The organism is uncultured Clostridium sp. (assembly GCF_947039605.1).
Lineage (GTDB): Bacteria > Bacillota > Clostridia > Clostridiales > Clostridiaceae > Sarcina.
This window is the reverse complement of sequence record NZ_CAMQZG010000019.1, coordinates 1-57671: the sequence shown is the minus strand read 5'-3', so window position 1 is coordinate 57671 and position 57671 is coordinate 1. Positions and strand designations below refer to the sequence as shown.

Sequence of the window (57671 nt, the reverse complement as noted above, 5' to 3'; positions counted from 1 at the left end):
TTTTGAATATCTTATAGATGATTTTATAGATAATACATTAGGGATTGTAGATAAAACATTACAGTCAGTAAGTATTAGCAATAATGATATTGATAAAGTTATATTAGTAGGAGGATCTACTAGAATGCCTCTTATAAGAAAAAAAGTAAATGAAAAGTTTAGTGGGAAGGTTTTAAATGGAGTTAACCCTGATGAATTAGTGGCAAAAGGGGCGATACTCAGTACACTAAATGATAATAAAGATGAATTGAGTAGCATAAGTGAGATTATCAATAATGATATAGGGGTAGAAATACTTAATGGACAATTTGATAAGATAGTAGCTAAGGGAACAACACTTCCAGTAAGAATAAAAAAATCATATAAAACTGTTGAAGATAATCAGGAGATAGCAGAAATTAAAATATATGAGGGACAAGAATCTGATATTAAGGCAAATAAGTTTATTTCATCTTTTGATATTGATAATATACCAAAGGATAATAAAGGGATTCAACATATAGATTTAATATTTACTTGTAATTTAGATGGGGTGTTACTTGCAGAGTCTAAAATAATAAGTAATCTTAAGGAAGTAAAAAGAAATATATCTTTAAAAGGGTTAGAAGATAAAGACATAGAGCTCTTTAAAAATAAGATAAGTAAAATAAATGTTTTTAATGGTATTAATGGGGATGAGTATACAAAAGAAGAATTGGAGGAAGAACGTAAAAAAGCTAGAATAATAGAAGAAAAAAGAGTAGAGGCGCAAAGAAAAGAAGCGGAAAGGATAAAGGCTGAACAGTTAGCGGCAGTAGAGAGAGAACAGGAAAGGGTTAGATTAGAACAAGAGCAAAGATTAAAAGAAAATGCAGAAAGAGAAAGGATTGAAAAGGGAAGGCTTGAAGAGGAAAGAAGAACCATCTTAGCAAAAGAACAGGAAGAGAAAAAAATTAAAGGCCCAACTTTAAAATTAAATATTTCAAACAATTCTGGAAATCAAGTGAAAAATATTGTTGATAAAAGTACTGAAAAAAATAATATTGAATCTGCAGGTTCACCACAAACTAATATGCAAGTACAAAGTATAGCATCAGTAGCAGAAGTAGTGGATGCAAGTGAGCTTATAGAAGAGTATGATCCATCAAGAGATGGTGAGATATATAATGATATAGCAACCCTTATGGAGTATTATAAGAGAGTTTCTCCAGATCTTGATAATGAGACTAAAGAAAAAGCACAGGAACTTGTTGGTGATTTAGTTGGATTAGTTAAAAAAGATAAGTTTAGGGAAGCTAGAACAAAAGAAAATGAAATAATTCAATTAATATATATAGGGTAGTATTTTTAATGAAATTTTACTTGAAATAGAAAATTATTGAAATTGTCTTATTAAAATTAGATATATACTAGGCGTACTGATATTAGTATGCCTTTTGTTATTTAAAAACTCTTAATTAATAATGTATGGATACATTTGATAAGTAGAATACTTAGTAGTAGTATTAATTTATTGCTCTTTAGGAGGGTTAAAGATGAATTATGAAAATAAAAGAAGTGTGAATAGTGATGGCGTAAGAGGATTAATAATTACTGCTCTTATGATAGCCTTAATATTTATAGGTGGTAATTTGATAAAAATACCTACACAACATGGAATGATACAATTTGGAGATTGTATGGTATTTGTAGCGGCTACTGTGCTAGATAGAAAGAAAGCATTTATAGCAGGAGCTATAGGGATGTCACTTGTTGATATATCAGCAGGTTATCTTATATGGGTTCCATTTACATTTATAATAAAAGGTCTAATGGCATATGTTGCAAGTATATTAGCTAGTAAAGCTAAAAGCAAGATTTCTTATATAAGCGCATTTATAGCTGGTGGAATTGTTGATTTAGTTGGATACTTTATAGCGAATGCACTAATGGGTGGTGTAATACTTAAGGTAGTAAGTGGATTTAAAGCAAGTATAATATATGCAGCATTGCATTTTGGTGGAGATTTAATTCCAATAATTGTAGCTGTAGTAATTGGAGTTCCCCTAGCTATGGTTGTGAAAAAAATAATTAAGTAATATGATTTTAAAATGTTAATTTGTAGAAACCTTTTATTGATATAATAAAATGTAATATATATCAAATAGGAGGATGTAATGAAAAATAGCAATAATAAACCTATTAGCGTTAAGCTTCCTTTTAAAAAAAGACCAATAAAAGGAAGCTTATTTTACTTAATAGCTATAATATTACTTGCATTAATAGTTGGATTTGGATTTTATAAATATTTATATAGTTCTTATATAGCATTTTTAGCTATTCCAGTAATAATATTAGCAGGTATTTTTATTAATTTAAGAGGAATAATAAATATATTAGATTTTATTTTGAATCAATATATCGTAACAATAGCAGTATGTACTAATGTTAATTATAAGTATGATGAGAAGAAAAATATTAATGAAAAATATTCAGAAATTGAATTTAAAGATTATAAAAATAATGAAATATTTAAGTATAGGTTCCGCTATAAGGCGAATTTTAATAAAGGTACAGTCTATAAAATAACAAGAGGACGACTATCTAATACATATGTATCAGTTTTAAGGTAAAAAAAGGAATAATATTATAAGATTTAATAATAAACTACTCATTTTACAATAAATTATAAATTTTATTTGAAATAAGGTTTTAATTATTCCAATATTCACTTATAATTGTTATGTTAGTAAAAAATAAATCTATATTTTAGCACTTAGATAATTTAAAGAAAAGAGGTATAAGTATGGCTAATATAAGAGTATTTAATAAAAAAGTTTCATTTGAAGGTTTACACTTAGTTGGTGTAATAGAAAGATATTTAGAAACTGAGAATATAGCAATAGAGTTATATGATGAGTATGGTGAGTTCTATAAATTAGTAACACTTGACTCAAAGTCAAAACTTCCAAAAACTAATAATGCAATAATCAATGATAAAAAAGATTGTGCAGGAATATTAGATGCATTAAAAGGCATAGATATGGTTAAAGTAGTTGGAAAGACAGATGTTAATTTAAGAATGTATGACTTAGTGTTAGTTAACACTAGAGCTTTTAAAGAAATAGATGAAGATTTATTCTTAGAGTTTGCTAAAAGTACATCAGGAGATTTTAGCCAATTCTTAGCTAAAATGGAAGAAGAAGAAGAAGAAGAAGAAGAAGAAGAAGAAGAAGAAGAAGAAGTTGTTGTAGAAGAAACAGAAACAACTACAGAAGAAGTAATAGCTGAATAGTTTATTGCAAAAAAACACCTTAGTTTTAAGTTAAGACTAAGGTGTTTTTTATTATGTTCAATTAATTATTAATTTATAATGTAGCAAAAGTTAGAACTCTCTGATTAATATAAGCGCCAATTAGGGCAAAGATTATAAAAAGTGCAATTACTATAAATTTAAGTAATTTATGTTGGTTATCAATTGATTTATATAAACCTTCAACTATTGCAGACATAAGTATAAGTGGAAGTAATGCCGCATTTTTTAAGATTGAATAAATAAATGGGCTAAATAGATTAAAAGAAGCTATAGCACTTACTAAAACGCTTATTGAGAAAAATATTATGCCAAGACATATCATTGCAGTAATATTTTTTTTGTATATAATAGTTTTCATGAAATGAATCACTCCTTATTTTTTTTCTAAACATGAATTAGTATATCAAAGAAAGGTGTCGAAAAAATTTCAAAAATATTTGAATTATAAATAAAAATGAAGTATAAATAAAACGTAAGATTAATTTTGTGAAAGATAGTTTAGGAGATAGATATGCCAAGATTTAAAAAAATTTATATAGAAACAACAAATATATGTAACCTAAGTTGCAATTTTTGTCCAAAGACAAAAAGGAAACTTGAAAATATGACACTTGAAAATTTTAAAATAATTTTAGATAAAGTAAGACCATTTACAGATTATATATATCTGCATTTAATGGGAGAGCCACTTTTAAATAAGCACCTTGGTGAATTTTTAGAAGCAGCAAAGACTAGAGGGTTCAAGATAAATATAACTACAAATGGAACATTACTTAAGACAAATGGTAAAGCTATAATAGAGAGTAATGCCGTAAGACAAATAAATATATCACTTCATAGCTTTGAGGCAAATAAAGAGGTTGATTTTTATAAATACATAAATGAAATAACTGATTTTGTTAATGAAGCTAATGAAAGAACAGATACTATATGTGCATTAAGATTGTGGAATATGGATTCAGAGTATGAAGCAGAAAATAAACTTAATGATGAGATTATGGGGATTTTAGAAAAAAATTTAAATATAGATTTTTCTTTAGAAGAACATTTTAAGCTTAAGCCTAATGCAAAAGTACGAGATAGAGTTTACATAATGACTGCGGAGAAGTTTAAGTGGCCTGTTATGGGAGGACTTCCTGCATCAGAGAGAAGTTTCTGTTATGGACTTCGTACTCAACTTGGAATTTTAGTTGATGGGACAGTAGTACCATGTTGTATTGATAGTGATGGAAATATTCCTCTTGGAAATATATTTGAAGAGGATTTAGAAACAATTATTACAACAGATAGAGCAAAAGCTATTTATGAGGGATTCTCATGTGGAAAAGCAGTAGAAGACCTATGTAAGAAGTGTGGCTTTACAGACAGAACTAAATAATAAAGAAGGCAATATTACAAGGTGAGTAATATTGCCTTTTTGTTAAAATTTTAAAAACAGTTTTAATTAAATTTAATTTTTTTTGACTATGAGATGATATAATAAAGTATAGACAGAAATGATTGGAGGCGCTTTTTATGGGTAGATTAGGAAAAGGTATTAGAATATCATCAGATTTATTAGGAAAAGTTACAGAAGTAGGAGCTAGAGGAGCTGGAAAAGTAGTTTCATCAGTTGCTAAAAAAAGAGGAAATGAAGAGTTTGCAAATAAAGCAAAGTATATAAGTGAAAAAATTGCTGGAAGTGCAGAAAAGTATAGTGATAAAATAGGCGATAAGCTTGGTGATTTAGCTCAAGTTGCTTTAGATAAAGGTTTAGATAAAGCTGGGGATTTAAAAGAAGTTGTAAAAGATAAGGCAACTTCTTTAAAAGATAAAGCGAATGAGAAAAAAGATGGCAAAAAGAAAGGCGATCATTTTATAACAGTTGATAGTTACAAAATAGATTGAAATAATGAGAGTCAAAGGGAACTATATTACTAGAAAACAATACTTTGAAAATATTAGAAAAAATGTAGCATAAAGAGAAACTTAATATTATTAAGAGTGGAGGCAGGACTGGCCCTGTGATTCCTAGCAGCCTACATATAATGTGTGTGGTGTTAATTCCTGCAAAGAATTTAATTAGAATAGAAAATATAGAAGATTTATTAAATGATTTGAAAAATATATTGGAGGATTAAAATATGGAAATAGGAAGTAAATTTGTAGATGGTGAAAATCTAATAGATAAAAAAACAGGTGCAGTTAATGTGCCAATTTATCAAAGTTCAACTTTTCATCAGTTTGATATAAATAATTTTGGTGAATATGATTATTCAAGATCGGGAAATCCAACAAGAGATGGTGTGGAGTCAGTTTTAGCTAGAATTGAAAGTGGAAAATATGGATATGCTTTTTCATCAGGGATGGCAGCTATATGCTCAGTGCTTAGTATTTTTGAAAGTGGGGACCATATAGTTGTTGCAGCAGATGTTTATGGTGGGACATATAGAGCTGTTACAGAATTCTTTTCAAGATACAATATAGAATTTACTTTTGTAGATACATCAGATATACAAGCTATCAGAAGTGCTGTAAAAGAGAATACAAAGGCGTTATACCTTGAAACACCATCAAATCCATTATTAAAAGTGACTGATTTGAATGCTTGTGTAGAAATTGCAAAGGATAAAAATATTATAACTATTGTAGATAATACATTTATGTCACCATATCTTCAAAGACCATTAGAACTTGGGATTGATATAGTTGTACATAGTGCAACTAAGTTCTTAGGAGGTCATAGTGACATTATAGCCGGAGTTGCAGTTACAAATGATATAGATATTGCAAAAAGAATAAAAGTTGTTCAAAATTCATTTGGAGCGATTCTTGGACCACAAGATTGTTTTTTACTACTTCGAGGCATTAAAACATTAAAAGTTAGAATGGAAGAATCACAAAAAAATGCTATAAAACTTGCAAGTTGGCTTAGTGATAATGAATATGTAGAAAAAGTTTATTATCCAGGTCTTGAAGAGAGTGATGGGTATAAAATAAATAGAAAACAAGCAGATGGACCAGGGGCAGTTTTATCATTTGAATTTAAAACCTTAGAAAAAACAGAAGAGTTTTTAAATAATGTTAAAGGTGTAGTTGTAGCAGTAAGTCTTGGTGGAGTAGAAACTATAGTATCGTATCCTGCTAGGATGAGCCATGCAGCTATCCCAAAAGAAGAAAGAGAAAAGCTTGGTATAAAGGATACTCTTGTTAGAGTGTCACTTGGGCTTGAAGATATTGAGGATTTGATTAATAACTTCAATAAAGCTATTAATAATTAATTAGCCTTTTTAAAATTTAGTATATATTTACGAGATAGTAGAGAAATCTACTATCTTTTTTTATAGATTTTAAAATTAAGTAACTCATTTTACATAACATTAATAAGATAGAGTATATATTGAAAAAAAGTAGGTGATAATTTGTTAGAATATATTTTAGCTAAAATCATAAGTGATGAACACTTAAAACAGGCAGAATTTATAGTTGTTACAAAAGATTCAAGAAGAATTATTGGGAAAATAGTATCTGTATCAAATGGATTTTTGATTATAGAAGCAAATTTTAGTGGGCATGAAATCAATGAGTTTGTAATAATTGATAAAATAAGTGCAATAGAATTAGTTAGGAAATTTAGTGGAGAGGAATATGAACTCATAAATAAAAGAATAGAAAAGTATCTTGAAGAGTTTGAAGCATTTAATCAGGGGTCAAATAGTGTTGCAAGTTTAATCGAATGTATAGGTAGCACAGAAAAAGATTGTATATTTAGTAAGTATTTTTTAGATGGAAATCATAATGCTGACATAAAAGTTGAAGAGTACAAACTTATAGTAAATGAAGTGAGCATATTTAGTTTGTTTTTAGATGAAAGTTTTAATATGTTGCTTTTAAATAATGAAGCGGTAAATGCTATAGCAATTCCAGAAGTGTGTTTAAAAGAAGAAAGTAATAAGTTTGGAGATTTTAGATATATAAAATTTTGAAATTAAATAATAATTAAAAGGATAAGAAGTTTGTATTTCTTATTCTTTAATTATTTCGGAGCTAGTATAGTTGTTATCTAATATTAATTAAAGAATAAGATTGAACTACCTTAGGCATAAAGCCATAAGGATTTTTTTGGATAAATATAAAATTAATGTTAAATATATGAAATTAAATTGACTTTAAATTATATTATTATGAAAATTATAGTTATTATAGTTATTAAATGCTACCTTTATTTAAATACATAATTTTCCAAAGTAGATAAGGGAGAGAGTGATGAATAGAGAAAAAGTAGGAAGACTATTTTGCTATTTGACCAGTAAGTTATTTTTATTTTTTATATATACAATATTATTTATTTTTTATATAGGAGTAACTGTTTTTTTGAATTTTAAAGTTATAAATATTTTGACAACTATTATAATTGGAATTTTATCAGTTTTAACTATTAGGGAGTGCATAAAAGGTATAAAAACTTTAAAAAATAAAAAACGTCCTAAAATTTATTTTTTTAGTTTAAATTTTTTTAGCTTACTTATATTTTTATGTATACCTATTGCTATAAGTGATATATATATGGCGCAAAATAAAGATTTAAAGCTTTTTGAAGTTATACTTAATGAGGAAAGTCTGGAACTTTTAGAAGGACTTGATAGTTATGAATATCAAGATGTAAGTCTTTATCATGATAACTTAGATAGTAATACATTAAAAGGTATAGAAAAATGTATAGATGCTGCAATGCAGAGAATTCCTGATATATATACTAATATAGAACACACAAACCTTACATTTATTCTACATTCAGATTCAGCTGAGTTTGAGACTATAAATTCTGGTGGGGATATTCAAGGCTTTTTTAATTTTATTGATAAGACTTTAAATATGCCATTCTTGAAAGATTCTGTAATAGACGAAGAATTTGAAAATATATTTAAACATGAATATAATCATTTTCTAATTGATAAGATTAGAATGGAAAATGATATAGATGAAAATACAATTCCACTTTGGTTTGAAGAAGGTGTTTCAGAGTTTTATGCATATGGAAATGAATTTGAAAAATTTTTAGATTATGCGTATGAAGAAGAATTTTTAAATATAGCATTTACTTTTGTAGAATATGAAAAGCTTAAAACATCTAAGAATTGGAAGGCAAGGAGTGATAGAGGATATTACCCATATACTCAAAGTTACTATGCTATTTGTAAGCTTGTTAAAAAAAATGGTGCTAAAGCAATTGAAAATATTATAATAAATTCTGCTAAGTTGGGATTTGAGAAATCATTTAAACAAGAAACTAAAATATCACTCAAAGAATTTCTAGATGAATGTAAGAGTAAATTTATAGAAGAATTTGATGTTAAAGTAGAAAATATTATGAATTAAGAGATTAATATAAAAAGCAGGTTCGTTAATTCGAACCTGCTTTTTGTATTAATTTTTATTGGAATTTACCATTGACCAGGATAAGCAACTACATAAATAGTTATATTTCTTCTTCCCCAGTTTGTACACTCTTGTGCAGAGTTAAGGTATAAATCAATTATATTTCCTTTGATAGCACCACCAGTATCAGATGCAATTGCATAACCATATCCTGGAATGAATACTTTTGAACCAAGAGGTATAACTCTTGGGTCAACAGCAATTGTACTAATTCCACTCGGATTTCTTACCGGTTTTAAGCCCATTGCTGTAATTGTTCCACCTGAATAAGCTGTAGCTTCAACATGTAAAACTTGTTTATAGTTTTCAGTTGGACTACCACTACCACCAGCAGAGCCTGTATTAGAATTATCGCTAGGCTTAGTTGGTACAGGTTTAGTTGGCGTAGGTTTAGCAGGCGTAGTAGTTGGTGGTTTTGGCTTATTAGCTTCTGCCTGTTCTTGTTCTTGTTCTTGTTCTTGTTCTTGTTCTTGTTTTTTTTGTTCTGCTAATTGTTGCAGTTTTTCTTCTTCTTGTTTTTGCTTTATAGAATTTATAGATCCGTTAGCAGTTGCTATAGCTTCTTGTGCTTTGTTTTGAACAGTAGCAATACTTAATTGAGGTAAAATACCTTGTAAACTTACTTTAGCATTTTCAAGATCAGCTAAAGTTGAGCTTGATGAATTAATTATGTTAACTGAATAAGCGATTAATTCAGTTTCATTTGCCTCAATAGTTGATAAGACTTCTGTTTTTTGTGCATTTAATTGAGCTATAGATGTTTCTTGCTCTTTTTTCTTCTGATTTAGGTCAGTTATATTTTTTTTTGTAGATTCTTGTAACTCTGTAAGTGAAGTCTCTTTTTGATTAAGAGAGGCTATATCACTATCAAGAGCCTTTTTACTATCAAGTAATGAGCTAATCATATTATCATCTAAAGAAATGATTCGACTAAAAGCATTTAATCTTGATAAAAAATCTCCAAAATTATCTGATGAAAGTAAAAAAGCTAGTGGATTAAAGTTAAGTTGACTTTTGTACATAGCACTAAGTCTTACACCTAGAACCTCTTGCTTTTTATTGATTTCTTTTTGAACTGTACTAATTTTCCCTTTAGTAGCATCAATTTGAGTTATCGTGTCTTTCATTTTAATATCATTATCACTAGTCACTTTATTTAAATTTGCAATTTGAGCATTCAAATCAGAAACCTTAGAATTAAGACTTATAATTTGGGTGCTTAACTCTTTATATTTCGCCTTATTCTCAGAAACCTGATTTGTAGGTGAGGCAGAAGCTTGTACACTTACAGCACCAACTAACATAGCAGCAAGAGATAAAGAGAGAATTTTATGTTTCATAGAAAATATACTCCTTTCATTTTTGAATTTATATGGCTAATTTTCATGTGAATCTCCTCGTTGTTTGTCCATTATAACATGATAAATGCACAAATGTATAGTGAGTGAGATTTTTGCATCTAAATGAATACAAAAAAGTTACAGAGAGGAAACGTGTAAAGTTCGTGCTTAGAAGTGATTAATGATGTAAAAATAAGGGATAAAATATAAAGCTAGGGAGAAAAAGACGTAAATTTATAAGAAAAACAGAAAAAACATATGCTTTATAATATAAAAAAAAAGTTTTTATATTTTTATAAAAAAAGAGATTTGATTGAAAATGCAAGAAAAATCCCATGAAAAGTACATGGGATTTTAGAAAAAATAGATTTGAATTATTCAGTTACTTCATCTATAACTTTTTTTGCTTTTTTTTGTTTTGGTTTTTTTATATTTTTATTTTTAGCCATTAAATTACTCCCTTCCCTTCTCTTTTATTAGATTAGTATTATGATTAGCAAAAAAGAGACTTTGAATACTAGGAAGTTAAAGGAGAATGATATTAAAAGTAATATATTTTGTAAAAATGTCCCAAAATATAGAAAAAACTCCTAAAATGGTGTAAAATGTAGTTAAAGATTGTAATATGTAATATAAGAGGTGAAAAGAGTGATGAAGATTATAATTGTGACATTATTTTTTATTATTTTTTATCTTTGTATAAAGAATAGAAAGATAAAACAAAGTAATAAAAATTTTAATTATATAATAAATTCAATGGATGAACTTTTATGTTTTAAAGATGAAAATCATAAAATAGTAAATGCAAATGATTCATTTTTAAGTATTTTTGGGATTAGCCATAAATATCTAGGATTAACAGATGATGAAATTATAAAAATTAAACCTGATAGAGAAGATGAGTTAAATAGATGTAAAGCTGGTGATGAATTAGTTAAAAAAAATGGTAAGTCACTTAGATTAGAAGAAAAATTTTTAATTGATATAGATGTATACCAAACTTTTGATGTAGTAAAAACTCCGATATATGATAAAAATAATAAATATATAGGTTTAGTTATTGTTGGTAATGATATAACGGATAGGCAAAATGCAGCAAAGTTTAAGCAGATGGCAGAAGAAAGAGCTAAAATGCTTGTAGAACTTAGACATTATGATGAAGTAAGGACAGATTTTTTTGCAAACTTATCTCATGAATTTAGAACACCGTTAAATTTGATACTTTCTTCATTAAAGATGAAGGAGGTATATGGAAAAGAAACGACTAAATATAGTATAGATAAGCAGATTGAATATACAAAGATTATAAAACAAAATACATTTAGAATAACAAGGTTAATAAATAATATAATTGATACTACTAAATTTAAAGCAGGGCATTTAGAATGTCATTTAGAAAATTACAATATTGTAGAAAGTATAGAGAGTATTGTTATGTCATCCATACCTATGGTAAAAGGAAATGGACTAGAACTTATATTTGATACTAATGTGGAAGAATGCATAATAGCGTTTGATTTAGAAAAGATGGAAAGGATTATACTGAATTTACTTTCAAATTCTATTAAATTTACAGAAAAAGGTGGTAAAATATTTGTAAATTTAATAGAAACGGAAAATTGCTTACATATATATATAGAAGACAATGGGATTGGAATTCCATATGAAAAACAGAAGTATATATTTGAAAGGTTTTTTCAAGTAAATAAAAGTATAGTTAGAGATAGAGAAGGTAGTGGTATAGGGCTTAATTTAGTAAGAGCATTCGTTAAAGTTCATAATGGAGAAATTGGAATAATAAATGATGGAGAAAAAGGAACGAAAATTAAGATTTCTATTCCTAAATTTATTATAAAGGAAAGTAATATAGTTAAAAATATTAAAAAAAATTCAAATGTTGAGATTATAAATGTGGAATTTTCAGATATTTATAATATAAATTGTTAATTTAAAATTAAATGAGAAAAGTTCTTAGTAAAAACTTAATTGTTATAAATCTTGCAGATTTATTTTTAGAAAGTGTTATAATTAAGTTAAGCTAGGAGGAATTTTATGATCGACATTGAAAAAACAAAAAAGAATATTAATAATATGTTTGTTCATAGAAGCAAAAAACATAAGCATAAAACAGATGAATTAATAGAAGAGATATTATTAGAATCCTTAAAGAGAGCAGAAACACATGATGTTATATTATATCAAGCATATCATATAGCAATTACTGATAATAATGATTTTTTAAGGAATTCAAAATTTGATGAGAATATAAATTGGTATATAGATTTAGTTGAGTTTCATGATGATGTAAGTAAGAGTATAAAAAGAATAAGACCATCTTATTCTAAAATGCCAGATAGAAGTTTAATTTCAACGGCTTACTTATTTGCAGATCACTTTTATAATTATGAAACGGGTGCTAATTATTTAGGACATAAAATTTTCACAGCTATGTGGAGATTTAAGAAGAATGCAAAAAAGGCTCTTAAATATAAAAGAAAAGGCAAACGAAAAAAAGCTATGGAATCATTGCTTTATGCATGTCATTTTTTAGCGGATATGAACCAGCCACATCATGTTGGCAATCAAATTGATAAAAGAGGGAAATTAGTACACTTCTTAAATAAAAGGCTTCACATGAATGGAATAAAAGACGGAGTGTTTTCTAATCATAGTGAATATGAAGGCTTAGTAAAAAGATGGATTAAAAATAGGGATAGAATAAAATTATTTTTAGGCGAAGATTCTAAGGAAGAATTTTTATTAGATTCACTTTTATCAAGTAAAGTTGTATATGATTATCTAATTGATAGTGATATGGATAAATTACAAGAAAAGTCCGATAAAGAAAAAACAAGTTATCTTTATAACAAAAACAGGAAATTACCACTGAGTGATTATTGTGAGTATATTGGAAAAGAAAGTGCAAAATATGCAGTTCAATATGTTGATGATTGTAATAAACATGCTAGTAAAGAACAAGTTTTAGCAACTGTTAGAGCTTTAAATATGACAGAGGTTCAAGTAGCAAGGTTTTTATATTATTTTTGTAATTTAGATTAATGTTAACTTATATTTAAAAGAAATATTGATAAAGATTAGCTATAATTAGTAATTATAGCTAATTTTTTTTGAGGAGATTTTTATTATGAATTTATATGTATCAGATTTAGATGGGACATTACTTAATAGTAGTAGAGAAATTACAGAGTATTCAAAAAATACGATAAATAAATTAATTAAGGATAAGGGGATGGATTTTACAATTGCGACAGCAAGAACTCCGGGAACTGTAGTAGAGATATTAGAAGGGCTAAATATAGACAAGCCGATAGCATTAATGAATGGAGTTTTTTTATATGATTTAAATAAGAAAGAATATTTAAAGGTGAGAGAAATTGAGAAGGGGATAGTGAGAAAAATACTTAACATTTTAGAGTCTTTTGGTAAGGAACCATTTTTATACGGGATAAAGGATAATCATTTATATGTATATCATAAAGAACTTATAATTGATTTAGATAAAATTTATTTTGATGAAAGAAAGTGTAGTAAGTATAAAACTTTTGAGGTTATTTCAAATTATCATAATGCAATTGAAGAAATACAAGTTGTAAATTTTATGATTTTAGATAAAAAGGAAGTTATTGAACTTATATTTAAAGAGATAGTAAAAATAGAAGGCATAAACGCAGGGTGTTATAAAGATGTTTATGATGAAAATTGCTATTTTATAGAAATTCATAGTGGTGAGGCATCTAAAAAGAAAGCAATAGAAGATCTAAAAGAACTTTACGCGCCAAGTAAAGTAATCTGTTTTGGTGATAATATGAATGATTTACCTATGTTTGAAGTTGCTGATGAAAAATATGCAATGGAAAATGCTGTTGAGGGGTTAAAGGTGTTTGCAACAAATATAATTGAATCTAATGATGATAATGGTGTTGCAAAGTATTTAGAGGCTAGGTTTAAATAAATAGCATTAATATTAGGCTAAAATAAAGAAAAAATGTAAAATTATGAATGCTTAAGAAAAATATAATAATTAAAGAGTATAATTAAAGTATATATATTAGTTAGGGGTATTTTAATGAAAGCAATAAAAAATATAATAATAACAATAATAACTTTAACAATTTTAGTTGGTTTAACAGGTGCTGGGATTATATTTTTAAAGGGGCATGAAGAGTATAAGGATGCTACAACTCGTATAAATCTTGAAAATATAGTTAATAAGGTACAAAGCAATAAAGGATATACAGAACTTAAAGATGTATCAGAAGATTTTTTAATTGCGATAGTAGCAATAGAAGATAGACGATTCTTTGAGCATAAAGGTATTGATGTAATATCATTAGGTAGAGCTTTAGTGAATAATATGAAGGCAGGAGAGATTATAGAGGGTGGAAGTACTATAACACAACAACTTGCAAAAAACTTGTATTTTAGCTCAGATCAAGAGTTAAGTAGAAAGGTTGCAGAACTTATATTAGCTAAAGAGTTGGAAAAAAAATATTCTAAAGATGAAATATTAGAACTATATATAAATGTTATCTATTATGGGAATGATAGCTATGGCATTAAAGAAGCTACTACGGGATATTTTAATAAATTGCCAAGTAAAATCACTTATGATGAGGCTACTCTGCTTGCAGGGGTGCCACAAGCACCGAGTTATTATGATTTAACAAAAAATTTAGGTGGGGCAAAAGAAAAGCAAAAGTATGTAGAAAAAGCAATAACAGAAAATTTTAAATAAAACACGTTATTTATATGAAGTTAATACTTTATATATATAATAGTAATTTTACTAGTGTAAAGTTATATTTAATAAGAGATATTTTGGGGAATATTTTAATGCATATTAGATATAATTGAAATTAGTTTTAAGGGGGGAATTATTTTGAAGAAAATTAATCTATGTTTAACATTTAGTGGAACTCCGTATGCAAGACTTATCAGATGGGTAACAAAAGATAAGTATAGTCATATATCATTAGCATTAGAAGAGGATAAAGATATATGGTATTCTATGGGGCGAAAAGGGAAAAACAAGTTCTGGGTAGTTAGATTTCAACTTGAAAATGTAAGAGAGCGTTTTTTAGAGTGGTTTCCTAATACTGAGGTAATGATTTTAGAAAAAGAAATATCTGAAGATGTTTATTATAAAATAAAAGTTATATTAGATAATTATAGTGAGGAAACGACAAAATATAATTATTTAGGTGTTTTAGGTGTAACTATGAATAAAGGCATAGAGCATAAAAATAGATATTTCTGTTCAGAACTTATAGCAAACATATTAAAGGAAGTAGAACTTTTAGATATAGATAGACCACCAGTTTTAACAAAACCAATGGACTTTCTAGAAGATGATTCCTATATTATGACTTATGAGGGTGATGTTAGAGGATATCTTAGAGGAATATAAACGAGGCTATCTTTTAAATAAGATAGTCTTATTTCTATTCTCACTTTACTTTTATTTATATATTAGATATACTAATTTAGCATCGTAAAATGAGAAAAAACTAATAAGTTAGTTTAAATATATTTGAAAATGATATAATTAGTTATATGGAAGAATAGAAACTACTAGCATAGGAGAGAAATGATATGGAAAATAAATTTTTACCTATTTGCAAAGCAGATATGGAGGAAAGAGGCTGGGAACAATGTGACTTTGTTTTAGTTACAGGTGATGCTTATATAGATCATCATAGTTTTGGAGCAGCTATAATTTCTAGAGTATTAGAGAGTGCAGGATTTAAGGTTGGTATAATTGCACAACCAGATTGGAAAGACGTAGAAGAATTTAAAAAGCTAGGAAGACCAAGACTTGGATTCCTTGTTAACGGTGGAAATATGGACCCTATGGTTAACCATTACACTGTAAGTAAAAGACTTAGAACAAAAGACCTTTATACTCCAAAAGGAGAAATGGGAAAAAGACCAGATAGAGCTACAATAGTTTATTGTAATAAAATAAGAGAAGCATATAAAAACATTAATGTAGTAATTGGTGGGATAGAAGCTAGTCTTAGAAGATTTGCACATTATGATTACTGGGATAATAAAGTTAAGAAATCTATTCTGCCAGATAGTGGGGCTGACCTTCTTATCTATGGTATGAGTGAGAAGCAAATTATTGAAGTTGCTAATCTTTTAAATGAAGGATTTGAAGCAAAATACATAAGACACCTACCAGGAACTTGTTATATGGTAGATAGTTTAGACGAAGTATATGAAGAACATAAAGTATTACCTTCATTTAAAGAAGTTAGTGCAAGTAAGATAACTTATGCAAATTGCTTTAGAACTTTATATGAAGAGCAAGATCCTATGAGAGGGATAACACTTGTTCAAGGACATTCTGATAAATTTGTTGTTATAAACAAACCAGAAAAACCTCTTACAAGAGCAGAACTTGATAAAGTTTATGCACTTCCATATCAAAAAACATATCATCCTATCTATGAAAAAGATGGTGGTATAGCAGCTATTCAGGAAGTTAAATTTAGTGTAATGAGTTCAAGAGGATGTTCAGCTAACTGTTCATTCTGTGCTATAACATTCCACCAAGGTAGAATAGTTTCTAGTAGAAGTGAAGAGTCAATAGTACAAGAAGCTAAAGACATTACAAAATATCCTGACTTTAAAGGATATATACATGACGTAGGAGGCCCAACAGCTAACTTTAGAAAAGCATCATGTAAAAAGCAATTAACAACCCTTGGAGCATGTAAAAAGAAACAGTGTTTATCACCAAAAATATGCCCTCAGATGGAAGTTGATCACTCAGAATACTTAAAAGTATTAAGAAGTGTTAGAAAAATAGAAGGAATAAAGAAAGTATTCATACGTTCAGGAATAAGATATGATTATGTTATGGCAGATAAGAATGATGATTTCTTTAAAGAACTTGTAGAGCACCATGTAAGTGGTCAGTTAAAAGTTGCACCAGAGCACATATCACCTAATGTTTTAAAATATATGGGTAAACCAGCAGGGACAACTTATGAAGAATTTAGAAAAAAATTCTTTAGATTAAGTGAAAAAGCTGGGAAGAAGCAATATATAATTCCATATCTTATGTCAAGCCACCCAGGAAGTAAGCTAGAAGACGCTATAATGCTTGCTGAGTACTTAAGAGATATTGGATATCAACCAGAGCAGGTACAAGACTTCTACCCAACACCAGGGACATTGTCAACTGCTATGTTCTATACAGGACTTGATCCTGTAACAATGGAAGAAGTATATGTACCAAGAACTAAAGAAGAGAAGGCAATGCAAAGAGCACTTCTTCAATTTAGTAATCCAAAAAATCATAATATTATTCACGATGCTCTAATGAGAGCTGGGAGAGAAGATTTAATAGGAAATGGGGAGAAATGTTTGATTAAGTCAAAAGAAGATAAATATAAAGCAAGACATGGTCTTGATAGAAAGCCTAAATCACACGGGAAAAATGCTAGTGAGAGAAGAACTGATTCAAGTTTATCACCAAGAAATAATGATGATAGAAGAGATCCTTCAGCTTCAACACCTAGACATAGTGAAGAAAGAAGAACTTCAGGGTCAACACCTAGACATAGTGAAGAAGGAAGAAGAAATTCAGGAACTAGAAATGGTGAAGATGGAAGAAAAGCACCAAAAGCAGGTCCTGCTAAATCAGGATTAAGATCTAAGACAGCAACAGGTAGAGGAACTACAACAAAAACAGGTTCAAAACCAAATGCTAAAAATAAATTTGGTGATGAAAAAATTCAAAAGTTAGAAGGTAAAAGAGCTAACCATTTAAACAAGTCAGTACATGAAGAGAGAGCTCCAAAGAAAAAAAGAGGCTCATTCAAAGATAGATCAGTAGCTAAAAAAAGAGAAGCTACAAAAAAAAGAACAGGTAGATAAAACCTTTAAAATAAAAAGGAATAAATTTTGTAAATATTAGAATATATATTAAAAATGTATAAAGTATATTGTCAAAAATAAATATTTTGTATATAATACAGAAAACAGATATTAAAAGATAGTGAGAAGAAGGAGTACTTTTTTGGTAATTTAAAGAGAGCTAAAGTTTGCTGTGATTTAGCATTTATTATTAAGGGAAGGCAGTCTTTGAATCTTGTACTGAGAACTAAGAGCTAAAAGTAAATCTTAATAAAGTACAACGAATTCCTTACGTTATAAAGGAAGAATAGAGTAATATATTCTACTGAGGTGGATAGTTTTGTACTATCTATTAGGGTGGTATCGCGAGGCATTTTATACCTTCGTCCCTTTTTTTTAGGGACGGGGGTTTTTTATTTTCAAAAAATGGAGGGTTTACAAATGGAAGAGATTTTAGAGGTTTTAGAAAAAAATAGTAGATGTAGTGATGAAGATTTAGCAGTAATGACAGGCAAAACTGTTGAGCAAGTTAGGGATGCAATACAAGATTTTGAGGAGAAAAGTATAATAGCAGGATATACAACTTTAATAAATTGGGAAAATACAGGTAAAGAAACTGTAACTGCTTTAATAGAAGTAAAAATAACACCACAAAGAGGGGTTGGTTTTGATAAAGTAGCAGCAAGAATATATCAATTTGATAAAGTAAGGGCTTGTTATCTTATGTCTTCAGGTGGTTTTGATTTAACAGTAATTGTAGAGGGGAAAACTATGAAAGAAGTAGCTATGTTTGTATCAGAGAAACTTGCAGTTCAGGAATTTGTAACAGGTACAGCAACGCATTTTGTTCTTAAAAAGTATAAGGAGCATGGTACTATATTTAAAGAGAAGAAAATTAATGATAGGGAGATTTTATTTGTATGATAATGGAGAATATGATTTTAGATAACGTTAGAAATATGCCACCATCAGGTATTAGAAAATACTTTGATATGATAAATGAAATGGAAGATGTAATTTCTTTAGGTGTTGGAGAACCAGATTTTGTAACTCCTTGGAATGTTAGAGAAGCGGGTATATATTCTCTTGAAAAAGGTCATACTCACTATTCATCAAATGCTGGATTTATAGAACTAAGAGAAGAGATTGCTAAGTACTTAGATAGAAGATTTAATGTTCAGTATGATCCAAAAGAAGAAATACTTGTTACTGTTGGGGGGAGTGAGGCTATAGATTTAGCACTTAGAGCTTTGGTTGGTCCAGGGGATGAAGTTATAATTCCAGAACCAAGCTTTGTCGCATATAAGGGGTGTACAACTTTTACAGGGGCAACAGCAGTTACAATTGACTTAAAAGAAGAAAATGATTTTAAACTTACAAAAGAGGAACTTGAAGCTGCAATAACAGATAAAACAAAGGTACTAATATTACCATTTCCCAATAATCCAACAGGTGCAATTATGACTAGAAAAGAACTTAAACCTATTGTTGAAGTATTAAAGGATAAAAATATAATAATTTTATCTGATGAAATATATGGGGAGTTATCATATGATGGTGATCATGTATCAATAGCTACATTCCCAGAGGTAAAAGATAAGACTATAATTGTTAATGGTTTTTCAAAAGCTTATGCTATGACAGGTTGGAGACTTGGATATGTTACAGGACATAGAGTTTTAATTGATGCAATGAAAAAAATACATCAATACTCAATTATGTGTTCACCAACAACATCACAGTATGCAGCTATTGAGGCACTTAAAAATGGTGATGAGAGTGTTAAGGAAATGGCAAAAGAATATAACAGAAGAAGAAGAGTTATTTCAACTGGATTTAGAAAAATGGGACTTGAGTGTTTTGACGCATTAGGTGCACTGTATATATTCCCATGTATTAAATCTACAGGGATGACATCAGATGAATTCTGTGAAAAACTTTTAATTGAAGAAAGGGTACTAGCAGTTCCAGGAAGTGCATTTGGAGAATGTGGAGAAGGCTATATAAGAGCTTGTTATGCGGCATCAATGGATGATATAAAAGAAGCTGTTGTAAGAATTTCTAGATTTGTAGAAAAACATAAAAAATAAAAAATAAGGATAGCATTTTAGAAATTCTAAGATGTTATCCTTTTAATTATAAAAAATCCAGTTATACTAAGTAAAAATAAGGATATGGCAGTGAATATATATATCCATTTAAAGAAATAAGAGTAGCAATATCATTTCCAGAATAAAGAAGAAGTGCATCCATCACAGTTTTTCCAGATACTTCATATCCAGGTTCAATTTCAGCAGAAAAATCAAGAAAGATAGAAGATGATTCTTGATTCATAGTATTTTGAGTATATTCAAGCAGGCTGTTTTTTGAAAAATTTTCTGTAAGTAAAAGACCAGTTAAAAGATTTGTAATAGATGCAGGTTGAACTTTATCTTCAGCGTTTTTAGAGAAAATAATTTCACCAGTTTCTAAAGCGACAGATAAAGCAGATTTGCACTTTATATTAGGAAGTTCAGTTGCAAATGATATACTTATATTAAGTAGAATGGAGGATACGAAAAATATTTTTAAATTCATAATATATATTTCCTTTTATAAAAAAATTAAGTCACTATAAAAAATATATGAGAAGAATAACAGAATATATTCATAGATTTTTTAGAGAATTTTCAATCAAATATAAGTATTAATAAAAAAATATAGAGATTAATTCACAATATTAAAAAAAAAGCGGATGGATAAGATATATACTATTTGGGCAAACTAGTTTTACTCAAATTTATTTTACAATGACAAAAAAATATGTCATAATTATGGAATGAAAATTTGTAGGTTTCATAAAATTTAATAAAGTTAGTGGGGATGAAAGATGAAGATAGGATTTGATCACAAAAAATATCTAGAAGAACAATCTAAGTATATATTAGAAAGAGTTAATAACTATGACAAGTTATACTTAGAGTTTGGTGGGAAGCTTTTACATGACCTTCATGCTAAAAGAGTTTTACCAGGATTTGATGAAAATGCTAAAATAAAACTTTTATATAAACTTAGAGAAAAAGCAGAAATAGTTATATGTGTATATGCAGGGGATATTGAAAGAAATAAAATAAGAGGTGACTTTGGAACTACTTATGATATTGAAGTTTTCAGACTTATAGATGAATTTAGATCATATGACTTAGATGTAAATAGTGTTGTAATTACTAGATATAGTGGGCAACCAGCTACAACAGTATTTATAAATAGGCTTGAGAGAAGAGGAATAAAAGTTTATAAACATAGTTCAACAAAAGGATACCCAACAGATGTTGATACAATAGTTAGTGAAGAGGGGTACGGTCAAAACCCTCATATAGAAACAACTAAGCCAATAGTGGTTGTAACAGCGCCAGGTCCAGGAAGTGGAAAGCTTGCTACTTGTTTAAGTCAACTTTATCACGAGCAAAAAAGAGGAAATATAGCAGGGTATTCAAAATTTGAAACATTCCCAGTATGGAACGTTCCATTAAAGCATCCATTAAATGTAGCTTATGAGGCTGCAACAGCAGATCTTAAGGATGTTAATATGATAGACCCATTCCATTTAGAAGCTTACAATATTAAATCAATTAACTATAATAGAGATGTTGAAACTTTCCCAGTTTTAAAAAGAATTATAGAAAAGATAACAGGAAAAGAATCAGTTTATAAATCTCCAACAGATATGGGTGTAAATAGAGTTGGATTTGGAATCATAGATGATGAAGTTGTTAAAGAAGCTTCAAGACAAGAGATAATAAGAAGATATTTCAAAACAAATTGTGAATACAAAAAAGGTTATGTTAACAAAGACACATTAGAGAGAACAAAACTTATAATGGAAGAACTTAACCTTAAAGAAGCAGATAGAAAGATAGTTCCTATTGCAAGAGAGTATGCAAATAAAGTTAATGAAACTTCAAATACTAAAGATACTATAACAATAGTAGGTATTGAACTTCCAGATGGAACAACTCTTACAGGAAAAAGTTCAGAACTTATGGAAGGAACAGCAGCCGCTGTTATTAATGCAATTAAACATTGTGCTAATATAGATGATTCAATGCATTTAATATCACCAGTTGTATTAGAACCAATCATAAGTCTTAAATCAAAAACATTAGGATTTACAAGAGCGGCACTTAATTGTGAAGAGGTTCTTATGGCACTTTCAATATGTGCTGCAACAAATCCAATGGCACAGGTTGCTTTAGAAAAACTTTCAATGATAGAAGGCTCACAAGCACACTCAACAACGATTATAGGAACATCAGATGAGCAAACATATAGAAAGCTTGGAATAGATGTTACATCAGATGCAGAGTATGCAACAGACAGTCTTCTAACAAATTAGTTAGAGATAACAAAAGAATAAATATAAAAGGGTGAACTAGTGATGAAATACTTAAAATCTTTAGATAAAAACAAAGTTAAAATTATACTTAGTGGTTTTATTTTGAATGAAGTTTTTAGAATTATAGGATTGAGCTTTTGGGTAAGTGCTCTTATTCTATATGGGTTATGGCTAGTATTAAATTTAATAGAGAGAAAATATTTGAGTAAAAAGTTTAAAATAAGACACAAGGATATATGCAAATAATCCACAACCTAGTAAGTATTAACTTACTAGGTTGTTTTTTTATCCATTTAAACATTAAACAGAAAGTAAGTACATAGATATATATAAGTGATACTTAGTATTTTATAAAAGTATTAGGGAGTGTAGTAAGATTTGGGGGGCTTTTTGTGGAAAAAAAGGAATTGGTTTTAAAAAGTATAGATAAAGCGTTAGAACTTATAAAAAATCTAAGCGAGGAGGATTTATTAGCTCTAGCAAAAGATGAAAAAAGTTTTATCTTAGAAGTTAAGACTAAACTAGAAGTAGATGAAGGAATTGATACTAGACAACAAACAGGAGCAGTAAAAAAAGGAATATATAATGAAGGAAGAAATACTACAAAGAAAAGCGAGTATGAATCAAATAAAAATGAAAAAGAGAATAAGGTGAAGAAAGAAGTAAATAATCAGTCACCATTCAAGAAGATAATTAATGAGCCGATAAATGAATTTGATATCTATATAAGAGAGCTTAGTAGATTCAGAAGTAAAGAAGAAGCTACAAAATATCTTTTAGATAATAAGCTTACAGTTACAAAACTTAAAATACTTGCTAAAAAATTATCTATTTATATAAAGAGCAAGTCAAAAAAAATAGATATAGTTGAGGCAATTGTCGAGGGGATAGTAGGAAGTATGCTTAAGTTAGAAGCATTAAGAGAATATTAAATAAATTATTTAAAAGAGTGATACTAAAATCGCTCTTTTTTTTATTTATTACTAAAATATAAACTTTAAATTAATAAATCAATAATAGTATTGCATTTATACTATTAATTTAATATTATTAATACAAATGATAATCAATTTCAAATGAATAGTAGGTGCAAGGAGAAAGTACATATATGAAAAAAAGATATTTAATACCTAGCTTTGTAATTTTAGCATTTATATCACTATTTGTAGGTGTACATGACATAAATATAAAAGAAATTATGGCAGGTGATACAGAACAGATAAGTGTGTTTTTAATTAGTAGAGTACCAAGACTTATAAGTCTTATAGTTGCAGGGGTAGGGCTTAGTATAAGTGGTGTTATAATGCAGCAGATAAGTAATAATAAATTTGTATCGCCAACAACCTCAGCAACAATAGATAGTGCAAAACTTGGAGTGTTAATGTCAATGATATTATTCACATCAGCAACACTTGTTGAAAAAATGATAATAGGATTTATATTTGCACTTATGGGAACATTCATTTTTATGAAAATAATGAAAAAAATAAAATTTAAAAATATTGTATTTATTCCTCTAGTAGGAATTATGCTTGGAAATGTAATAGGAGCTTTATCAGATTTTCTAGCTTATAGGTTTGATTTGATGCAAAATATGAGTTCATTTATGCAAGGAAATTTCTCATCAGTATTAAGAGGGAATTATGAGTTATTATACCTTACTATACCTCTTGTAATAGTTGCATTTATATATGCTAAGAAATTTACAATCATAGGAATGGGAGAAGATATATCAAGAAATTTAGGCTTAGATTTTGAAAAGATAGCGAATATAGGAATGGTAATAGTATCACTAATAACGGTGCTTGTAATTATAACAGTTGGAAGTATACCATTTGTAGGCCTTATAATTCCTAATATAGTATCTATCTTTATGGGAGATAATCTTTCAAAAAGTATTTGGAATGTAAGTTTATTTGGAGCTGTATTCTTATTGCTTTGTGACATAGTAGGGCGAGTAATTATCTTCCCTTATGAAATTCCAATAAGTCTTACAGTTGGAGTAATTGGAAGCATAGTATTCTTATACTTGATATTCAGGAGGCAAACAAATGAAGGATAAAAAAAAGATTTATATATTAACAGGATTAGTAGTGTTTGCAATTGCATTATTTTTATTTGAAGGACTTAATGCTAAAAATTTTGATTATAACTTATCAAAAAGAATACCAAGATTAATAGCAATGATTATTACAGCAGGAGCAATTGCTTTTTCAACAGTAATATTTCAAACAGTTACTAATAATAGAATATTAACACCAAGTATATTAGGACTTGATTCATTATATGGATTATCTCAAACAGCAGTAGTTTTTATCTTTGGATCATCAAGCGTACTTATAACTAATCCAACTATAAATTTTGCTTTTTCAGTAATAATAATGCTTTTAAATAGCTTTTTATTATATAAGTTTGTTTTTAAAAAGAGTGGAAATATATTCTTTTTACTTTTAGTAGGAACAGTCCTTGGAACATTTTTCAAAAGTATATCAACATTTATGCAAGTTGTAATAGATCCAAATGAGTATGATGCCTTACAAGGGAAAATATTTGCAAGTTTTGAGAGTGTTAACACAGAAATATTGCTACTTACAATAATAATATGTCTTATAGTATTTGCATTTGTATATGATGATATAAAAAAATATGATGTTTTATTATTAGGAAAAGACCAAGCTATAAATCTTGGAATAAATTATGAGAAAATATCAAAGAAAATACTTTTAATAGTATCGATACTAGTATCAGTATCAACAGCTTTAGTTGGACCAATAACATTTTTAGGGCTTTTAGTAGTAAATTTATCATATCAGTTTATAAAAACATATGAACATAAATATATGATAATAGCATCAGCACTAATAAGTATCTTTGCAGTTATAATTGGACAGTTCTTTGTAGAAAGAATATTTAATTATAATAGCACAGTAAGTATAATAATTAACTTTATAGGTGGGGTTTACTTTATATATCTTTTATTAAAGGAGAAAAATTAATGATAGAAACAAAAAATATAATAAAAAAATATAGTAATAAAAAAGTAGTTAATGATGTTTCTTTAATTATAGAAAAAGGAAAATTAACATCACTAATAGGACCTAATGGTGCTGGTAAAAGTACAGTTTTATCAATAATAGCAAGACTTATGAAATCAGATGGTGGAGAGGTTACAATAGAGGGGAAAAACTTAAAAGATTGGGATGAAAAAGAACTTGCTAAAAAGATTTCTATATTAAAGCAGTCTAATAATATTAATGTAAGATTAAAAATAGAAGAGCTTGTTTCATTTGGAAGATTTCCATATTGTGATGGAAGGTTGCAAGCTGAAGATAAAAAATTAGTAGCAGAAGCAATAGAGTATATGCAGCTTACAGAGATGAAAGATAGGTATTTAGATGAACTATCAGGGGGACAAAGACAAAGAGCTTATATAGCAATGGTAATAGCTCAAAATACAGAGTATATACTTCTTGATGAGCCACTGAATAACCTTGATATGAAACATTCAGTTCAGATGATGAAAGTTCTTAGAGGACTGGTTGATAATCTTGGTAAAACAGTAGTAATAGTAATGCATGATATAAACTTTGCATCATGTTATTCAGATAAAATTGCAGTTTTAAAAGAAGGAAAATTAGTTAAAGATGAAGATAAAAATAAAATAATAGATAAAGATTTTCTAGAAGAAATATATGAAATAGATTTTAATATACAAAATATAAATAATCAAAAAATATGTGTTTATTTTTAAGTAAGGACATATTTATAAATACAATTTAAATGAGAATGAAAATTAATATTAAATAAAAACAAAAATAATAATATGAGGTGAAAAGATAATGAATAAAAAAGTAGGAATAATAGTAGGGATAACAGTTGCAGCATTACTTGGGGGGGCAGCAGTTATGAGCATGTCAAATAAGAATGATAAAGAGATAGAGAAGGCTGAGGAAACAATAGTTGTAACAGATAGAAGAGGAGAAGTTACGGTTACAAAAGATCCAGAAAGAGTAGTAGTATTAGATTATAGCTCACTTGATACAATGAGTGTAATAGGTGAAGAAGCTATAGCAGTACCAAAATCATCATTGCCAGTATACTTAGAATCGTATAAAGATGAAAAATACACTGATCTTGGATCACTTAAAAAGTTTGATATGGAAAAAATAAATGAATTAGATCCAGATCTTATAATAATAGAAGGTAGACAAGAAGATTCATATGAAGAGTTATCAGAAATAGCACCAACAATAATGCTTGGCAGAAATGGTTCAGATCATTTTGGTTCATTAGAACATAATGTACAAACTCTTGGAAAGATATTTGATAAAGAAGAAGAGGCAACAGCTAAAATTGAAAGTATTCAAAATAGAACAAATGCAATAGCTAGTAAAACTGAGAATTTAGAAGGGAAAGCTTTAGTGACAATGGTTTATGATGGAGAAATTACAGCATTTGGAGCTGAATCAAGATTTGGAATGATTCATAATGAGTTTGGTTTTAAGCAAGCAGATGAAAATATAGATACAGAAAATCATGGACAAACAGTGACATCAGAGTATGTCTTAAGTAAGAATCCTGATTATTTATTTGTTGTAGATAAAGGGCTTATTTCAAGTGGTGAACAAAAACCTGCAAAAGAAATAGTTGAAAATGAATTAGTTCAAAAAACTAAGGCTTTTAAAACAGGAAGTATAACATATTTAGATACAAAAGCTTGGTATCTTGGTGGACCAGGAATCAATGCTACTGAGAAAATGCTTACTGAAATAGAAGCTAGTATAAAATAAGTTGAAATAAAATAAAGACACTCAGTCAGGAATCTGACTGAGTGTCTTATTTTATATAAGTCAATTTTTAGGCTTTAAATTAAACAGTTTTCCAAGAATCATCGCTTCCAGGTGTAGTATTTGTCCACCATTTAGCTTCATATTTTTGTCCGTTATGTGAAACAACAGCTCCACCATTATATGATTTTCCAGGAACATATTGCTCAGTTCCATCTGGGTTGGTTGCAGCTTTTACTTCCCAAACAGCACTTATACCAGGAGTTTCACCTTGTGTCCACCATTTAGCTGTATAAGTTTTACCACCATAAACTACTGTATCACCAGTATTATAAACTTTACTAGAATCAAAAGTATCACCATCAGGTATTTCTGCATCATCCTTAGAAACAGTTATAACTCTCTTAGCTTCAGTTTTTAAACCTTCACTATCAGTAACAGAATAAGTTAATGTGAATTTACCAACTTTATCTGTATCAACAGTTCCAGCAATTTTAATTTTTGAAGTCAAATCACCATCTTCTTTATCATTAGCTGTGATTCCTGTCATTGGTTCAAATTTATCTCCAACTTTAATTTCTGCATCTTTAATACCCTTTAAAACAGGTGCAGTGTTTTCAGCAGGTGGAGGAGTTATTTCTTTATCTTTAACTATGATAGTTCTAGTTTTAGTTGTTTCTAAACCTTTGCTATCAGTAACAGAGTAGTTTAATTTATAAGTTCCAGCTTTGTTTGTATCAACTTTTCCTGAAACTTTGATTTTTGAAGTCAAATCACCATCTTCTTTATCATTAGCTTTAACACCAGCTAATGAATTAAATGAATCTCCAACAGTTATTGTTTTACCAGTTACTCCAGTAAAAGTAGGAGCAGTATTTTCACTTGGTCCAGGACCAGGGCCAGGAGTATCCTCACCATAAACAACCTGCTCTGCAACTACAGTTCCAGCCTCATTCATTCTTTGTCCAACAGACACAGAAGTGATTGCTGATAAATCTTCAGGCATATCACCCTCAGCATTAAGCATAAATTTATAACTTTGACCTGGTTCTATATTTTTACCTTCCCAAACACCTTTAATATCGATAACTGTTCTACCTTTATCATCAGTTGAGATAACACCAGCCATATGATCTCCAGCTGTTAACTTAACATCTGAATCTACATATATAATAGGAGTTTTTATTGTTTCAGCACTTCTTTCAAGTTCTTTTAATACTTGATCAGTCTCGCCAAGTTTTTCATTATTTTTGATAGTTACTTCGTAACCACCACCGGCACCACCCCATTGTGATCCCACAGGTTTGATTGTAGCTTCAATATCAAGATCAGCGTAAACTATTTCGTGATCTGGAAGTTCTTGTCCGCCATATAAACCATCAGCAGTTGCAGTTGTAAGCTCATTTCTTACAGTGCCAGAACCTGATGTTGGTGCATCTTGAGATGCCATCCATGAAATCATTCCACCAAGGTCATTAGTATTAACATATTTTGTTTTTTCTTCAATAGATTTTACGTTATCATAAGTGAAGAACTCACCAGTTGTTTCACTATAAAGGTATGGAGCTTTTGCTACATCATCCCAATATTCTTTTAAACCAGGAATTTTTGTTTTTAGTTCATCTATAACTCTATATGACCATACACCACCAGCTCTACCAGCTTCTCCAACTTTCATAGGAGCAGCATTTACAGCACCACGAGATGGAGTTTGATCAGCATCTTTGTTTGTTAAAGCAGCCTCTCCGAATAATCCAGGATTTTTAGCATCTGGACCCGGAGCAACTTGATCCCATCCTCTTGTATAGTAAGCAGCACCAACAACGATTTTTTCTGATGGAGCACCTTGCTCTAAGAAGTAGTTAACACTTTCATCAACTGAAAGTCCGGCACCAGAAGTTGGGTCAAGTGGGTTTGTGTAAAGACCAGTTTGGTGTCCACTAGTTTCATCCCAAGCACCTCTCATGTCGTACGTCATGATATTTGCAAAATCTACTGCATTGAATAATCTTTCAACATCGATTCCGCTTTCAACTTTAGATTTTGGTGCAGGAAGGGCAACACTTATTTCATAGTATTTGCCTATTTCATCACCTTTTTTATCAAGTGCAACTCTTAGTTCTTCTAGGAAAGTTACATAATTTTCTTTATCTTCTGGCTTAGCATCAGGTGTTCCCTCATCTTGGTGATTATCAACTTTATCTGGTTCTCTAGCCTCAGATGGGTACTCCCAGTCAAGATCTACGAAGTCCATGTTAGCGTATTCAACATACTTAACAAGATTATCTATTAATTTAGCTCTTTTTGTTGGATTACCTGTAACTTCTGTGAAGTCTCCAGATTTTGACCATCCACCAACTGATACACCGATTTTTACATTAGGATTCTTAGCTCTAAGTTCTTGGAATGCATTTATACATCCGGCATTTGGGCCGCCCCATTGAACTCCAGGCTCGCCAACTGGTGCACCTATAGCAGAATCTTTATCTGTGAATATTAAGTTTGCATTTTCATCGAAATCTAAGAATGCAAAGTTTAAGTGAGTTAATTGATCAGCTGGAATATCTTTTGGATAGAAGTTACCTTCTCCACCCCAAATAGACCAATCTCCAAAATAAGTAACGTTACGCTTAACTTGATTTGCTTGTTTTTCAACAGCTACTGCCTCTTGTGCAGGTAAGAAAGAAATTAAACCTCCAGTTAACATTGCAGATAGTGTTAAGATTGAAACACATGATTTTATATGCTTTTTAAATGCTCTTCTTGCCATAATATACATCCCCCTCATATATGGTAAATATTTACAAGATTGATTATAATACAAATTTGTATAGGTATACAAGAGGTAAAAAAAACTTATTGTTACAATTAGTTGCTTGTCAAAAAAGTTAAAGGTTAAAATATTTGTCTAAAATAGAAGTGAAAATTTTAGAGAGAAGGTAATAAAATGTTGAAGAATGAGTTAACGATTACATTTTAAGGGAGGGAATATGTTGTAAAAAGTTTTAAAATAATTAAAATATATAAAGGTTTTCAGTGATTAAAGTTTAGAAAAGTAATAAATTCTTAAGAAATGATAAAGCACAAAAGACATATAATAAAGTATAGTATTTTTTATGAATTTGGATTCATAACTATTTAAGGTATTAAATAGTTTATATATTTTAAATTTAATAGAGGGGAACTGAATTTAAAATTATAGGGAGGAAGTATATGTCAGAAAAAAAGGGGATAGATTTAGGGCGGGGGAGTGTAGGGAAATTGCTTTTAACACTTGCATTACCGGCAATTATCGCTCAAATAGTTAATGTACTTTATAATATTGTAGATAGAGTTTTCATTGGTAAAATGCCAGAAGGGGAAATTGCAATGGCTGGAGTTGGAGTTGCATTTCCGATTATTCTTATAATAGCAGCCTTTAGTGCATTAATAGGTGGTGGAGGTGCACCACTTTTGGCAATTAAAATGGGAGAAAAAGATAAAGATGGAGCAGAAAAAATTTTAGGAAATAGTTTTATAGCACTTATAATATTATCTATAGTGTTAACTATTGGCTTTATTCTTTTTAGAGAGCCTATTCTTAGAGCGTTTGGAGCAAGTGATGCGACGTTGCAATATGCATTAGATTATTTAACTATATATTTAATTGGGACAATTTTTGTTCAAATAGCTCTTGGGTTAAATCCATTTATTAATGCACAAGGATTTGCTAAGGTGAGTATGATGACTGTTATGATAGGTGCAGTTATAAATATAGTATTGGATCCTATATTCATATTCACTTTTAATTTAGGGGTTAAAGGAGCAGCACTTGCAACTGTTATAGGACAGTTTGTTTCAGCAATCTGGGTTTTAAAATTTATGTTTAAAAATAGTCCACTTAAAATTAGAAAAAAATATTTAATACCAGAATTTAAGGTGATTTTAGGAATAATGGCACTTGGAATATCACCATTTATTATGCAAGCAACAGAAAGTTTAGTTATTGTTAGTATGAATAATCAGTTATATAAGTTTGGTGGTGATATAGCAATTAGCTCAATGACGGTTATGAGTAGTATAATGCAAATACTAATGCTACCATTAGTTGGACTAAGTCAGGGGGCACAGCCTATAATTAGTTATAATTTTGGTGCAAAAGCATTTGATAGAGTTAAGAAAACTTTTAAATTATTAATAGTATGCTCTATAACATATACAACTATAGTATGGCTTGGATTAATGGTAGCACCAGCAAGTTTTGTGAAAATATTTAATGATAGTCCAAAACTTATAGAGTTAACCTCTTGGAGTATTAGGTTATTCTTTGCAGGTGGATTTGCTTTAGGAGCGCAAATTGCTTGTCAGCAAACTTTCCTTGCGTTAGGTCAAGCAAAAACATCTTTAATATTAGCTTTACTTAGAAAGGTATTTTTACTAGTTCCATTAATTTTTATATTACCAGTTATTTTAAAGGATTTACCATTTATGTTAGGGGCAACTACAATAGAGAGCCAACAACTTATGGCAACATATCTCTCAGAAAGTATTGCAGATATTATTGCAGCAAGTACAACAATTATTTGTTTTAGTATTTTTTATAAAAAGACATTATCAAAAATAGAATTAGAAGAGCATAAAGAAAAAGAAATTGAAATGTCAAAAGCAAATTAAGTGTGAAGTGTCTGCTAATTTTTTTAGTAGGCACTTTTTTTTGCTAGATAGTAAAGGGTATAATTAATTATTAATTATAAGTATCGGGGGAGTATAAAATGGAAAAAGTTTTTGAGGTTTGTGTTGGAAATTACATAGAGGCTATTATGGCAAATAAAAAAGGTGCTGATAGGATAGAGCTTTGCGATAATTTATATGATGGTGGAACTACGCCTAGCTATGGAACTATTAAAAAAGTTTTAGAGGATGTTAAAACTAAAGTAATGGTTATTATTAGACCAAGAGGTGGGAATTTTGAGTTTTCTTTAGAAGAGATTGAGATTATGAGAGAAGATATAAAGATGTGCAAAAGTCTTGGTGCTTATGGGGTTGTTATTGGGCAGTTAGTAGGAAATAAAATTAATTATGAGATTACTAAAGAATTTACAGAACTTGCAAGACCAATGAGTGTTACATTCCATATGGCATTTGATGAAGTTTTAGATAAGGATAACGCTATAGAAGAATTAGTAGGGCTAGGGATTGATAGAATCTTAACTAAGGGTGGAGATTTATCTGCATATGAATGTATGGATGAACTTAAAAGATTGAATGAAATAGCAAATGATAGAATTATAATAATGCCGGGAAAAGGTGTTAATATAGAAAATAGAGATAAGATTCTAGAAAAAACTGGTACACATGAGATTCATGGAAGTAAGGTAATATAGCTAGAACGTATAAAAGAGTATGTAGCGATAAGTAAGCTACATACTTTTTTAAGGTTTATCCATAAGGGAAATAGTGGACAAGTATTAAATATAGTGGATTGCTATAATATATGTAAAATAAAATTAATTTATACATATATTATAGCAAACACTCTAAAGTTCAAAATATATATAGTAACTAAGTAAAAGTTGAATTATAAGAATAGCTGGTATTCCTATATAAAATTTAGGATGTCTTGTTTTGTGCCTAAACACATGCATTCCTATTAAGCCACCAATACTACCTCCAAAGATAGCAAATCCCATTAAAGTTGCTTCTTTAATTCGCCATTGATGTTTTATTGCTTTAACTTTATCTACATACATTAAAATAAATGCAATTATATTTATAATTATAAGATAATAGCTTATAAGTTCTTTCATTTAAATAAATCTCCTTAATCTTGAATTTTTCTATAGAAAATATTATAACATTAAATTTGTTTTTTTTGGACAAGTGTAAATTAATTAATATATGGTAATTCTAACAAAATGTTAATATAGAAAGATTTGGTTGTTATGATAAACTAAGCTAAAGAAATTAAATTTTAGTACTTATAAGAGATAATTATAGGTAATAGTGTAAGGGAGTTAATTATGAGAAATGAAGAGTTATTAAGTAAAGGGACAACTTATGAAGATATTAAAAAATATGCTGATGAGGAACAACTTGCAATGATAAAAGTACAAGCACAGGTTTGTACATATGAAGGATATAAAAAAGAGGAACTTAAAGAAATACAAAAAGATATTAATATTGCTGTATTTGTAGAAAATAGATGTGGTGATGCACAGACTATGGTTCCAATATTAAAAGAAATTACTAAGGTGAATGATAAAATAAAGCTTAGTTATTTTGAGGCGAGTAAGTATGATGCATTTCTTATAGAAAAAGTCGGAGAGAAAAAAGTTCCAATGATATTGTTTTTAAGAGGTGAGAGTGAAGTTAGCTCTGTATATAATGAATTCCCTATAAAAGTAAGAGCTTTAATAGAAGCAAATCCTGATAATAGGGAATTTATTGTTAAAGAGGAATTTAGAAAAGGAAAATACAATATTGAAGTTGAGAAAGATATAGTAGAAGCTATACTAGGGGTATAATTTAATTAGTAGAGTAAATTATAATAGAATATTTATCTTTATGAATAGAATCAATTTTAATTAGTTTTTTAGTTTTTTCTATTTCAAGAATATCTTTATAAAGAACTAATTTTTGATCAAGATAAGTTAATCTAAAATAATCAAGAAGTCTCTGGATATTTTCATTAGGGGCTTCTTTTATTTCTTCAAAAGTACAAGTATCTCTATTTATATTATGTTCTTTTAAAAATTGCTTTATAAGAATTTCACCATCTGCAGAATTATAAAAACTACAAATAGTTTCTTTTTTTTCATTTCTGACTAATATATTATTGCAACGTCCAAATAAAAAAGAAAATCCATCATTTATTTGAGGGATGTTGCTTTTGAATTTTTTGAAAAATGCCAATTTATTCACCTCTATATATAATTTAATTTCAATTTAATTATATATAGATATGCAAAAAATGCAAAAAAAATGTTTAAAAAAGTAAATTAATAAAAAAAGAATAGATTTTTAAGAAGATATTCACTAAAATAACTTTTTATTTTGTCGAATTATAGATATAATAATAGAGAGATTTGCTAAAAAGGAGGAAATTTTTTTGTTGGATATGAATTTAATAGATAATAATGAATTAAAAAAATATTTAGATAGTTACAAAAGATTATTCTTCCGAAAACAATTAGATACTCCAAAGAGTAAACTAATTCTTGATAAAAAAAGAGAGAGTTTAGGATTATCTAAAGAAGAAGTCGGTAATGTTGAAGCTTTAGTAAATAAAAGTCTTTGTAATTCAATTGATTTTATAAATGCAATAATGGATTTAAATGGATCAGGTGAGGTTGCAGAGGATGATTTATTAGAGATAAATGAATACTGTATGGATTTAGGGTTAGAGGAAGAGGACATAATGTTATGTCTAAATTTTGCAAAAGAAAAAAATAATGATTCAAAAGCTACGGTAGTGGATACTTTAGAGAATGAGTCAAATAAAAAAAATGTACAAGCTGTTGATGAAGAGTTTGTAAATAAAAAAGAAAAGAAGATAAAAAAAGAAACTAGAGATTCAGGTGATCTTCCAAGCTTTAAGAATAGAGCAAAGGAAATATTAAAGATAGATAATAGTGAGATAGATAAAGAAAGCTTAACAAATGATGCTATTGAGGCTTTAAAAGAGGAAATTTCAAGTGAAAAATCACATGTTTTAGAACTTTTAGAGTTAGAAGAAGAATTAGAGGCTAAGAAAAACTTACAGGTTAATTCACAAGAAGCAGTTGAAACTGTGGAAATTCTTGATGCAGAAAAGATAGAAGAAGGAATTAGTGATGCTAAAGAAACTTTTGACACAGAAATAATTGAGAGTAAAAATAATTTTGAAACTATAGAGATTTTAAATTTAGAAGTTTTAGAGGATAATAAATTAGCACAAGAGGACAACTTTAGTGATGATAATATCTTAATTGTAAATGAAGCAAAGAGTAATTCTAGCAATGAGCAAGAAAAGAAATTATTTAATGATTTTGATGAGGAAATAGAATTTGTAGAGAAAAAAGTAGCAGTTGAGTCTGAATATAAAGAATCTACTAGTTTTATAAAGTATGATGGTGAAGATATGCTTAGTAAAGAAAATAGTCTTGATGATATTTTAGATTTAGAGAGCCGAGATTTTAGATTAGAAACATTAAAAACATTATTCTATAATGGATGTTTAATCTGTGTAGAAAGATTTAAGGATAATATATTTAACATAAGAGGTAGAAGAAACTTTACGAATGATAATATAAAGTCTGCTTTTTATGATGGATATAGCGAACTTATAGATTATACACATGCTTTCTTAACTAAAGAAGGAATTAATGATAATAGTATTGAAAAAGATAAATTATTTGAAAGCATTTTTGGACTTCAATGTCTACAGACACTAACAAAACAAATAAGTAAGATTAATATAATGGTTGATAATTCTGTATCTGAAGCACAGATAATGACAAGTGTTGATAGAAGCATTGGTATATATAAAGCTAATAGTGATAAACCACACTTTAAAACATATGCAGTTAGGTCTATTTCAAAGGAAATAAAAGCTATATTTGAAGAGGCAAAACTTGATTACAGTTTAAGAGATAGTATAGAGCAAGGAATTTACAAGTTAATTCTTGAGGCGGTTGAGTTTATTAATAAATGTGGACTAGCTAACTTTGATATTTATACTGAAGACCATGGAAGAACTTTAAACCAACTTTTAGAAGCAAAGGCTAAAGCAAAACAAATTATTGGTAAGTATAATGAGGGAAGAAAAATTTCTGATGAAGAATATGTAGTTATTCTTAGAGATGCAATAGTTGATTATCCTTTCTTTGAAGATACATATGTTGCTTTATCAAAGGTTGAGTCAGAAAATATTAGAAAATATAATTTATTAATATCAGCAATTGAACTTTTAAATAAGTGTGGTGAAGAGGCTGATAATATAATAAAAGAAATAAAAGATGTAGAAAAGGGACTTTATGTAGATGAAATTACAAAAGTACCAAGTCATGCTAATGAAGAGGTTAAAAAAGCTCTTTGTGCAGAAAGTATTGAACTTTACAATATTAGAGATTGCGATATAATCTTTGAAGCTGAAATTAATCATTTTGGATATGTTGTAAGTGATATAGATATTAATAAGGTTAGTGAAGAGGCTAGAATAGCTACATTTAAACACGAACTTGAAATTATTAAAGAAGCAGATTATATTGATGAATTAAGAAAAGATAAAATAGAAGAAACTAAAGAAAAGTACTCTATAAGAAATTGGGAATGCTTTAAGGCTGAGTATGCTGTTTTTGGTAGCTCATTCGAGGGCAATGTATTTGCAGATTTAGATACACAAGATAGAACTACTATTTTAGATTATTGTATGAAAGCAATTAAAGATGTTGCACAGACTGGTAAAGATAAAAGAGATATGCTTTGTGAACTTCAAGTTAGAAATATAATGGAGAAAAGACAGTTCAGAGAAATTGAAAAAGATGTATTTGGATTTGTTATTCCTTTAGATGAAGAAGAAACTATTGAATTTGATTTCATGGAAAAGGTTAATTATATTTATAGAGATAGCGAAGAGGAGATTAAAGCACTTGATATATCTATAAAAAGTAAGAAGTGGGATATGGAAGTTCCAGGATTCTATCATCTTATAAGAGATATGCAAATGGATTATGAACCAGTAATTATGGCTTATGTTGAAGATGATAAATCAGGAAAGAATAAAGAAGGATTTGTTATAACAGATAGAGCAATTTATTCAAGTTATGCAAAAAGATTCTTAAAGTTTTCTGAAATTGAATCTTTAAAAGTAAGAAATTATTCTAAAGTTAAAAAAGGTGAGAGAATATTCTTTGATGGTATCTTTGTTGACTTAGAACATAGGGATTATAAACTTTGTAGTAATTATATGGGAAGCAAAGATGATTTCTCTGTTATGCTAAATAAAATACTTGATGCTTATAGAGATGTAAATGGACTTGCACCGCTTGAAAGACCAGAAGATAATACTGAAGAGAATATGCTTCTTGGAATAGATAGTGAGAATATCTTATTTGGTAATAAAAGACTCCAAGAAGAACTTAAAGTTAATCTTGAAGAAAATAAATACTATGAGCTTATGAGTGATTTACTTAACTATGATAATTTGAGTTTTAAAGAAATACTTATAGAACTTTCTAGTTTAGTTAATAAAGAAGTTGGGGAGAATATCTACTTTAGTGAAATTACAGAAGGTAGTGGAGAAAAAATTAGAGAAGCTTGCACATCATACGTCATGAGTATAAGTGAACTTGAAGAGATATATCTTGTTATAGATAATACTAAGAAATTCCCATTTGCATTCCAAAAGAATGGTATGGTTATTTCAAGCAAAGGAATCTATTGCAAAAATAAAAATGAAGATGAGTGGTTTATAGACCTTAAATATGCTAATAACATAAAAACTAAGGAAGATAATAAAATTCAAATTACTAATAGAGTAGTTGAATTCCCTCATGTTAAAAAGAAACAAGATTTATTTGATTTAAGAGATTTAATTGAATTTGTAGTTGTACTAAGAAAAATCATGGATAATCCTTTAGAGGAAATTGATGAAGAACTTGGAAATATGACAATAAGCCCTGCAGAAGGATTTAGTCTTGAACTTGTGAATTCAATAAAGCTTGAGAATCTTAGAAAAACATTATTTGTTCATAGTGAAGGTGCTTCTTCTGAAAAGAGATATGCATCAGCTATGGCAAGTTATGCAGATATGAGTGATGTGGAAAGACCGGTTTTACTTCTTGATACAACAGTATTTGGACTTAAAACAAGTGGACTTTTAATAACAGATAAAAATATCTATTACAAAGAAGGTATGTCTAACTCACTTAATATAAACCTGCTTGCTATATCAAGAGTTTATATTAAAAATGAGAAATTCTATATTAATGGAATTGAGCTTAAACTTGCTAGTTTAAACTTAAAAGAAAAGACAGAACTTTGTGAAAAAGTTTCTAAACTTGTAGAGTTCTTAAAGAACACAGGATTTAAAAGAATATAATTTAAAAAATAACTTTTGAAACCAGAAAAAGCACGCCTATTTTATAGGTGTGCTTTTTGGTGTATAAGACAGAAAATATGGTGTATACTTTAATTATTATGCAAACTAAGGAGAAAAAATGTATATTCAGACAGAATTTAATTTAAAAGAGTTTATAGATAAAAAAATAACTTATGATATTCCTATGGAAAATGAGTTAATAACTAATAATGAAGAGAAGAATTTTCTTTTAGAGTTGAAAGAATCATTTAAAGAGTGTAAGAGTTTTTATTTTAGTATAGCTTTTATAAACTTTTCAGGACTACAACTTATTTTAGATGAGCTTAAAAGTGCAAGTGATAGAGGGATTAAGGGGAGTGTTATAACTTCTACTTATTTAAACTTTACACAACCAGCAGCACTTAAAAGGTTAAAAGAATTTGATAATATAGATTTGAAAATATTTATAACAGATGAAAAGATGAAAGGCTTCCATACTAAGGCTTATATTTTTGAGTATGATAATTTTTATAAAATATATATAGGTTCATCAAATTTAACACAGGCTGCACTAAAGAGTAGCGAAGAGTGGAATGTAAAAGTAATTTCTAAAAAAGATGAAAAGTTTTCACTTGAAGTTATGGCGGGATACAAAAGACTTATAGATGAAACTGATATGGTTGATGATGAATTTTTAAAAGAGTATGAGAGCTTTATAAAAGAGCTTAAAATTCTTGGAACAGAGCAAAAGACTAGAAAGTTTTTATCAAATAGTAAAAAGATTAAACCAAATTCTATGCAAATTAGGGCACTAGAAAACTTAAATAGACTTAGAGGGCATGGTGGTAGCAAAAGTCTTGTTATAGCAGCTACAGGTACAGGGAAAACTTATATGTCAGCCTTTGATGTTAGAGAGTTTAACCCTAGAAGAATGTTATTTATAGTGCATAGAGAAGATATTCTTAGAAAAGCTATGAGTGACTATGAAAAGGTTATAGATAATAAAAGTTTAGGACTTTTTACAGGGAATATGAAAGAGCGAAATAGTGATTATATTTTTGCGACTATTCAAAGTATTTCTAAGCATTATGACGAGTTTTGTTATAATGAATTTGATTATATTGTTATAGATGAAGCACATCATAGTAGTTCAATTACATATCAAAGAGTTTTAAATTATTTTAAGCCAAAGTTTTTACTTGGTATGACAGCAACTCCTGAAAGGTCTGAGGGCACTGATATATTTGATATTTATGATAATAATATTGCACTAGAGATAAGACTTACAGAGGCACTTAAGGAAAATCTTGTTGTACCATTCCATTATTTTGGTATTACTGATATAGATTTAGTGGACTATAGAGGTATTGATATTAATGAGGTAGAGAAAGTAGCAAAACTTCTTCAGATTAATGAGAGGGTAGATTTTGTTATAGAGAAAATGAAGTTCTATGGATTTGATGGAGATAAAAGAAAGTGTGTTGGGTTCTGTGTAAATATAGAACATACAGAGTATATGGCAAAAGAGTTTAATAGAAGAGGGATAAAAAGTGTTGCACTAACTAGTAAAAATTCAGTTGATGAGAGAAGAAAAGAGATAGTTAAACTTGAAGATGATGATAATGATTTAGAAGTTATTTTCACAGTAGATTTATTTAATGAGGGTGTTGATATACCTCCTGTTAATACTGTTTTAATGCTTAGACCAACTCAGTCATCTATAGTATTTATACAGCAACTTGGTAGAGGACTTAGAAAGTTTATTGGAAAAGAGTTTTTAACTGTTTTAGACTTTATAGGAAATCATAATAAAGCATTTTTAATAGCGAGAGCTTTAAATGGGAATCAGTATTATGATAAAGATAGTTTAAAAGTTTCTTTGAAAACTGATTTTATAAATATTCCTGGGTGTACTAATATTCAGATGGATGAAATAGCAAAGGAAAGAATTTTAGCACAAATAGATAATGAAAACTTTAATGCTATGAAATATCTTAAAGAAGAGTATATGGAATTTAAAAAAGTAAAAGGTGGAAAACCTGTAGGACTTCTTACAGATTACTTCTTATATGATGGTGCACCAGACCCACTTAAATTTATGAAGGCAACTATAAGTAAGAGTTATCTTGGTTTCCTTGAAAAAGTTGAAAGTGATTTTGATGATATAAAGTTACTTTTAGATAAATTATTTAGAGAAGTTTTAAAAGATGTAAGTGCAAAACTACCAATTAAAAGACCTTATGAGTATTTAATTTTAAGATATCTTATAAAGAGTGGTAGTGCTACAAAGTTAGAGCTTAAAAATGATATAGCAAAATATATAGAGTTTATAGATAATGAAAGTTTTGAATATACAATAGAATGTTTAAAAGGCGATTATCATAGTAAAAAAGAAAGTATGTATCATTTTGTAAAAGTTATAGGAGATAAAGTTAAGCTTGCAGATGAAATAAGCAGAGTAGTTGAAAATGAAAAATATAAAATTTATATAAATGATTGTATAAGCTATGGACTTCTTATGTATGAAAGAGAGTATGGTGAGAAAAATTATGGAGTTCCATTCTTAAAATTATATAGTAGTTATAGTAGAGATGATTGCATGAGAATGGTGAATTCTAGGAAGAAATTTAGTGGATTTGGTATGGGTGGATTAAAGGTAAGTGATGATAAAAAGCAATGGTTCATGTTTGTAAACTTTGAAAAAGAAGAGGGCATAAAAGAAAGTATAAATCATGAGAATGAATTTATAGGTGATGATATGTTTGTATGGCAAAGTAGAAGTACAACAACACTAGAGTCAGAAGCAGGGCAGCAGCTTATAGATAATAAAAAATATGGAATAGATATGCATCTGTTTATAAGAAAATATAAAGATGTAGATGGAATGACACAACCTTATATTTATATGGGAATGTGTGATACTGTGGAGAGTTTTGGTGAGATGCCTATAACTGCACATTTAAAGCTTAGGAATAAAGTAATAGGGAAAATAATGAATGAGTTTGTGAAATAGTTAGTATATAAGATGAATTAAGGTGCATATTTAGCTCATAAGTTATAAAAAAACCTCTTTTCAAATTTTATATGAAAAGAGGTTTATATCTATCTTAAAGTTCCATTATTGTTTGGATCTTATCTCCAACTTTAATGCATAATTGTTTTTTACCACCTGATATTACACTTCCTGCTAAAGAATCAATATCATCTGTTAGAAGGTATAGCATATCTCCTTTGTGAACAGTAAAATCAATTTTGTCTGTTTCAGTTAACCAGTCATATTTAATCATTTTACCTTTACTTAAATATTTAAATCTATATCTACCAATAGATTTTGATTTAATATCTACTGTAATAATTCCATCTTTTATAACTTCCATAGTAAGACTCTTATGAGAGCTTGCAAATTCAAAATTATATCCATCTATAGTAACATGACCTTCAGATGTTGTTAAATTAACAATCTTATATTTAGAACTATTTATGAAAATTTCATTGTTTTCTGGTGACTCAGTTTCTCTAACTTTAAAAATATTTTCCATTGTATAATCACTCCTTCTTTCTAGAAAAATTCTAGAAATCTTTTCTATAGTTATTTTTGAAAATATAAAAAATAGTATGTATTATCATTTATATTTTCTGTTTTTAGGATACCATTAGTAATTCTTTATATCAAATATTATATATTATTAAATAATATATATAAATGAATATTATTGAGTATTATTATTAATAGATATCATACTATGTGTAAATATTTCCTATAAAACTATATTTATACTAGGTATATATATAAATATTTCCTATATACTGAATTATTCACCGAATTTATTTTAGTTTGACATTATGCAGTAGGTATGATAAATTTTAAATACATAATAAAGTGAGTGAGTACTCACTTTATAAAATAGAGGTGAGTAAATGAAATTAAAAGTAGAAAATGTGGAGAAGAATTTTAAGTCTAACAAAATACTTAATAGTATTAGTTTTAATATCAAACAATCAGAAATAGTTGGAGTTATAGGACCATCAGGTGCAGGGAAAACAACTTTAATAAAAATAATTATGGGGATGGAAAAGGCAGACAACGGGTTAGTTGAGTTATTGGGTTATAAAATTCCGAATAGAGAAGTTCTTGGGAAAATAGGATATATGGCACAGGCAGATGCTTTATATTTAGATTTATCAGCTAAGGAAAACTTAAAGTTCTTTGGTCAAATGTATCTTGTTCCTAAAAAGGAATTAGTAGATAGAATTAAGTACTTAGCAAAGTTATTAAATTTAGAAGATCATTTAAATAAGAAAGTAAAATCTTTTTCAGGTGGAATGAAAAGAAGATTATCTCTAGCTTTAACATTACTTCAAAATCCAGAGTTTTTAATTTTAGATGAACCAACAGTAGGGATAGATCCACAGCTTAGACTTGATATATGGGAAGAATTAAATAAGTTTAAGGCAAAAGGTAAATCTATCTTAGTTACAACTCATGTTATGGATGAGGCTGAAAAGTGCGATAGAATTATTTTACTTGGAAATGGTGAAATTTTAGAGGATGGAAGTCCAAAAGAGCTTAAAGATAAATATGGAGTAGCTTCTGTTGAGGAAGTATTTTTAAAGGTTGGGAGTGAGAAGGAGTGAGAATTGCATCTTTAGTTAGCAGAATTATAAAACAAATAATTGGTGATAAAAGAACTCTTATGTTAATGCTTGTTGCCCCTCTTTTGATACTTAGTCTAATGAATCTTGTATTTGCTAAAAATGATAATTCAAATATAAAGGTTGGTTATTATAATATGAACTCTTCAATTGTTGCTACTCTTAGTGATAATAATTTAAATATGCAGAGTTTTGATAATGATACTAATATTAAAAATCAAATAGAGAATAATAATCTAACAGCATTTATGTATATGGATGGCAGTAAGTTAGATGTTGTTTATGCTAATAGTAATATGAGTAATAAGATAGAAGTAGAATCAAAGCTTGGAATGGCAGTATCTAAGTATACAATAGAAGATTTAGCAGGTGTAATAGGAAAACAAGGCGAAGTAATTAAAAAGCAAAGTGAGATGTTAAAACAAAAACCAGAGATCCAGCAAAGTATGTTGAAACCAGATAAACTAACTATAAATAGTAGCTATGTCTATGGAAATTCCAATACAAGTTTATTTGATGGAATGGTTCCAGTTTTAATTGGATTCTTTGTGTTCTTCTTTGTATTCCTAATATCAGGAATGTCTTTACTAAAAGAAAGAACATCAGGTACTTTAGATAAACTTTTAGCAACACCAATCAGAAGATTTGAAATAGTATTTGGTTATCTAATAGGTTACGGACTTTTTGCAATAGTTCAAACCATTATAATTGTAGGATTTGCAGTTTATATATTAAATATAAATATAGTAGGAAGTATAGGTCTTGTAATACTTATAAATATAGTAGTTGCATTCTCTGCCTTAGCATTGGGGTTATTAATTTCTACATTTGCTAATTCAGAGTTTCAAATGATGCAGTTTATACCAATTATAATACTTCCACAAATTTTCTTATCAGGACTTATTCCTATAAGTAGTATGAATGTTGGGATACAACATGTAGCAAAAGTAATGCCTATGTACTATGCAGGTAATGCACTTACAGACGTTATTATAAAAGGATATTCTTTTGATAAAATAGTATTTGATATTTTAATAGTGTTATTATTTGCTATAATATTCACAGTAATAAATATTATAGGACTTAGAAGATATAGAAAGGTTTAGGGGAGAATATATGAGTAGAGAAGTAAGAAATCTATTTAATGAAAAAATAAAAGAAAATGATACAATGACAGAAAAAAAGAAAAAAATATTAGAAGTTTGTATAGAGTTATTCTCAGAACAAGGTTTTTCAAATGTTTCTACAAGCCAAATAGCAAAAGCTGCTGGAGTAGCAGAGGGAACAATATTTAAACACTTTGGGAAAAAAGAAGATATACTGATTAAAAATATAATACCTTATATCTTGGAAAGTATATTTGCTATTGTAGTAAAAGAATTTGCACAAGAAAACTTAGAAATAAATGATAAAGGTTTTGAAAAGTTTATACATGCAATAGTGAGTGATAGAATACTATTTTTAAGTGAAAATAAAAAAATAGCAAAAATTCTTATAACAGAAGTAATGTATAGAAAAGAATTAAGAATAAAATTGTTTAACTCAATACCAAGTGAATTAAAAGAAAGTTTCTTTATGATTTTAGATAAGTTTAGAAATGAAGGGGTACTAGGTGATATAGAGAATAAAGATGTAATTAAATTTATAGCTGGAAGCATATTCTCTTATGCGATAGTGAGCCTTACAATAGATAAGGAATTTGATGATGAGGAAGAGATAGATAAGATAGTTAGATTCCTTGTTAAGGGTTTGAAAAAGTAAATAATGGGGCTATATCAAAATAAAATATAGAAAGACTTCCTTTAGTGAATTTAGAGGAGGTCTTTCTATATTTAGAGCTATTGATGGTGTATTTAAATTTTAAGTGAGGTTGTATTATGTAAATAATTGATTTAAAAGGAATTAAGGATATGTACGTAGAATTAAGTATATAATAAAAATTTTTATTAATTAGAGGTGAAGTCAAAGTGAATAAGGTATTTGGAGGGTAGAAAGAAAAATCAAACTTTATTATGAGGATAAAAGGTTTAAAATAAGGGGGGATGAGGATGTTAAGAAAACAAGTTTTACTTGAGTTTAAAAAAGGAGTGATAAGAGTATTAAAAATAGAACCAGTTATATTATTGATACTAGCACTCGGTACTTATATGCTTTTTTTGATGACAAGTGATTTTGGAGACTTTATAAATAGTATAGAAATTGTAAATTTGGTGTTTACTCTAACTTTAGTCTATATTGGAATTTGGAATATAGCTAATATAACAAAGCTTATATATTATAAAAAGAGTAAGTTTGGAAAAGTCTGTGCTAAGTATGGAAATATAAAAGATGTTGCGAAATTTTTAGAGGAAGAGCTTACAACTGGTGTTATAGATACTTTTGATAGGGAAGTTAAATTAACTGAAAAATTTTTTTGTGCTAATAAGAGATGATGGAGAGATAATTTTTGCAAAGAGGGAATGTGTTGAAAAATAGAGGTTTTAGAAGTAGAAAAAGAGGTGCGTAGGGTAAGAGGTAAGTATGAGAGAAAGATAATTTATGTATTAAAGGTGACAGAGTTTGGGAAACAAGGTAATAAAAGAATTATTCAAACGCACTATGTAAGACGTGGCAATAGAGAAAGGTTTTATAATTTTTTGAAAAAGTATTTTGAAAATGTAGAAGTTAACGACAATGAAAAAAGACCAGTAATTGATGAAAATAAAGTAGCTTAAGTAAATGATAGTGAGGAATAGATGATAAGATAGTTTCTTTGTTAAGGGATTAAAAAAGTAAATAGTTAAAGGAAAAGCATCTCTAGTTAGAGGTGCTTTTTCTAATTAGTATATTGGGAAAAAATTTAGCTTTATTGGAGGTTAGAAGTAACATAAATATTAAAATAATTAATAAATTTATGTTATTATAGAATATATAAGATATTTTACATATATAAAGAATTTAAAGGAAATTATGGAGAAAAGTAATGGAAAAAAATACAATAAGTTGTTTAAAAGATTTTCAATTTAAATATAAAAATAAAAATATTTCAATAAATTTATTAGATGAATTGATTATAAAATCAATTCAAGAAACTTATAATAAAAATGATCAGAGAAGCTCCTTAAATATTACTATAGATGATGAAATAACAATTGTTTATATTTTAATAACTATCGGAATAATCTCTTATTACGAGAATATGAAAGACCCTGAAAATAATATTTTAGATAGTATTTCCCAGGGAGCTAAGGTATGTTATAAAAGAGAAATTTATACGTTTGAGGGCTGTGAAGAATTTAAAGATAAGAAATACATAAAATTAAAAAACAAATCACTGATTAATAGAGTTCCAATTGCTAATGCATATGAAATTACTACATATAACGGAGATGCAACAAGAATAAACAAGAAGAAAGGCTTAGATATTAAAAATAAATCTAATATCACTAAAGCTTTTATAGCACATTTTATGAAAGTAGATATTGGTGAATTAAATGGAAGAGTAGAAAAAAGTAATTTGATAGTTGTGAAAGGAAAAGAAAAAATAATAGATATTGTAAAGTCTATAAGTATAGTATTTGGAGAGAGAAATATACCATTTAGCGAGTTATTTAGTATAGCATATTGGACATCGAGCGAAAGTGAGCCCTTAATACTACAAAATAGTCTTAAAGAAGATATTTTATTTAATATAACTACCGATATTACAACTGGATTGGATATAGTATCAAGTAATGAAAATATTAAAAATATTTTCATTATAGGAGAAAAGTCTTATAAGGATAGTTATGAAACTGAATTAAGAGCATTCAATTTATTTTGTGACATCGAAAAATTAATGATTTTCAATACATGGGAAGATGAGAGTGAGTATGAATATTTCTTAGATCAAGAGAATGAGTTCGATATTAGCGCATTTACAAAAGGTTTTTTAGAAAATAGTGTAAAGGGAAAAATTTTGAAATGTAGTGAAGTTCAAAAAAAATATTATGATAGAGCTAATATATTAGTGAATAAAGAAAAGAAAATAAACTTTGTAATTGGAGCAGATAAGTTTAATGATGATATAAATGATGCAATTAGCTCATTAGGAGAACTCAGGAACTATAGTGAAAATAATGATGATGTTTTACAGTTTTTAAAAATAGCATATCATCTTTGTAATAAGTTTCAAAATAGTATTATTCCATTAAGGTATTGTTTTGAAAAGAAAAATAATATTTTAGAAAAAATAGAACTTTTGGAAGATAAAAAAAGTGGTTTCCATGGAACGAGGTCAGAGTACAAAATTATGGAAGATATTATAAATAGATTATACATAATAGTTGAAAGTTTAAATGATACAAATGGAAAGTTTGCAACTATTAAAAAAGCTATTAAAAGCCAGCAAAATGGAGTTATACTTTTAAAAAATAAAAAAGAAATAGATATTACCAAATATTACTTTAGTATAAATGGAATAAGAAATCTAAGTTATGAAGTATTAAAAAAAGAACAAGACTTTTCAAAGTACGAATATGTGATTGTTCCGTTTTATATAAATTCTAATAGTTTGTTAGAAAATAATTCTATTAAAAAAATAGAGATTATTTCTTATAAAAGAGAGTTTTATAAATATAGAAATGACTTTAAAAAGAATGAAAGAATGATGAAGTTAATCTGTGAAAAAAATATACTGAAAGAAAACGATATATTTGATTCAGAAGTTAAATATATTAACTTACCAAAAGTGGAATTGAACTTAGAAATAGAGGAAGAAAAGAACATAATACAAGAAAATAAGATGAAAAAGATGTTAGATGATAATTATATTAAGTTATTAGTATCTGCTGATTATAATTCTGAAAATCAGTCATATCAAAATAATCAAACGGTTGCAAAAAAAATAATTATAATAAAAAGTGGAGATTATGCATTTTTAACAGAAAACTATAGAGTCAATTGTATAGATAGAAGAAAAAATGATATTAACACTAAAAATATAGATGAAATAGAGCTAGGAGATGAAATAATATTTGTTAGAAATATAAATAATGATAAAACAGATATTGTGAAGGATATAATAGATAAGTTACTTAATGAAAAAGATTTCAAGAATTTATACGGTAAGCTTTTTGAACAAAATAAACTTTGGAAAACTTCTCTTATAAAGTATATGGAGAGTAATGAACTCGAGGAACGTGATATTAGTAAAAAATTAAAATCAGAGGGTCAAGATGTTAATCCACTGACTATCAAGAATTGGTTGAATGGGAATATTATTGGACCACGAGATTCTAACAATATAAAAATGATTGCTAAAATCATTGATGATAAGGAATTATTAAGAAAAACTAATGATATTAGTAAAGCTTGTATAGAGGTAAGAAGTCTTCAAATAAGAGTTAGGAAAATAATTGCTAAGATGATAATTAATTCAGTGATAAATCAGTATGAAGAAGAAAATGAAATTTATAAATTAGTAACTGAGGTGGTTGGTGATTTAAGTAGTTATGCATATATTGGAGAGATTACTGAGATACAAAAAATAAATAAAGAAATAAGCAATCAATATACAAATAAGATAATTGAAGGGGAAAAAATTGATGAATGAAAAAATTAGAATAAGAAAAGAAATTGTTGATAGATGTAGAGCGGAGATGCTTGGCCCAGGTTCAGAGGATATTGGTGGAGAAATTGAAAGAGAAGTAATTTCAGATTCACCAAAGGAAAGGTATTCCATTGGTATTTTATTTCCACAAGAGAATTATTTTGAAGAAATTGAAAAGCAAGATTTTGATGAAGAAGAATTAAAATCAGAAGAAGAGATAGTAGTAAAACAAAAGGGGCAGGATTTACCTAAATCAGAGATATATCAAGAAGCTTTGTCAGGTGAGAGTGATGGCATTCAGGAACAAATGAATATGACTAATCAATTCCTTCCAGCAGCTATGGGATTTACTTTTTTTACAAAGGGATCAGTTGAAAGTATAAAAATTAGAGTTAGTTGTGCAAGGTATAGAGAGAGTTCTTTTAGGGATTGTTGTGTAAAGGTAAGTAATATAAATGACGAAGAAATAAAAGCATATTTATTAGCTGATTATGTTTACGTTGAAGATGGGCTATTAAAGTTAAAACAAAATATAACTCCAAAAATACTTTTTGAAAAAGTAAATGGTAGTGTAGTTGCGAAAAAAAGACCTGATATTGTCTCTGTATTATATAAATTATCAGAACTTTGTACTGTAGATCAATATCGTAGAGGGTATGTGAGAGTTCCATTTTTAAATGATAAAATAATAGATATTTCATTAAAAGAAGAAAATAATAAAATATTTATCAATGAGAATGGAGAGGTCATTGATGAAGGAATAATAAAAATAAATGTGCTAGCTAAAAAATATGATGATAATGTTTCTAGTTACACAATTGTAATGGTTAATGAACAAAAAGGAAATCCAAATTATAAAAAATGTTTATACCAACCTGAAATTAGAGTAAGAACAGATGAAAATAATTTTGACCTTATAGAGCATACATATATGAGTAAAAAAGGAAATATAAGAGCTGACGAAGAAGAGAAGATTTATGAGTTATTATATAGAAATAAAAAGAGTTATTCAATTGGGCATGGTGTAGGAACTAATCAGGAAGTTGATAATGATGGGAAGGGAGAGATATATACTGATTTTTTACCTTGTTATGAAGTTCCTCAACTTGAATTTGTGATTAAAGATTTAGAAAATAGTGATGAAATACTGTCAATGTTTGAGTTATCAGATTTTTCTACTAAAAGTAAAATAGAAAAAATAGAACTTTTATCAGAATTTTGTGAGTCATATGAAAGATGGATAACTGGGTTAAAGGAAAATAGTAATACTATTGATGTAGATTATGAAGAAATTATAGGAATACAAATAGAGAAGTGTGTTAATACATTAGTTAGAATGAGGAGAGGTATAGAAATATTAAAAGAGGATGATAGAGTTTATACTGCATTTTCATTAATGAATAGAGCAATGCTAATGCAAAGGTATCATTCGAAATTTTCTGAAGGGGAACATGATAGATTCCCTGAAGATAAAGAGTTTCCTAAGTTTGACTATGAAAATCATGAAGCAAAGAAAGCTAGTTGGAGAGCTTTCCAATTAGCGTTTGTTTTAATGAATATTGAAAGTATTGATAATCCAGATAGTAAAGATAGAGATATAGTTGATTTAATATGGATTCCAACAGGGGGAGGAAAGACAGAGGCTTATTTAGGACTTACAGGGCTTACTATATTTTTAAGACGCTTAAAAGATCCAATATATGGTGGTGGAACAGCTATAATAATGAGGTATACTTTAAGATTATTAGCAGCTCAACAGTTTGTAAGAGCATCTATTCTTATATGTGCGTGTGAAAAAATTAGAAGAGAAAGTAAAGAATATAATCTTGGTGAGGAAGAAATAACAATAGGATTATGGGTTGGTGGTACACCTACACCAAATAAAAATAAAGAGGCTACTGAAAAGTATAAAAAACTTATAAAACCAGTAAGTTCAGCTTATGAGTTAGAATATAACAAACGAAATTATAATAAATTCCAAATTTTAAAATGTCCATGGTGTGGAACAAAATTAGAAATTGAGTATGTTGATGGTAAGAAAAAGGGGCGTTGGGGATATAATTATGATAAAAAGAAAAATATTTTCTGTCCAGATTTTAGATGCGATTTTAAAGCAAAATTACCAATACAAGTAGTTGATGAAGAATTATATAAAAATCCACCAACATTATTGTTTGGAACAGTAGATAAATTTGCTAGTTTACCATGGACTGGTGAAGTTTCTAAATTATTTGGTTTAGATGATCAGAAATTAAGTAAACAACCAGAATTAATTATACAAGATGAATTACACTTAATATCTGGACCATTGGGAAGTATGGTAGGTTTATATGAAACAGCTATTGATGCAATTTGTAGTAATATAGGTAAAAATAAAGGTTTAAAACCTAAAATAGTAGCATCTACAGCAACTATAAAAAGAGCTAAAGAGCAATGTAAAATGTTATTTAATAGAGAAGTTTCTCAATTCCCACCATCTGGGATAAAAATAGAAGATTCATTTTTCACAAAAGAAGTTCCGGTAAGTGAAAAGCCAGGAAGACTTTACGTTGGAATGATGCCATCAGGAAAAACACCTACTACAACACAAGTTAGGTTATATACTGCAATACTAGAAAGTCCAAGTTTTATAGAAGCAGAAGAGGATGATATGGATAAATATTGGACTTTAGTAGGATATTTCAATTCAATTAGAGAACTTGGAAAAACTTCAAATTTAGTAAAAGATGATATTGCAAGTAATATTAGTAGATATATGAAAAGATTATTAAAGTCTGATAAAGTAAGGTATGCAAACTTTCCGCATGAATTAACAAGTAGAGTGGAATCTACTGAAATAATTAAAATACTAAGCAATTTAGAAAATAATTATAAGGAAGTAGCAGATTCTAACTTTAATAATCGACCAATAGATGTGTTATTAGCAAGTAATATGATTTCAGTTGGAGTTGATGTATCAAGATTAGACTTAATGGTAGTTTCTGGACAACCGAAGCAAACAGCAGAATATATACAGGCAACAAGCAGAGTAGGAAGAAGGTATCCAGGGCTAGTATTTACATTGTATAATCAATCAAAAACTAGAGATAGATCGCATTATGAGTTATTTTATCCATACCATCAAACTTTTTATAAATATGTTGAGCCAACAAGCATTACACCTTTTTCAGAACAAGCTCGAGAAAGAGGACTGCATGCTGTTGTTATTAGTATGATAAGACATTTATTGAATTTAAAAAATGATGAGGATGCTAATGATTTCACAAAAGATATTGAGGGAATAAATTTAATAAAAGATTATATTATAAAAAGAGCAAGAGATCTGGATAGTACGGAATTACAAGATGTAGCAAGAGAAACGGAACTAGAGATAGATAACATAATTAAAAAATGGGATAATAAAGTAAAAACCGCTGTTGATGGTGATAAAGTTTGTTATAGATCTGATAAATTTAATAAAAATCTTTTAATGCCATACCTAAAAGAAAATGAGAATAATGCATTTCCAACAATGCAATCTTTAAGAAATGTTGATAGTGAAGCAAAAGTTGAAATACTAGTATTTGGAGGAGCAGATGATGAATAACAAAGAGACAAAAAGAATTCCATTAAGTCAGCATCAATATACTGTAAGGTTTAGTCAAGCAATATCCACATATGGAGCTGGAGCAATAGTGGATTTTAAAGATCAAACATTAATGGCAGCAGCACCTGAATATTGGAAACAGTATAATGAAATACATGATGAGAGACTAGAAAGTTTATTAAATGTTGATGAATTTCATCTTCCAGTAGATGTGGATAATGTTAGTGGGCTTCCTTTTGTAAGATTTCCTAAATGGCATTTTTGTCCTAAGTGTATGATTTTCAAATCTATTGATGAGTGGGAAAAAGAATTTATACCGGCAAAAAAAGCGAAACAAAAGGAAATGACTACTCCCAAATGTATGGAATGTAAAATGGAATTAATTCCTGCTGGTATAGTTGTAGCTTGTGAAAATGGGCATATAGATGATTTCCCGTGGGTAGAGTGGGTTCATGATAAGAGTAATACCCCTTGTAATAATCCTTTGTTAAGAAGAAAAAAAGGAACAAGTGCTTTAGGTTTAGAAGGATTAGTAATTGAGTGTGTCCATTGTAAAGCAAAAGCAACAATGAAAGGTGCATTTAATGATGGCGCATTTGAAAAGATGCAAGAAAAATATGAGCGAAGATATAAATGTACAGGAAATATTCCGTGGAAAGGAAAAAAAGAAGAATGTAATATATATCCTAAAGCAGTTCAACGAGGAGCATTGAATATATACTTTCCCAAATTAGTGAGTTCTCTTATAATACCACCATATTCACAGGAAATAAATGACCTTATTAGGGACAGTAAAGAATATAGAAGATTAATAGATATACTAGAAGACGAAGAATATGTTCAAGATAAAGGTAGAGAACAGATTATAGATCAAAGAATATCTAGAATTTCAAGTGAAATCAGGCAAAATGAAGAAATTGTAAAAATTATTGTAGAAAAATTCTTATCAAACACTACGGCTGAAAAAAAATTAAGTAAAGAAGAATATAAAATACAAGAATATAATGCTTTAATAGGAAATATTCCAGAAGAGTGTATGTCAGAAAGAGATTTCAAAATAGAAATTCAAAATGATATTGAAAAGTATAAAGTTGATGTTATAAGTAGGATTACATTAGTAAAAAAACTAAGGGAAGTAAGAGCATTAGTAGGATTTAGTAGATTAAATCCTAGCGACCAAAATGCTATAAGTGGATTTGATGAAGAGGTCTTACCAAAAGGATTTGTTCCGATAAAAGAAAAAGAAACCAATTGGTATCCGGCATATGAAACAAGAGGAGAAGGCATATTTATAGAGTTAAACAATGAGAAAATTGAAGCGTGGTTAAATAGTTGTAGTGAGATAGAACAAAGGGGCAAGTTGTTGAATGAAAGATATAATAGTAGACAGAAAAAGTTTAGGAATAAAGAGAGGGAAATTACACCTAAATTTGTTTTATTACACACGTTATCACATATATTAATAAAAGAATTTGGAGCACAATCAGGCTATGATTCAGCAGCATTGACTGAAAGGATTTATTGTGACTCTGAGCAACATGATGTTAAGATGAGTGGTATCTTAATTTATACAGCATCGGGAGATTCAGAAGGGACTTTAGGTGGGCTAGTTAGACAAGGAAGGTATGATAGATTACCTAGTATATTAAAAGAAGCTATAAGAAAATCACAATGGTGTTCTTCAGATCCGGTATGTATAGACAGCTTTGGACAAGGAAGAGAAGGGTTAAATTTATCAGCATGTCATGCATGTGCATTGATATCTGAAACAAGTTGTGAGGAATTTAATGTTTTATTAGATAGAGCATTAATTGCAGGAACATTAGAAAATAAAAAGGTTGGTTTTTTTAGTTCTATAGTAGAGTAAATTTAAATATTGAAAGGTAAGGCATCTCTGTTTAGAGGTGCCTTTTCTAAGTAGTTGATTAGGTATAAAAGTGATAGTTTTACTGAAAAGGATGCAAAGTTGGGGTTTTATTTTTAGTGCTGGATATTTGAAGTTTCTTGATATAAAAAGTTCAAATATGTGAGGTAGTAAATAAAAGTTATTTATTTATATAAAATAAAGCAATAATTATTGAATTAAATACGTAAACAAGTCAATAATTAGTTAATGTGAGAAGAAAAAATGAAATTATTGTAAGTTTTAAATGAGAGGGGAAGAAGATTATGTTTATTGGTGATAGAATAAGAGAAGAAAGAGAAAAGCAAGGAATAACACAAAGTGTAATTTCAGAAAGATTTAAAATATCAAATAAAATATGGAGTAGCTATGAGAAAAATAGAAAAACACCAGATGTAGAAATGGTGAAAAAAATTGCAGAATATTTTGATGTAACATCAGATTATTTATTAGGGATAAATTTAGAGTATCAAGATGATATGATGTTTATTCAAAAGAGGTTACTAAAAATAAAGAATAAGAAAAAATTTAAAAGTTATATAGCAAAATATAAGGAGTGAGATGAGTGTTTTTAGAAAAACAAAATATAGAAATGAAAAATAAGTACAAGCTTATGTTAAGAGATTTGGGATCACTTTCAAATATTTTTAGCGATAGTGATGTGCCATATTTAGCTTATAGAGCAACAGAAAATATTTTTTGTGAAGCTTTTAATGCAGATAATTTATCAAGATCAGATTGTTCAGCAGATGCAGCTAAAGATGGTATTGGGTTTGGAATAAAAACCTTTTTAGAAGGCAATGGAAATACTATGCAAAAAGTTGCTGAATTTAATAGAGATAGTAGTCTTTATAAAAATATAGCAACACCTAAAGAAATGATAGAAAAAGTAGCTGAGCTAAGAAATGAAAGAATAAGTAGTACAAAGAGGATACATGGATTAAATAGTCTTATATATCATTATATAACTAGATCATCAGGGAAAATAAGGGTTTTTGAATGCGATATGGATGAAGTTAATATTAAAAGTATTAATATTACGAAAGTAAGTGAAAGTAGTATTCATTTTACAGATAAAATAAATGAATATTCTTTTAATATAAGCAAGAGTACTCTTTTTAAAAGATTTAAATCAATAAATTTATTATTAGAGTTTGAAGTTGAAATAATAAAAGACCCATATACGCTATTATCTGAATTAATGGCAAGTAGAAAAGAAAAAGAAAGAGTGGAGGGGCAAAAAATAATAATAGAAACTAAAAAAGAAAAAGAATATATATATCTTCCGTTATTTTCGGAAAAAGGTGGCAGGCATGTTCCTCTGAAAAGTGGTTTGAATCAGTGGAATGCTAGTGGAAGAAAAAGAAATTCGGATGAAGTTTATATACCGGTACCATCTTTGATTAAAAATAAGTTTTCAGGTTTTTTCCCAAAGAGGGATACTGCCTTTGAATTAATTCTTCCAGATGGAAAGCAAATTACAGCTAAAATATGTCAAAGTGGTGATAAAGCACTTATGAGTAATCCTAATACAGATTTAGGTGAGTGGTTGTTAAGACAGGTAATGAATTTGAAGGAAGAGGAACTGTTAACATATGATATGCTTAGAAAAATGGATATAGATTCAGTTATTATTTATAAGGAAAAAAAAGGAAGATATTCTATAAACTTTAAAGAGGTAGGGGCATATGATTCCTTTATAGATAATATATAGTTAGAGAAATAGTCATATATTTAAAAATATATGACTATTTTATTTATAAGAGGCAATTTAATAAGGAGAAAATTTATGAGAATTGAGGACTTTCAAGAAGGAAATATAGCATGTTTAAATTTAGTTGATGAAAGAGAATTGTATGAAGTTATTAGTAGTGAGTTATTTTGGAGTAATTTGAGAATTAAAGGATTTAAAATTTTTGAAATAAATAATGAAGCGGAAGCAAGTGAGGTTTGGATTTTATTTACTGATGGAGAAAAGATGTACATAGAATCATTAGATACACAGATCAATCAGTTAGATCATTTAGAAAGTTTTGAAATATGCAATAATGAAAATTTGAATTTAAGAGTGAATAAATATTTTCTTGAAAAGTTATCAGAATTTTAATGATAACTTTATTTAAGTGCTTAACATAAAAAAATATGGTAAAATACTTCTAAGTAAATAAATAGTTAGAGGTGAAGGTATGAAAAGAACATATAATGTAGGAAGTCTTTTTGCAGGTGTTGGTGGAATTTGTTTAGGATTTAAAAATGCAAAATTTAATATGTCTTCATATAATATAGAGTGGGCAAATGAAATGGATGAATATGCATGTGAAACATATAGAAATAACTTTGAACACAATCTAATTCAAGGCGATTTAGAAAAGTTAGTAAATCCAGAAATTATTGATGAAGATATTTTAGGTTTAAAAGAAGAGTTTAAGGATATAGATGATGAAAAAAATTATAATATTAAATTAGAAATTTTAAATGATGAAAAAAAGTATTACATAGAGAAAAATAATAAAATACTGGATGAAAGCCTAGATATTCTAGTTGGAGGGTTTCCGTGCCAGCCATTTTCATTAGCTGGAAATAGATTGGGATTTGAGGATAGAAGAGGGAATTTATTTTATACAATTATGAGTTTAATTGATAAATTAAAAGATAAACCACAGGTTGTTTTTCTAGAAAATGTTAAAAATTTAAAAACTCATGATAAGGGAAATACATATAAAGTGATGGAACAGGAACTTATCAATAGAGGTTATTCAGTCAAATCAGAAGTTTTAAATACTATGAATTACTCAAATATACCACAAAATAGAGAAAGAATATTTATAGTTGCATTTTTAGATAGCAAGAAAAGTGAAAAATTCACTTTATTTGATAGATTAAATGAAATAAAAAACACTAGTACAATAGAAGAAAGAAAAGAAGATATAAAAAAAATATTAGATTTATCAATTAACAAAAAAGATAATGAAAAATATTATTATACAAAAGAAAAATATCCAAATTATTTTTTATCAGAAGATGATTATGAAAATTTACCAAAAGAAAAAAGAAAATCTGAAAGAGTAAATATAGATGAGCAAATAACAGAAGAATTATCATTTTACCAAGTTAGAAGAGGTATGTATGTTAGACAAAACAAAAGTGGAGTTTGTCCAACTTTAACAGCTAATATGGGTACAGGTGGTCATAATGTACCACTTATAAAAGTTAAAGATGGAGTGAGGAAAATAACACCAAAAGAAGCTTTTAAACTACAAGGATTCCCAGTTGGTGAAGGATATGTGCTTCCAGAGTTTTATAAAAATAAGCCATACTCAGATGCAAGATTATATAAACAAGCAGGAAATGCTGTTACGGTAGCGGTAATAGAATTAATTGCAGAAGAAATTTTGAAAGCATTAGAGTAATATAGCAAATATCATAGTGAGATTTCATTATGATATTTGCTTATTTTTTTCTAATAAATCATAAAAAGTATTATTGATTATAATTAAAAAAATGAAATATTGTGATAATTCAATAGGAAGCAGAATTTGATCTTTACATCTAATATGGATATAATTATTATTAAAAGTAATTTATGGAAATATATGTTGAGCAGGAGGAAAAATGGCAAAAATAAGTTTGTTTTCAGATTTTAACAGAGAAATTCAAGAGGGGAAGACAAAGCATAGTATAGTACCTTCTAAAGCATTTTTAGTTATGGATAATAATGAATTGTACCTTCAAATTGGAACATATGGGTCAGAGAAGAGAGTTCACCCTAATAAGGTAAGTCAAAGTATGCAAATAAAATATAGTGAATTAGTTAGATCGGAAGAGCGTCGTGTAGGGAAAG

The 57671-nt window shown here is 28.3% G+C and carries 48 protein-coding genes, 1 riboswitch and 1 other annotated feature (1 of these 50 running past the window's edge); of the genes, 41 read left to right on the top strand and 7 right to left on the bottom strand.

Annotated features, from left to right (window positions below):
• From Q0V24_RS09000 to Q0V24_RS08985, 4 genes are all read left to right on the top strand, one after another.
• On the top strand, positions 1 to 1321 hold the 3' portion of the coding sequence (locus tag Q0V24_RS09000; RefSeq protein ID WP_297520626.1) for an Hsp70 family protein. 839 nt of this gene lie to the left of the window's left edge; the window shows 1321 of its 2160 coding nt (coding positions 840–2160); its start codon lies off the left edge, out of view; its stop codon occupies positions 1319 to 1321.
• Positions 1322 to 1514: 193 nt separating this feature from the next.
• Positions 1515 to 2057, top strand: a complete 543-nt coding sequence (locus Q0V24_RS08995) for an ECF transporter S component (protein WP_297520624.1) — start codon at positions 1515 to 1517, stop codon at positions 2055 to 2057.
• Between the two features lie 78 nt (positions 2058 to 2135).
• Positions 2136 to 2591 carry a hypothetical protein gene (locus Q0V24_RS08990; protein WP_297520622.1) on the top strand — a complete coding sequence of 152 codons (456 nt, stop codon included), beginning with the start codon at positions 2136 to 2138 and terminating at the stop codon, positions 2589 to 2591.
• 173 nt (positions 2592 to 2764) lie between these two features.
• On the top strand, positions 2765 to 3253 hold the full coding sequence (locus Q0V24_RS08985) for a hypothetical protein (protein WP_297520620.1): 489 nt from the start codon (positions 2765 to 2767) through the stop codon (positions 3251 to 3253).
• A 73-nt stretch (positions 3254 to 3326) separates the two neighbouring features.
• Here Q0V24_RS08985 and Q0V24_RS08980 read toward each other — a convergent pair whose 3' ends face one another.
• Positions 3327 to 3632: a hypothetical protein gene (locus Q0V24_RS08980; protein ID WP_297520618.1), complete on the bottom strand. Its 306-nt coding sequence runs from the start codon at positions 3630 to 3632 to the stop codon at positions 3327 to 3329.
• A gap of 153 nt (positions 3633 to 3785) precedes the next feature.
• Between Q0V24_RS08980 and Q0V24_RS08975 the strand changes: the two genes are divergently transcribed.
• The 5 genes from Q0V24_RS08975 to Q0V24_RS08955 all read left to right on the top strand — a co-directional run bounded on the left by Q0V24_RS08975 (position 3786) and on the right by Q0V24_RS08955 (position 8632).
• A complete protein-coding gene (locus Q0V24_RS08975) occupies positions 3786 to 4652 on the top strand; it encodes a radical SAM/SPASM domain-containing protein (protein ID WP_297520616.1) in 867 nt (288 codons plus the stop codon).
• 137 nt (positions 4653 to 4789) lie between these two features.
• On the top strand, positions 4790 to 5161 hold the full coding sequence (locus tag Q0V24_RS08970) for a hypothetical protein (RefSeq protein WP_297520614.1): 372 nt from the start codon (positions 4790 to 4792) through the stop codon (positions 5159 to 5161).
• An 84-nt stretch (positions 5162 to 5245) separates the two neighbouring features.
• Positions 5246 to 5351: riboswitch (SAM riboswitch) on the top strand.
• 46 nt (positions 5352 to 5397) lie between these two features.
• Positions 5398 to 6534, top strand: a complete 1137-nt coding sequence (locus Q0V24_RS08965; RefSeq protein WP_297520612.1) for a PLP-dependent aspartate aminotransferase family protein — start codon at positions 5398 to 5400, stop codon at positions 6532 to 6534.
• A gap of 141 nt (positions 6535 to 6675) precedes the next feature.
• Positions 6676 to 7239: a hypothetical protein gene (locus Q0V24_RS08960; protein ID WP_297520610.1), complete on the top strand. Its 564-nt coding sequence runs from the start codon at positions 6676 to 6678 to the stop codon at positions 7237 to 7239.
• Positions 7240 to 7819: 580 nt separating this feature from the next.
• Complete coding sequence (locus tag Q0V24_RS08955) at positions 7820 to 8632, top strand: hypothetical protein (protein WP_297520608.1); 813 nt, start codon at positions 7820 to 7822, stop codon at positions 8630 to 8632.
• 65 nt (positions 8633 to 8697) lie between these two features.
• Here Q0V24_RS08955 and Q0V24_RS08950 read toward each other — a convergent pair whose 3' ends face one another.
• Positions 8698 to 10032 carry a 3D domain-containing protein gene (locus tag Q0V24_RS08950; protein ID WP_297520606.1) on the bottom strand — a complete coding sequence of 445 codons (1335 nt, stop codon included), beginning with the start codon at positions 10030 to 10032 and terminating at the stop codon, positions 8698 to 8700.
• A gap of 651 nt (positions 10033 to 10683) precedes the next feature.
• Between Q0V24_RS08950 and Q0V24_RS08945 the strand changes: the two genes are divergently transcribed.
• The 8 genes from Q0V24_RS08945 (at position 10684) to Q0V24_RS08910 (ending at position 20009) form a co-directional block, all read left to right on the top strand.
• Positions 10684 to 11979 carry a PAS domain-containing sensor histidine kinase gene (locus Q0V24_RS08945; protein ID WP_297520604.1) on the top strand — a complete coding sequence of 432 codons (1296 nt, stop codon included), beginning with the start codon at positions 10684 to 10686 and terminating at the stop codon, positions 11977 to 11979.
• A 105-nt stretch (positions 11980 to 12084) separates the two neighbouring features.
• On the top strand, positions 12085 to 13092 hold the full coding sequence (locus tag Q0V24_RS08940; RefSeq protein WP_297520602.1) for a zinc dependent phospholipase C family protein: 1008 nt from the start codon (positions 12085 to 12087) through the stop codon (positions 13090 to 13092).
• Positions 13093 to 13177: 85 nt separating this feature from the next.
• On the top strand, positions 13178 to 14005 hold the full coding sequence (locus tag Q0V24_RS08935) for an HAD family hydrolase (RefSeq protein WP_297520599.1): 828 nt from the start codon (positions 13178 to 13180) through the stop codon (positions 14003 to 14005).
• Positions 14006 to 14119: 114 nt separating this feature from the next.
• Complete coding sequence (locus Q0V24_RS08930) at positions 14120 to 14788, top strand: biosynthetic peptidoglycan transglycosylase (protein WP_297520597.1); 669 nt, start codon at positions 14120 to 14122, stop codon at positions 14786 to 14788.
• A 144-nt stretch (positions 14789 to 14932) separates the two neighbouring features.
• The gene (locus Q0V24_RS08925; RefSeq protein WP_297520595.1) at positions 14933 to 15460 is read left to right on the top strand and encodes a hypothetical protein; all 528 of its coding nucleotides are present in this window, start codon (positions 14933 to 14935) and stop codon (positions 15458 to 15460) included.
• Positions 15461 to 15645: 185 nt separating this feature from the next.
• Complete coding sequence (locus tag Q0V24_RS08920; RefSeq protein ID WP_297520593.1) at positions 15646 to 17940, top strand: YgiQ family radical SAM protein; 2295 nt, start codon at positions 15646 to 15648, stop codon at positions 17938 to 17940.
• A gap of 112 nt (positions 17941 to 18052) precedes the next feature.
• Positions 18053 to 18313, top strand: a binding site (T-box leader).
• 47 nt (positions 18314 to 18360) lie between these two features.
• Positions 18361 to 18843 (top strand): Lrp/AsnC family transcriptional regulator, encoded by a 483-nt coding sequence (locus tag Q0V24_RS08915; RefSeq protein ID WP_297520591.1) that lies wholly within the window; start codon positions 18361 to 18363, stop codon positions 18841 to 18843.
• Positions 18840 to 20009, top strand: a complete 1170-nt coding sequence (locus Q0V24_RS08910) for an aminotransferase class I/II-fold pyridoxal phosphate-dependent enzyme (protein ID WP_297520589.1) — start codon at positions 18840 to 18842, stop codon at positions 20007 to 20009. Before Q0V24_RS08915 ends, Q0V24_RS08910 begins: the two co-directional genes overlap by 4 nt.
• 61 nt (positions 20010 to 20070) lie before the next feature.
• Here Q0V24_RS08910 and Q0V24_RS08905 read toward each other — a convergent pair whose 3' ends face one another.
• The gene (locus Q0V24_RS08905; RefSeq protein ID WP_297520587.1) at positions 20071 to 20496 is read right to left on the bottom strand and encodes a hypothetical protein; all 426 of its coding nucleotides are present in this window, start codon (positions 20494 to 20496) and stop codon (positions 20071 to 20073) included.
• 292 nt (positions 20497 to 20788) lie between these two features.
• Here Q0V24_RS08905 and Q0V24_RS08900 point away from each other — a divergent pair, with 292 nt between their 5' ends.
• The 7 genes from Q0V24_RS08900 (at position 20789) to Q0V24_RS08870 (ending at position 27084) form a co-directional block, all read left to right on the top strand.
• Entirely contained in the window at positions 20789 to 22294 is a 1506-nt protein-coding gene (locus tag Q0V24_RS08900) for a DUF1846 domain-containing protein (RefSeq protein ID WP_297520585.1), read from the top strand.
• Between the two features lie 42 nt (positions 22295 to 22336).
• Complete coding sequence (locus Q0V24_RS08895) at positions 22337 to 22540, top strand: hypothetical protein (protein ID WP_297520583.1); 204 nt, start codon at positions 22337 to 22339, stop codon at positions 22538 to 22540.
• A gap of 146 nt (positions 22541 to 22686) precedes the next feature.
• The gene (locus Q0V24_RS08890; RefSeq protein ID WP_297520581.1) at positions 22687 to 23226 is read left to right on the top strand and encodes a hypothetical protein; all 540 of its coding nucleotides are present in this window, start codon (positions 22687 to 22689) and stop codon (positions 23224 to 23226) included.
• A 176-nt stretch (positions 23227 to 23402) separates the two neighbouring features.
• Complete coding sequence (locus Q0V24_RS08885; protein WP_297520579.1) at positions 23403 to 24356, top strand: iron chelate uptake ABC transporter family permease subunit; 954 nt, start codon at positions 23403 to 23405, stop codon at positions 24354 to 24356.
• Positions 24346 to 25290 carry an iron chelate uptake ABC transporter family permease subunit gene (locus tag Q0V24_RS08880; RefSeq protein ID WP_297520577.1) on the top strand — a complete coding sequence of 315 codons (945 nt, stop codon included), beginning with the start codon at positions 24346 to 24348 and terminating at the stop codon, positions 25288 to 25290. The genes Q0V24_RS08885 and Q0V24_RS08880 overlap by 11 nt, the downstream gene beginning before the upstream one ends.
• Positions 25290 to 26045, top strand: a complete 756-nt coding sequence (locus tag Q0V24_RS08875) for an ATP-binding cassette domain-containing protein (RefSeq protein ID WP_297520575.1) — start codon at positions 25290 to 25292, stop codon at positions 26043 to 26045. Before Q0V24_RS08880 ends, Q0V24_RS08875 begins: the two co-directional genes overlap by 1 nt.
• An 88-nt stretch (positions 26046 to 26133) precedes the next feature.
• Positions 26134 to 27084 (top strand): ABC transporter substrate-binding protein, encoded by a 951-nt coding sequence (locus Q0V24_RS08870; protein WP_297520573.1) that lies wholly within the window; start codon positions 26134 to 26136, stop codon positions 27082 to 27084.
• A 79-nt stretch (positions 27085 to 27163) separates the two neighbouring features.
• Here the strand turns inward: Q0V24_RS08870 and Q0V24_RS08865 are convergent, their stop codons facing one another.
• Positions 27164 to 29851 carry a glycosyl hydrolase family 18 protein gene (locus tag Q0V24_RS08865; protein ID WP_297520571.1) on the bottom strand — a complete coding sequence of 896 codons (2688 nt, stop codon included), beginning with the start codon at positions 29849 to 29851 and terminating at the stop codon, positions 27164 to 27166.
• A 443-nt stretch (positions 29852 to 30294) separates the two neighbouring features.
• Here Q0V24_RS08865 and Q0V24_RS08860 point away from each other — a divergent pair, with 443 nt between their 5' ends.
• Both Q0V24_RS08860 and Q0V24_RS08855 read left to right on the top strand, forming a co-directional pair.
• Complete coding sequence (locus Q0V24_RS08860) at positions 30295 to 31734, top strand: MATE family efflux transporter (RefSeq protein WP_297520569.1); 1440 nt, start codon at positions 30295 to 30297, stop codon at positions 31732 to 31734.
• A 98-nt stretch (positions 31735 to 31832) separates the two neighbouring features.
• Positions 31833 to 32444 (top strand): copper homeostasis protein CutC, encoded by a 612-nt coding sequence (locus Q0V24_RS08855; RefSeq protein WP_297520567.1) that lies wholly within the window; start codon positions 31833 to 31835, stop codon positions 32442 to 32444.
• A 153-nt stretch (positions 32445 to 32597) separates the two neighbouring features.
• On the opposite strand, the gene Q0V24_RS08850 is transcribed toward Q0V24_RS08855, so the two are convergent.
• Positions 32598 to 32867 carry a DUF1294 domain-containing protein gene (locus Q0V24_RS08850; protein ID WP_297520565.1) on the bottom strand — a complete coding sequence of 90 codons (270 nt, stop codon included), beginning with the start codon at positions 32865 to 32867 and terminating at the stop codon, positions 32598 to 32600.
• 213 nt (positions 32868 to 33080) lie between these two features.
• Here Q0V24_RS08850 and Q0V24_RS08845 point away from each other — a divergent pair, with 213 nt between their 5' ends.
• On the top strand, positions 33081 to 33584 hold the full coding sequence (locus tag Q0V24_RS08845) for a thioredoxin family protein (protein WP_297520563.1): 504 nt from the start codon (positions 33081 to 33083) through the stop codon (positions 33582 to 33584).
• A gap of 1 nt (position 33585) precedes the next feature.
• Here the strand turns inward: Q0V24_RS08845 and Q0V24_RS08840 are convergent, their stop codons facing one another.
• Positions 33586 to 33972, bottom strand: a complete 387-nt coding sequence (locus Q0V24_RS08840; RefSeq protein ID WP_297520562.1) for a hypothetical protein — start codon at positions 33970 to 33972, stop codon at positions 33586 to 33588.
• A 196-nt stretch (positions 33973 to 34168) separates the two neighbouring features.
• Between Q0V24_RS08840 and Q0V24_RS08835 the strand changes: the two genes are divergently transcribed.
• Both Q0V24_RS08835 and Q0V24_RS08830 read left to right on the top strand, forming a co-directional pair.
• Complete coding sequence (locus Q0V24_RS08835) at positions 34169 to 38140, top strand: hypothetical protein (RefSeq protein WP_297520559.1); 3972 nt, start codon at positions 34169 to 34171, stop codon at positions 38138 to 38140.
• Positions 38141 to 38258: 118 nt separating this feature from the next.
• Positions 38259 to 41132 carry a DUF3427 domain-containing protein gene (locus tag Q0V24_RS08830; protein WP_297520557.1) on the top strand — a complete coding sequence of 958 codons (2874 nt, stop codon included), beginning with the start codon at positions 38259 to 38261 and terminating at the stop codon, positions 41130 to 41132.
• Positions 41133 to 41226: 94 nt separating this feature from the next.
• Here the strand turns inward: Q0V24_RS08830 and Q0V24_RS08825 are convergent, their stop codons facing one another.
• Positions 41227 to 41658 carry a hypothetical protein gene (locus Q0V24_RS08825; protein ID WP_297520555.1) on the bottom strand — a complete coding sequence of 144 codons (432 nt, stop codon included), beginning with the start codon at positions 41656 to 41658 and terminating at the stop codon, positions 41227 to 41229.
• Between the two features lie 379 nt (positions 41659 to 42037).
• On the opposite strand from Q0V24_RS08825, the gene Q0V24_RS08820 reads away from it, so the two are divergent.
• The 12 genes from Q0V24_RS08820 (at position 42038) to dcm (ending at position 57240) form a co-directional block, all read left to right on the top strand.
• Positions 42038 to 42754 (top strand): ABC transporter ATP-binding protein, encoded by a 717-nt coding sequence (locus Q0V24_RS08820; RefSeq protein ID WP_297520553.1) that lies wholly within the window; start codon positions 42038 to 42040, stop codon positions 42752 to 42754.
• The gene (locus Q0V24_RS08815; RefSeq protein ID WP_297520551.1) at positions 42751 to 43878 is read left to right on the top strand and encodes an ABC transporter permease; all 1128 of its coding nucleotides are present in this window, start codon (positions 42751 to 42753) and stop codon (positions 43876 to 43878) included. The genes Q0V24_RS08820 and Q0V24_RS08815 overlap by 4 nt, the downstream gene beginning before the upstream one ends.
• A gap of 10 nt (positions 43879 to 43888) precedes the next feature.
• Entirely contained in the window at positions 43889 to 44533 is a 645-nt protein-coding gene (locus Q0V24_RS08810; RefSeq protein ID WP_297520549.1) for a TetR/AcrR family transcriptional regulator, read from the top strand.
• Positions 44534 to 44820: 287 nt separating this feature from the next.
• Complete coding sequence (locus Q0V24_RS08805; protein WP_297520547.1) at positions 44821 to 45204, top strand: hypothetical protein; 384 nt, start codon at positions 44821 to 44823, stop codon at positions 45202 to 45204.
• 66 nt (positions 45205 to 45270) lie between these two features.
• On the top strand, positions 45271 to 45486 hold the full coding sequence (locus Q0V24_RS08800; protein WP_297520545.1) for a hypothetical protein: 216 nt from the start codon (positions 45271 to 45273) through the stop codon (positions 45484 to 45486).
• A gap of 248 nt (positions 45487 to 45734) precedes the next feature.
• Positions 45735 to 48344 (top strand): DrmE family protein, encoded by a 2610-nt coding sequence (locus Q0V24_RS08795; RefSeq protein ID WP_297520543.1) that lies wholly within the window; start codon positions 45735 to 45737, stop codon positions 48342 to 48344.
• Positions 48337 to 51927 (top strand): helicase-related protein, encoded by a 3591-nt coding sequence (locus Q0V24_RS08790; protein ID WP_297520541.1) that lies wholly within the window; start codon positions 48337 to 48339, stop codon positions 51925 to 51927. Before Q0V24_RS08795 ends, Q0V24_RS08790 begins: the two co-directional genes overlap by 8 nt.
• Entirely contained in the window at positions 51917 to 53794 is a 1878-nt protein-coding gene (locus Q0V24_RS08785) for a DUF1998 domain-containing protein (protein WP_297520539.1), read from the top strand. The genes Q0V24_RS08790 and Q0V24_RS08785 overlap by 11 nt, the downstream gene beginning before the upstream one ends.
• A 302-nt stretch (positions 53795 to 54096) precedes the next feature.
• Entirely contained in the window at positions 54097 to 54390 is a 294-nt protein-coding gene (locus Q0V24_RS08780) for a helix-turn-helix transcriptional regulator (protein WP_297520537.1), read from the top strand.
• 5 nt (positions 54391 to 54395) lie between these two features.
• The gene (locus tag Q0V24_RS08775; RefSeq protein WP_297520535.1) at positions 54396 to 55544 is read left to right on the top strand and encodes a restriction endonuclease PLD domain-containing protein; all 1149 of its coding nucleotides are present in this window, start codon (positions 54396 to 54398) and stop codon (positions 55542 to 55544) included.
• A gap of 75 nt (positions 55545 to 55619) precedes the next feature.
• Positions 55620 to 55937 (top strand): hypothetical protein, encoded by a 318-nt coding sequence (locus tag Q0V24_RS08770; protein ID WP_297520533.1) that lies wholly within the window; start codon positions 55620 to 55622, stop codon positions 55935 to 55937.
• 79 nt (positions 55938 to 56016) lie between these two features.
• Positions 56017 to 57240 carry a DNA cytosine methyltransferase gene (dcm, locus tag Q0V24_RS08765; protein ID WP_297520531.1) on the top strand — a complete coding sequence of 408 codons (1224 nt, stop codon included), beginning with the start codon at positions 56017 to 56019 and terminating at the stop codon, positions 57238 to 57240.
• The last annotated feature ends 431 nt before the right edge of the window (positions 57241 to 57671 follow it).

Excerpts from the sequence above, each read along its gene's own strand:
- Q0V24_RS08990 (WP_297520622.1), top strand. The coding sequence starts at position 2,136 with ATGAAAAATAGCAATAATAAACCTATTAGCGTTAAGCTTCCTTTTAAA.
- Q0V24_RS08915 (WP_297520591.1), top strand. The coding sequence starts at position 18,361 with ATGGAAGAGATTTTAGAGGTTTTAGAAAAAAATAGTAGATGTAGTGAT.
- Q0V24_RS08930 (WP_297520597.1), top strand. The coding sequence starts at position 14,120 with ATGAAAGCAATAAAAAATATAATAATAACAATAATAACTTTAACAATT.
- Q0V24_RS08985 (WP_297520620.1), top strand. The coding sequence starts at position 2,765 with ATGGCTAATATAAGAGTATTTAATAAAAAAGTTTCATTTGAAGGTTTA.
- Q0V24_RS08810 (WP_297520549.1), top strand. The coding sequence starts at position 43,889 with ATGAGTAGAGAAGTAAGAAATCTATTTAATGAAAAAATAAAAGAAAAT.
- Q0V24_RS08780 (WP_297520537.1), top strand. The coding sequence starts at position 54,097 with ATGTTTATTGGTGATAGAATAAGAGAAGAAAGAGAAAAGCAAGGAATA.
- Q0V24_RS08845 (WP_297520563.1), top strand. The coding sequence starts at position 33,081 with ATGAGAAATGAAGAGTTATTAAGTAAAGGGACAACTTATGAAGATATT.
- Q0V24_RS08830 (WP_297520557.1), top strand. The coding sequence starts at position 38,259 with ATGTATATTCAGACAGAATTTAATTTAAAAGAGTTTATAGATAAAAAA.
- Q0V24_RS08945 (WP_297520604.1), top strand. The coding sequence starts at position 10,684 with ATGAAGATTATAATTGTGACATTATTTTTTATTATTTTTTATCTTTGT.
- Q0V24_RS08895 (WP_297520583.1), top strand. The coding sequence starts at position 22,337 with ATGAAATACTTAAAATCTTTAGATAAAAACAAAGTTAAAATTATACTT.
- Q0V24_RS08770 (WP_297520533.1), top strand. The coding sequence starts at position 55,620 with ATGAGAATTGAGGACTTTCAAGAAGGAAATATAGCATGTTTAAATTTA.
- Q0V24_RS08940 (WP_297520602.1), top strand. The coding sequence starts at position 12,085 with ATGATCGACATTGAAAAAACAAAAAAGAATATTAATAATATGTTTGTT.
- Q0V24_RS08995 (WP_297520624.1), top strand. The coding sequence starts at position 1,515 with ATGAATTATGAAAATAAAAGAAGTGTGAATAGTGATGGCGTAAGAGGA.
- Q0V24_RS08795 (WP_297520543.1), top strand. The coding sequence starts at position 45,735 with ATGGAAAAAAATACAATAAGTTGTTTAAAAGATTTTCAATTTAAATAT.
- Q0V24_RS08935 (WP_297520599.1), top strand. The coding sequence starts at position 13,178 with ATGAATTTATATGTATCAGATTTAGATGGGACATTACTTAATAGTAGT.
- Q0V24_RS08785 (WP_297520539.1), top strand. The coding sequence starts at position 51,917 with ATGATGAATAACAAAGAGACAAAAAGAATTCCATTAAGTCAGCATCAA.
- Q0V24_RS08860 (WP_297520569.1), top strand. The coding sequence starts at position 30,295 with ATGTCAGAAAAAAAGGGGATAGATTTAGGGCGGGGGAGTGTAGGGAAA.
- Q0V24_RS08965 (WP_297520612.1), top strand. The coding sequence starts at position 5,398 with ATGGAAATAGGAAGTAAATTTGTAGATGGTGAAAATCTAATAGATAAA.
- Q0V24_RS08970 (WP_297520614.1), top strand. The coding sequence starts at position 4,790 with ATGGGTAGATTAGGAAAAGGTATTAGAATATCATCAGATTTATTAGGA.
- Q0V24_RS08910 (WP_297520589.1), top strand. The coding sequence starts at position 18,840 with ATGATAATGGAGAATATGATTTTAGATAACGTTAGAAATATGCCACCA.
- Q0V24_RS08920 (WP_297520593.1), top strand. The coding sequence starts at position 15,646 with ATGGAAAATAAATTTTTACCTATTTGCAAAGCAGATATGGAGGAAAGA.
- Q0V24_RS08825 (WP_297520555.1), bottom strand. The coding sequence starts at position 41,658 with ATGGAAAATATTTTTAAAGTTAGAGAAACTGAGTCACCAGAAAACAAT.
- Q0V24_RS08955 (WP_297520608.1), top strand. The coding sequence starts at position 7,820 with ATGGCGCAAAATAAAGATTTAAAGCTTTTTGAAGTTATACTTAATGAG.
- Q0V24_RS08885 (WP_297520579.1), top strand. The coding sequence starts at position 23,403 with ATGAAAAAAAGATATTTAATACCTAGCTTTGTAATTTTAGCATTTATA.
- Q0V24_RS08820 (WP_297520553.1), top strand. The coding sequence starts at position 42,038 with ATGAAATTAAAAGTAGAAAATGTGGAGAAGAATTTTAAGTCTAACAAA.
- Q0V24_RS08850 (WP_297520565.1), bottom strand. The coding sequence starts at position 32,867 with ATGAAAGAACTTATAAGCTATTATCTTATAATTATAAATATAATTGCA.
- Q0V24_RS08805 (WP_297520547.1), top strand. The coding sequence starts at position 44,821 with ATGTTAAGAAAACAAGTTTTACTTGAGTTTAAAAAAGGAGTGATAAGA.
- Q0V24_RS08790 (WP_297520541.1), top strand. The coding sequence starts at position 48,337 with ATGAATGAAAAAATTAGAATAAGAAAAGAAATTGTTGATAGATGTAGA.
- Q0V24_RS08900 (WP_297520585.1), top strand. The coding sequence starts at position 20,789 with ATGAAGATAGGATTTGATCACAAAAAATATCTAGAAGAACAATCTAAG.
- Q0V24_RS08865 (WP_297520571.1), bottom strand. The coding sequence starts at position 29,851 with ATGGCAAGAAGAGCATTTAAAAAGCATATAAAATCATGTGTTTCAATC.
- Q0V24_RS08975 (WP_297520616.1), top strand. The coding sequence starts at position 3,786 with ATGCCAAGATTTAAAAAAATTTATATAGAAACAACAAATATATGTAAC.
- dcm (WP_297520531.1), top strand. The coding sequence starts at position 56,017 with ATGAAAAGAACATATAATGTAGGAAGTCTTTTTGCAGGTGTTGGTGGA.
- Q0V24_RS08950 (WP_297520606.1), bottom strand. The coding sequence starts at position 10,032 with ATGAAACATAAAATTCTCTCTTTATCTCTTGCTGCTATGTTAGTTGGT.
- Q0V24_RS08875 (WP_297520575.1), top strand. The coding sequence starts at position 25,290 with ATGATAGAAACAAAAAATATAATAAAAAAATATAGTAATAAAAAAGTA.
- Q0V24_RS08980 (WP_297520618.1), bottom strand. The coding sequence starts at position 3,632 with ATGAAAACTATTATATACAAAAAAAATATTACTGCAATGATATGTCTT.
- Q0V24_RS08880 (WP_297520577.1), top strand. The coding sequence starts at position 24,346 with ATGAAGGATAAAAAAAAGATTTATATATTAACAGGATTAGTAGTGTTT.
- Q0V24_RS08870 (WP_297520573.1), top strand. The coding sequence starts at position 26,134 with ATGAATAAAAAAGTAGGAATAATAGTAGGGATAACAGTTGCAGCATTA.
- Q0V24_RS08855 (WP_297520567.1), top strand. The coding sequence starts at position 31,833 with ATGGAAAAAGTTTTTGAGGTTTGTGTTGGAAATTACATAGAGGCTATT.
- Q0V24_RS08905 (WP_297520587.1), bottom strand. The coding sequence starts at position 20,496 with ATGAATTTAAAAATATTTTTCGTATCCTCCATTCTACTTAATATAAGT.